The sequence below is a fragment of the Mesorhizobium sp. M0048 genome (genome assembly GCF_040323405.1).
Classification (GTDB): Bacteria; Pseudomonadota; Alphaproteobacteria; order Rhizobiales; family Rhizobiaceae; genus Mesorhizobium.
The window spans coordinates 1-55,783 of sequence record NZ_JAMYUV010000011.1; the positions used below are offsets into that span (position 1 = coordinate 1).

The following is a 55,783-nucleotide window of genomic DNA, read 5'->3' on the forward strand; positions in this document are numbered from 1 at the left end:
GCGCCGCTGAAGGCCTTGAGACTGGCGCTCATGTCGCGCTGCGTTCCCTCCGCCTTGTTGAACAATGCTTGCTTTGCTTCCGATGCGTAATCTCCGGCTTTCCTGGTGATCTCGTCACGCGCATCGTGGAGCGCTTCCGTCGCGGTCTGCTTTTCCCGTTGTAGTCTTTCCGAAAGCTCGCTTCTGGCTGTCTCGAAATCGGCCGTCTGACGGCCTTGATCGTCTTTGTCCTGCATGGTGTCTCCTAGTGGAATCCGAGGAAGGAGAGGATCGCAAGCACGACGACGACAAGGCCGATGAGATAAATAACACTGTTCATGGCGCAATCTCCTCCACTGCGCACCGAACTTGCATGTGCTTCCCGTGTTCCCCTCAGGCGTCATCTTTTTGTAAGCGAAGCCTAACCAGCCTCAAGACGGGATCTTGTCCTGTGCCGATGGGGGTGAGCGCGCGGTTGGAAATGATACGAGACCGGACTCCGGTGCGACTTACAGGTCGAGACGCACGTCCGCTCCGGCAGATATTCGCGGTGCAGGGGCCGGAATTTTCCGCAGCGCTTTGACTGGGCATTATCGCAGTGGGACCTGCCTGCGACCTACCACTCGATCGCAGGCCGCGCGATCATCAGCCAGAAAATCCCGAGCACGGCAGCGAAGGCAGGGAAGCCGAAGGCGAACCACAACCAGAACAGCCGATGGTAGCATGGCGGCAACGGCGCGCCTGCAGCGGCGGCTTGCGATGCCAGCTTGCGCATCTCCATTTGCATCCAGACGACCGGGAGCCAGAACATTCCGGTGAAGATATAGAGCGCGATCGAAAGTACGATCCAGCCCTCCGACAGCGAGTAGCCTGCCTGCCAGGCGAGCGCGGCTCCGGTCAAAGGTTGCGCGACCACGGCCGTCGCTGTGAAAAGGAAGTCGGCGACGACGACGATACGCGCCACCGCCGCAACCGTCGCGGCATTGCCGGTCCTGTGGGCGAACAGCATGAAGAAAGCGATGCCGGCGCCGGTGCCGAGCAGCACAGATGCGCTGATAACATGCAGAAATTTCAGCAGGAAATAGAGCATCAACGCTCCTCCAGCACTGCCAAGGCCACAAAGTGCAGCACCAGGATCGGCAGCACTTTAAGGAACGGCCCAAGCGGGTCGTTCCACAGATCGGGGCTCAGGAAGCTTCCGACGACCAGATAGAAAAGCGAGAGCGCGATGCCGCCATAGAGGCCTTTTCGCGCCGCCGGCCGCCAGGCTATGAGCACGCCGATGGCGATGTCGGCAAGAGCGCCGGCGATCACGATCGGTGCCGACAAGATGCCGGCGCCCGTGCCTTGCATCAGATCGACGCCGCTGCCGTAGCCGGTTGTCAGCGACACGATTCCGGTCATGATCCAGAAGACGGGCAGGACGACGAAGATCGCCGGCTTGATGAAATACAGCCGGGCAAACCATTTCTCCTGCACCGTTGCCGGATTGAGCGCGAGGAAGCCCGCCAGGGTTTGCGGGCGTATGCCAGTCGCGGCGGTCCAGTCCGAGGGATCTCCAACCGCTCCTCGGGCGATCTCCCTGGCCGCGTTGGTGCGCATCGGTGGACGCCAGCCGAACATCGCGGCAAGGTCGCCTAGGCGGTAGAGAAGCCTTGCAACAGCCGTCGGCAAGACAAACCTGGCTGCCAGACCCCAACCGAGCCACCGGCGATAACTGCCGACGACCTCGTCCATGCTCAGTTGTTCGGGACCGACAAGTTCCAGCACGACGCGAGACGGACTGGCGGGATCGAGAAGGAAAATGACCGTTGAGACCACATCGTCGAGTAGTACCACCTGGAGCCGGCCGGTGCCGGGCATGGACGGCAGCACTGGCAGCGAAGCGAGACCCCGAAACAATGCGCTGGCCCCAAACACCGGCCGGCCGAGCACCACGGACGGGCGCAGGACAACCCAATCCAGATCAAGCGTCATAAGCGCCTGGTCCCCGGCCAGTTTCGTCGCCGAGAACGCCGAAGGCTGCGCCCGATCGACGCCGATCGCCGAGAAGTGGATCACCCGGGCAACCCCTGCCCGCGCACAGGCGAGAAAGAGTGCGACCGCCGCATCGCGATGGACTTCGCGCGTCTTTTCACGGGGGCTGTCCTGGAGAACGCCGGCACAATTCACGACGGCGTCGACACCCCTGAGATGCGGTAGCCAGTCTTCGGGCTGCAGCGCCACCGCCATGTCCAGCACCAGCAATTGGTAATTGCCGGCCCGGTTTGCACCGGGGCTGCGGACCAATCCGATTACCTCATGCCCTTCGGAAAGAAGGCGTGCCACGACGGAGGCACCGATCAGGCCGGTGGCGCCGGTAACCAGGACTTTCACTGAACCCCATTCTCCGACGGCGGGAAAGTGTCGTTCATTCCGGTTTATCGCCCTCGATACTGCCCTTCATAGCGGAAAGTTCTTCCATCGCGCACAACAGTCGCGGCTGCGTCGGGTCGGAGATGTCGAGCTTGTCCCAGGGAATGCGGTACATGCTGTCGTGACTGCGCAGTCGAAAGACTTCGAGGACCGCCGTGCCGATGGCCGAAGCGGAAAGACGCTCGAACGCCGCGTGGATGCCGACGTGGTACTCGGTAACCACGAGGTCGTCGCCATCCGGTTCGGCGCGTATCTCCTCGATATGGCCGATGCTTTTGCCGCGCTGCGAAAGCACATTTCTGCCTGCCAATTGCTCAAGGTTGACGGTGGCCATCATCCGGCTCCCGGGATACGCCTTATGACATGGTCGCGCAGCCAATCCTGCCAGTCGAAAATCGCCGTTTCACGCACGTCGATGTCGAATTCGATGTCGACGCCGATGTCGCGCACCTTGTTCCAGGCGATGCGGTGCGGTTCGGCATGGCGCTTGCCGCCGAGCCTTGCCGCAAGGCGCGCCATCCAGCGCCCGGATCGCTCGCCAAGCCGACGCGCTAGCGTGATCGAGCCGAGCTCGACCGCAACGATTTTGGGTGGCTTGCCCGGCCTGACCTCGGCTACCAGCCCGTCCACCTTGCCGATCTTGACCTGCTCACGGTCAACCACTTGCTTGTCCAGGATGTCGCGCAGCAAATCCATCACGTGCCTCCGAATATCTGCAAAGGAATGGTCACGATCGCGAGCACGAAACCGAGCGCAATGATGAAGATGACCGCGGCATTCGCGATCATGCCATTGCGGTGCTCGCCGACATAACGCTCGTCATTCAGCAGGAAAAGGAACGGCACCACGGTCAGCGGCAGGCTGGCGGCCGTCAGCGCCATGGAAAAGATGGTTAGCTTCAGCGGATCGAGACCCAGGGCGATCGGAATGGCGGCGAGAAACAGCGAGACCGTGTAGACGGTGCTGAAGCCGGGATCGTCGCGCGGTTTCAGGTCCTCGCCCCAGGTCCAGCCGAAACCCTGCGCCACTAAGTACGCTTGCTGCAGCCCGATTTCGAGCGCAGCGCCGAAGCAGGCTATGCCTAGTGAAGCAACGAACAGGACGAATCCCCAGAAACCGAAGATCTGGATCAGCATCAGCGGCAATTGATGGTAGTCGTCGACCTGCTCTATGCCGTGCGCTGCCAGCACGAGCGCCGCCACGATCAGCACGCCGATCGAGATTGTGCCGCCAAAACTCATTCCCAATCCGGCAATGGCCCGATTGGTCCCGAGATAGCTCTTGTCCCACTGGTCCTCGATGGCTCCCGACGAATAGAACATGAACAGGTAGGGCGAGACCGACGCACCAAGAATACTGACCGCCATGAACCAGTAATTGGCCGCGTCGTGCTCGGGCAGAGTGGGGACGGCACCGGCCGCGACCTGCCCCCAATCGGGCTTCAGCATGACGGCGCCGACCACGAAGCACAACGTGACCAGGCCGAGGATCGAGACGCCCTTTTCAATGAAGCCGAACGTGCCTTTCCAGAGGAACAGCCATGCCAGAAAAGCGACCGGCAGGGCCCACCACTGAAAGCCGATGCCGGTGGCGAGCTCAAGCGCAATGGCGACACCGCCGATCTCGGCTGCCATGACCATGAAGTTGACCAGCAAAGTCGCAAGCAACGGCCACAGAAAGGCGGTGAAGCCAAACCGTTCCCGAATCCCGTCGGCGATGGTGTGATGGCTGACGGCGGCGAAGCGGCCGGCCATCTCGACCAGGAAGATGATGCAGATCGTGCCCAGGAGGACGGCCCAGATCAGCTGGAACCTGAACGCTGCACCCGCCTGTGCGGCGGTTGCCATCGATCCGACCTCTAGAAAGCCACCGACGCTGGTGACGATGCCCAGCGATATTTCGAGCAGCTTCTTCATGGTTTCGGCGCGAAATGTTTGGCGTAGGATGCATTCAGGGCGGCGGTGGCAGCCTGGATATCCTGCTGCGCCTGTTCCGCCTCCGATCGGTTGCCGTCCTGCACCGCCGTCGCGGCGCGTGTCACCGCCGCCGACAGCTGTCCGATTACCGCCGTCAGACCGGCTTGCTCGCTGGGCTCAGTCGACTTGGCGGACTGGATTTGCGCACCGGCATCGACGAGCGCCTTGCCGACCGATTGCAACGTGCGCGACGTATATGTCGAAGGGGCTGCCCCGGCGGCCCAGGCACCCAGGACCAGCGATGCGGTCTGTGCGGCCGAAGCCGCGGTTTTCGACTGCTGCTCGATCTGGTCGGAAGGCGAGCATGCCGTCAGCACAAACGTTGTCAGCAACAGGCACAGCCGGTCCGGTCGAAGACCAATAGCTGCAATGGCATCTACAATACGTGTTTGTAGCGTTGCTGCCACACGATTGTTCTCCCCGGCACCAGGCGACCTCGGCGTACAATTTCATCTAGGGCGCCTGGTGGTCACGTCAACTGAACCGTCGGGAACTGCCTGGCAACGCGGAACAAACCTTCGATCGCCGGATTAGGGATATCAGGAGGCAAAGGTCATGGACAAGGAAGAGCGTATCAGGCAGCGGGCCCATGAGATATGGGAGCGCGAAGGCCGTCCGCAAGGACGCGAGCGCGAGCATTGGGACCAGGCCGTGCAGGAGATCGAAGCTGAGGGCTCCGAAGCCGAACGCGGTCCGGTCGTGCCCGATCCAACGGTTGAGACCGGCTCCGATCCCGAGGTGCGCGGCAGCAAGCGGCGGGGGAAGTGAGCCCCAATGCCTCGTCTCGTCGCCTGGATCGTGGTCGTACTGGTCGTGCTCTTCGCCGCATGGCTGATGCTTGGGCGCGACAGGACCAGCACTGGTGGCGAAACTCAGCCCTCGCCACATGCAATAGACCAGAATGGATAGGAGCTGACATGACGGCTTGGGAAAGCCATCCCGAACAGGACCCTGCGGAAGGATCGCGATCGACGATAGAAAAGCAGCTCCGCAAGGAGCAAGGCGGCGAGGCGAAGAATCGCGAAGCCAAGCCAACTTCCGACAAATCCGGCAGCAAGGCCAAGTTGCCTCCGGAAGCGCCGAAGAAAGGCTCAGGCCTGGACTGAGCGGCTGGTTTCACGTTTCCACGTCGTCATTCCTCCTCGCTCCGTCGCGCGAATGGTTGTCATTCGGGCAGATCGCCGGCAGCCGCTTCTGTCCTCTTTCCAGCCGAGCCGGTGCCTTGAAATAATGAGGATAGCGTTCCCGGACGATTGCGAGCACCTCGAAGATGCGGCGAAGATGCGTTCGCATCGCCTCTTCCGCCGCAAATGCGTCGGCCTGCTCGAGCGCATCGACGATCCGCCGATGTTGGCCGAGAACCACCGACATGCTGTCGAGGCGCGGGAAAGACAGGAAGCGGAAACGGTCCATGTGCAGCTTCGCCGCGCTGATGTCGGCCCAGATTCCGGGGAAGCCGGCATGGCTGGCAATGTGCTGGTGGAACAGCTCGTCCGACTTGAAGAAGCGCCTGTCGTCCGAGATGGAGGCGAACGTCTCCTGGACCGCCAGTTCGCCTTTGAGCATGGCGAGCAGTTCGGCGCGGCGCGGGCTCTCGACCGCACGCTTGACCAGGCCGACTTCAAGCGCTTCGCGCAGGAACTGCGATTTCTCGAGATCGGCGATCCGCAGCGGCGCCACCATGCTGCCGCGCTGCGGATAGATGTCGATCAGGCCAAGTCCGGCCAGCCGGGCGAGCGCCTCTCTGACCGGCGTGCGGCTCACGCCGAGGGCTTCCGACATCGCCTTTTCGGAAATCAGCTCGTGCGGCTTCAGGCGGAAGGTCAGGATCTGGTCGAGCAGGACCTCGAACGTCCTCGCCGCGACTGAAGCGCCGGGGCCGGTTTCGCCAAGCCGCCCCTCGGTGATGGTCCGCATTCCCAAAAGCCTTGCCATCGGCAATTCCCTTAAAGGCTCGGCAGCTTCAAGCCGTTCATGAAATGGCTGCGCAAGCAGCAGCGCCGATGTTATTCCTTGCGCGGAGAACCGCCGATGCGCGCCAGCAGGCCGCCATCGACGCGCACGACTTCGCCGGTGACGAAGGAGGCATCGTCGGACAGCAGGAAGGCAACGACGGCCGCAATCTCTTGCGGCTGGGCGGTGCGGCCGAGCGGATGCATGTTGTCAAGGATGCGCATGATCTCGTCGGGCTTATCGTTCAGCTTGACCGCATCCCGCAGCATCGGCGTGTCGACCGCGCCCGGAGCCACGGCATTGACGCGCACACCGAGCGGCGCATAGTCGACGGCCATGGATTTGACCAGCCCGATCAAGCCGTGCTTGGCCGTGCTGTAGGCCAGAACCCCTTCCTGGCTGGCCAGGCCTTGCACCGAGCTCATATGGACGATGGCGCCGCGGCTTTGCCGCAGCAGCGGCATCGCCGCGCGGGAGAGCAGATAGGCAGCCTTGAGGTTGACATTCATCACCTCGTCCCAAAGCGCCTCGTCCGTGGTCTCCACCGTTCCGTAACGCTGGATGCCGGCATTGTGGGAAAGCATGTCGAGCCCGCCGAACGCGGACCGGGCAAGCTCGACGGCGCGGCCGCAGGCTTCGGTGTCGGCGGTCGAGCCGAGCACGGTGTGCACGGTCACGCCGCGCGCCGCAAGCTGCGCCGCGACCTCGTCCAGCTGATCGCCCACACGGTCGAAGAGGATCAGGTCGACACCTTGCTGGGCCAGCCTTTCGGCGACAGCACGGCCGATGCCCATGGCCGCCCCGGTGACCAGTGCGCGTTTCTTGAACTCAGCCATTTCTCCTCCCACGAACAGTTGCAGCGGCTGCCATGGTAGTCGATCAGCGACGTATGACGTACCCTTTTCGCTGAGCCGGCCCGAGCGTATTCGGCGTCATGTCGATCCTTGCATGAAGGCCAGTGTTTCCGCGCGCGTCGGCGCGCCGAGCCGTCCGCCAAAACGCAGGCACTTCAGCGCAGCGGCGGCGCTTGCCACTGCTATGGCCTGCTCCTCATCCCAACCTTCAGCCAGCCCCAGAGCGAAGGTGCCGTGAAACACGTCGCCCGCCGCCAGCGTGTCGACGGCTTCGACTCGCGGCGACGGCAGATGACGGACATCATTGCTGCTCGGGTGCTGGAACGCGGTGCCGTTCGCCCCATCGGTGATCGCGACGAAGGCGCCGGTCCGTTCGCCCAGAATAGCGACGGCGGAACCGGCGGAAACCTCTGGACCGCAAAGGATACGCGCCGCGGGCAGCGAAGCAATGACATGCGAGGCGAGCGGCAGCAATCGGTCGAGCACCGGTCGCGACGCAATATCGGCGTCGAGGATCGCCGGAATGCAGCATTCGCGGGCCTTCGCCAGCGCCATCGCGGCGGCTCCGGGCCAACGAACGTCGACCAGGACGGCGTCGAAGCGGGAAAAATCCACGGGCGGAAGACGGTCCGGATCGGCTTGCGTGACGGAATCGTAGAAGGGCACAATCATGCGCTCGCCGGCGGCATCGACCAGGATCGTGGCAATGGCCGAGCGGCCATCTTCAACCCTGCGCACCAACGAACAGTCGACCCGCTCCGCCGCCATCTGGGCGATGACATGGCGGCCGACGGCATCGTTGCCGACGCTTGCCCATAGCCAGACCTGCCCGCCCTGGCGGCTTGCCGACGCGGCGGCACTTGCCGCCATGCCGGCGGCGATCTGCACGGCCTCGCTCGGCAGGAACTTGCCGGCGCCGGACGGCAGGACATCGAGGCGCAAGATCGTGTCGTAGGTGAGCGCGCCGACGCAGAGCAGGCGGGGCGCCCTCATTGCAGCCTATAACCGCGCTGATGGGCAATCGCCGTCATTACGCCTCTCAGTTCGGCAAGGCCGCGAAGACGGCCGATCACGGGGTAGCCGGGATGGGTGTGCCGCGTGGCGTCATCGATCAGCTCGTGGCCGTGATCCGGGCGAAACGGCAGCAGCGCCGGTTGCCCGGCGTCGCGGCGGCGTTGCTGCTCGTCGAGCAAGATCGAGACCACCGAAACCATGTCGACATCCCCGTTCAGATGCTCGGACTCCATGAACGACCCGTCCGGATCCTTGCTGACGTTGCGCAGGTGCACGAAGTTGATCTTGTGCGCAAAGCGCCTGGCGATGGCGGGCACGTCATTGGCCGGATTGGCGCCCAGCGACCCCGTGCACAAGGTAAGGCCGCTATGGGCCGATGGCACCGCATCCAGGATAAAGGCGATGTCGTCGGCGTTCTTGACGATCCGGCACAGGCCGACGAGATCGCGCGGCGGATCGTCCGGGTGGATCGCCAACGTGACGCCCGCCTCTTCGGCCGCCGGCAGCACGTGTTCGAGAAAACGGACGAGATTCTCGCGCAGCCGGTCGTGAGACAGGCTAGACTGCTCGGCCACCACTTCGCGCAATTCCGCTATGTCATAGCGCTTGAAGGCGCCCGGCAGGCCGGCCATGATGTTGGCAAGCAGACGCTCTTTTGACGCATCCGGCGTCGCCTCGAACCATTCGCTTGCCCGCTGGAGAACATCGGACGCATAGTCGCGCTCAGATCCCTTGCGCTGCAGCATGTAACAATCGAACGCGGCAAGCTCGTGCATGTTCATGCGGAGCGCCCGTCCGCCGCCCGGCAGCGGCGCAGCCAGGTCGGTCCGGGTCCAGTCGAGGATCAGCATGAAGTTGTAGCAGACGGTGCGCACACCGCAGGCGCCGAGATTGCGTAAGGTCTGCCTGAAATTGTCGTAGAGCCGGTCGAGATCGCCGCGGCCGAGCTTGATGTCCTCGTGCACGGGCACGCTCTCGACGACGCTCCATTTGAGGCCCATCGCCTGATCCGCCTCGATAAGCGCCTGGCGCTGCCTGATGGCGTGGATCGGCCAGACTTCGCCGTAAGGAATGTCGTGCAATGCCGTCACGATGCCGGTCGCGCCGGCCTGCCTGGCATGGGCAAGCGTTGCCGCGTCGCTCGGGCCAAACCATCGCCACGTCTGCTCCATTCGACCTCCAGCTACGGCTCCCCGACGAGACTGCTGTCTATTGGATGCCACCATGGCAGTCAATTGCTTGCCGCAGCCCAGTGCTGTGTCCGCGTTCGGGCGGCCGCCCTTAGAGATTACAACGATACGTGGCGTTCAGATTGAACGGCTACGCAAGATCCGGGTTTCGGCTGGCCCAAAGCATGCCGCGCTCGAACATCGTACGCATTTGCGGCACTGCGAACTCGTCGGCGGTGTGGCCGAGTGCGCTGTAGAAGACGCGGCCCTTGCCGTAGCGGCGCTTCCAGACAACCGGCATGACGACGCCGGCGATGAAATCGAGATGCTCGCCGGTGAAAGTAGTCGTCGCCAGCACCTCGTTGGTCGGATCGACATGCATGTAATACTGCTCTGAACGGTAGGCGAAGCCGTCGATGCCCTGCATGACCGGATCGTCTGGCATGGTGATATCGACGTGATAGTCGATGATGCTGCCTGGATGGGCGACCCACTGGCCGCCGGTCATGAACTGGTATTCCGGCTCGTTGCGGAAGCTGTCGCACATCGTGCCGTGAAAGCCCGCAAGGCCGGTGCCGGCCCCGACGGCGTTGGTCAGGTTTTGCAGTTCCGGCCTTTCGATCGTCGACATGGTGATCACCGGGACAATGAGATCGAGCTTGCCCAGTTGCGGATCGGCAAGCGCCGAAGTCCCCTGCTCCAGCTGCACGTCGAAGCCGTTGCCGGCCAGCATCTCCTTGACGATGTGGGCGCTACGGGCCGGCGTGTGGCCTTCCCAGCCGCCCCAGAAAATCAGTGCCGTCTTGCTCATCGTGTCATCCCCTATTCCAGAATTCCGAAAGGTAGATCGGCGTGCATTGGCGCCGGCCGCGCGCAGCCATATCTCAGGTCGATACGCCGCCCTGTCTCTGCTGAAGAGATGATCGATTCCATGATTTCCAGGACATGGAGGGAAAGATCGAGGCTGGCGCGGTGTTGCCTGCCCGAGACGATCGCCTGCGCCATGTCGGCGAGGCCGAGGCCCCGGTAATTGCCGTCGCCATAGGAATGGATCTGATCGGCCACCGTCCAGTCGCCCTTGCGCTGGCTGGTCCTGATGTCGCCCTGGAACTGATTGGGATCGGAGACGATCATCGAGCCGGTGGTCCCGTAAAGTTCGATGTGATTGTGTTCATGCTTCCAGACGTCGAAGCTGGTGGTGATCGAAACCGCCGCGCCGTTCTCGAATGCGAGCAGGCCGGAAATATGGGTCGGCACCTCGACCCGGATGGTTTCGCCCTGGCGCGGTCCGGAACCGATGATGCGGGTGGGATAGGATGACTTCGCCTGTCCGGTCACGGATTTTACCGGACCCAGGAGATTGACTAGGCAGGTCAGATAGTACGGTCCCATGTCGAGCATCGGCCCACCGCCGGGCTGATAGTAGAAATTCGGATTGGGATGCCAGAGCTCGTGGCCGGGCACCTGCATGAAGGCAGAGCCGGCGACGATGGTTCCAACCGCATCCTCATCGACCAGGCGCCGCGCCGTCTGGTGGGAGCCGCCAAGAAAAGTGTCGGGTGCGCAGCCGACGCGCACGCCCTGTTCGCGCGCGGCCGCGACCAGCCGCTCGGCGTCGCTGAGCGTCGTTGCCAGCGGCTTCTCGGAATAGACGTGCTTGCCTTGCCCGACAGCCTGCAGGCCGACCGGCACATGATGCTGCGGCGTCGTCAGATTGAGCACGATCTCGACGCGCGGATCGGCCAACAGCGCGTCGACCGGCATCGCAGCCAGGCCGTAGGCCGCTGCCTTGGCCTCGGCTGCCGCCCGGTTGATGTCGGCGACGCCGATAATGTCGAGCACCGGGAATTGCGGCGATGCCTTCAGATAGGCATCCGAAATGTTGCCGCAGCCGATAATGCCGACACCGATCCTCCGCATGGGCTTCTCCTCAAAAGGCGGCATTGATGAAACAGCAGAACTCGTTTGTCACCCCCCTTTCGGCCGGACGCGGTTGTCCCGTGACAAGTGCTTACCTCGAGAGCCTCAGAACCGCCGCCCGATCACAATCGCGCGCTTATGCGCGAGCCGCTTGCTTTCGAGGTCGAACGGCCGGTACTCAGCAACACTGCTTCCTGTAGCTTGCTCGACATTTTGATGCCGGCTTTGAGCACAGCACAGATTTTCACCCGTAGAAGGACGCACATGATCCGCCCACAAGGAACCATCGCACCGATCCTGACGCCGTTCGAAAACGACGGCTGCATTGCCCGCGACCTCTGGATATCACACGCCAAGTGGGTGCTGGATCAGGGAGCGCATTTCCTGTCGCCGTTCGGCACCACGGGCGAGGCGTTGTCCGTCTCGTTGCGCGAGCGCATGCAGGCGCTGGAGTGGCTGGTCGAGGCCGGCATTTCGCCAAGCCGGCTTATGCCCGGCACCGGTGTCACAGCACTTGCCGAGACTGTCGAGCTGACCGCGCATGCCGTCGGGCTCGGCTGTGCCGGGGTGATGGTGCTGCCGTCGTTCTTCTATACGGCCGCCGGCGACACCGGTCAGGCCCGTTATTATGGCGAGCTGATCGAACGGGTGGCGAACCCGGCGATGAGGATGATCCTCTACCACATCCCGCAAAATTCCGGCGTAGCGGTGAGCCCGGCGCTGACCGCCCGATTGAGCGAAGCGTTTCCCGATGTCGTGGTGGCTTACAAGGACAGCGCCGGCGACTGGAACAACACCGCGGCGGTCATTGCGGCAGCCCCAAGGGTCGCGGTGTTCCCGAGTTCGGAAGCACAGCTGACGAAAGGCCTCGCCAACGGTGCTGCCGGCTGCATCTCGGCGACAGTCAATCTGAATGCCGCAGCGATCCGGGCCCTCTACGACGCAGTGCTGGCGGGAGAGGACACTACGGACGCGGATGCCGCCATCAGGGCGTTCCGCCAAATCATCCAGGACGCCGGCCTCATCACTGCGATGAAGGCAGTGCTGGCGGTACGGTCCGGCGACAGACGCTGGCTGAATCTGCGCGCGCCGCATGAGAACGCGACGCAAGCCACCGGCGAAGCCGTGCTCGCCGCTCTCGGCCCGCTAGCCGACCATATCGGCCGGAGCTGACTATCGGGCCGTGTTCAGGGCGGCAGCAGCGCGTATCAGCGCCTTGAACGCATTCTCATCTATGTCTTCGCCCTCACGGATATCGATGGCGCGCCTGGTGTTGCCTTCGAGGCTGGAGTTGAACAGGCCGGAAGGGTCCTGCAGCGAGGCGCCCTTTGCGAAGGTCACTTTCACGACGTTCTTGTAGGTCTCGCCAGTGCAGATTATTCCGGCGTGCGACCACACCGGAACGCCTCGCCACTTCCACTCCTCGACCACTTCCGGGTCGGCCTGCTTGATGAGGGCGCGGACATGGGAAAGCGTCTTGCCTCGCCAATCGCCCAGCTCGCTGATCCTCGCATCGATCAGCTGAGAGGGAGAGTTGTCTGCACTTCTTTCCATTGAGTCACTCTTCATCATCATTGTCGCTTTCCCTTGGTTGTTGCCGCTCGCCCGTCACATGAATACCGCTAGTCGGCACCGGATTTGCCGGGATGACTGGCATTCCACTCACATTCGCTCGCCTGGCAATTGGCTGGCTTGCTTTATCCAGTCGGCGAGTTGAGCTTCGTCGAGCAGGTCGTCCTCGTAGATATCGAGGTAGCGCACGTCCTTGTGCTTGGACTCACCGGGTGGGACGGGACGCAGCGACGCGCCGCGGAAGAAAGCCAGCTTGATGTACTTTGTGAAGCAATGGAAGTTGAGGAACCACCCCTGACCCTCTACGCCGTAGAAGGGCGAGTTCCATTTGACAGCCTTGCGCACGTCAGGGACGTTGCGCACGATGAGCGCGTCGAGGCGACGCCCGACGTCGCGTTTCCAGCCCGGCATGGCCGCGATGTAGGCCTGCACAGGAGCGTCACCATCACCCTTCGGGATCTGCGGGTTGCCGCCTGCGAGGAGGACCGGCTTGGCGGCTGCAGGCTTGGCGGCGGACTTCTTCGCGACCGCCGATGACTTGATGGACGTCTTGTTGGCCATGCATTCACTCCAATGCGCCGGTGCCCCCCGCGCTGCGCCGCTTGGGCGCGTAAGGCAGCACGAACATGTACAGTCCGGTAAGCAGGAGCAAGCCGAGTGGAAACAGCGGCATGAGGTATACCCAGTAGGAGGGTTCCTTGCCTACTCCCAGGCTGATGAAGATGGCGGCGACGACCGCCGCAAAGATGATCGACAGCCAGCGGTGGATCTGCCGAACCCATTTGTTCCAATCCATTGAGACCTCCTCTGAAGACGAACCGAGCGGATCGGGCGGCCCGTTTGGCGGCTCCCGCCGGGCAGCCACGCCACTGAATGCGTGCCTTACCAGCGCGCCAGCTGTGTGATTTGAATGAGATTGCCGCAGTTGTCGTTCAGCTGGGCTATGATCGAGCCGGTTACTTCGGTCGGCGGCATGGTGAACTTGGCGCCGCGCGCTTTGATGCGCTCGTAGTCCTCCTTGACGTTATCGGTGAAGAACATGACCGCGGGCTGGCCCTGCTGGAAAATAGCTTGCTGGTAGGTCTTTGCAGCGGGGTTGTCATTGAGCGCGAGTTGCAGCTCGGCACCGTCCGGCTCGTCGGGTGATGCGACGGTCAGCCAGCGAAACGGCCCATTGCTGAAATCGGCCTTCTTGGTAAAGCCGAGCGTTTCGGTGTAGAAACCCAGAGCCTTTTCCTGGTCATCCACGTATACTTTGGTCAACTTGATCTTCATTGGCTTGCCTCCATTATCGCTCCGCCATCTGCCGCCCTGTAACAGAGCCCTTGCTTGAATAGCGCAGGCGGATCTCAGTCCGTTCGCGCAAGAACCTGCTCCAGATCGTCAAAGAACCTCGGCCAGCCGACTTTGGCACCCCGGAAGTAAGGCTGCTGATCCGGCCGGAAGCCCGACTGTTCCATACGCAAGCGGGCGCCGATGCTCGTGGGGGTGATCGTCCAGGAGACGACACTCTTGAGATCCTTGGTATCCCACGTGTAAGTCAGCGTTCTGTTAGGCTCGACCGTCTGGACCTGACATTCGACAGAGCCCCAGGCCGCGTGAAGGTTGAAACGGTGGTCCGCGACAGGTTTGAAGTCGTTTTTCATGAGCCACTCCTCGATCAAGTGTGGTTGCGTGAGCGCGCGCCAGATCTTCTCGGGCGGATAAGCGATTTCCCGTTCGACAATGACGGAGAGCGTTTCGGTCGCTATTTCGTTCACTGGTCCATCCTTTTGAGCAGGTCCTCGAGGTCGTCGAACCGGCTCTGCTAGAACCCGGTCATCTGACTTGTCCAGTCGATCAAGGGGGCAAGCGCCGCAAGCTGCGCGCTATAATGGGTCTGCCGTCCCGCATGGCGGTCGCGCACCAGCCCCGCCCGCCGCAAAACCCCGAGATGTTTCGACACGGCCGGTTGCGAGATCCCGGCCTGAGCCGTCAGCGCGCCGACTGTCTGCTCTCCCTCGCGACACAGTCGCTCAAAAATAGCGCGCCGAGTCGGATCGGCAAGCGTTCTGAAGAGCACATCGTGAGCGTTTGGCATTGGGATAGATAACCCTTCGGCTATTGATCGATGCATAACCACCGGGATATGTGTGAGTCAAGCGGGAAGCGGCATAATTCTCGTTGCAGGAGCGGTCACTTGCTTCGCTCACGCAGCCAGTTGCTCATTCGCCGTGCACTGGAATTGTCACACGTAATGCGCTATATGACCATCTACATGGTCAGGAGCTGACATGGGCGCGGTCAATCTGGCGGACGCCAAGGCACATCTGAGTGAGCTCATCGACCGGGTCGAGGCTGGAGACTCGATCGACATAACCCGGCGTGGCAAGCCGGTCGCCAGGCTCACGGCCGTGGCCCGCCCTCGCAAACGGATCGACGCCGTCCTGCTCCAATCCCTGACCGCAACCATGCCTCTGCAGGCTCAGGCTGCCGCCGATCTGGTGCGATCGATGCGAGATGGCGATCGCTATTGATGTCCTATCTCGATACTTCGCTGATCGTCGCGGCGCTATCCAACGAAGCCATGACCGCGCGCGTTCAGGGCTGGCTGGCGGAGCAGGACCCAGCGCAACTTGTGATCAGCGACTGGACCATCACCGAGATGTCCTCCGCCATGGCGATCAAGCTTCGGACCGGACAGATCGACTTGGAGCAGCGCGCGGCTGCGCTCGCGATGTTCAATAAGCTGGTCGCTGAGAGCTTCACCGTGCTGCCGGTGACGGGCGGGCATTTTCAGGTCGCCGCGAAATTCGCCGATCAGCATATGCTCGGGCTTCGTGCTGGCGACGCCCTGCACCTCGCGACGGCATCGGAGCATGGCGCCACAGTGTGGACCCTCGACCAGCGGCTCGCCGAGGCAGGACCGATTCTCGGCGTACCGACGCAGTTGCTGGCATGATCAGGGCCTCTCCTCCAAAATGAATATACCCAAGCTGCGTTGCGAGTTGATCACGCTCATTGAAGGGAGCTGGCCGGGAGCGAACTGGCGGCTTTCGATGTTGCCCTAGCGGCGCGTCGGGCACGCAGAGCGATGCTGTCAACCACAAGCGTCTGCACGGGCGAGGAGAAAGGCCGCTTCGCGCGCGTTGCGGGTGAGCTTGGCCGCAGCCTCGAACTCGGCGCGGGCCTCGGCCAGCCGGCCGGCCCGAAACAGAAAATCGCCCCTCGCCGCCGGCAATGGCGCATAATTGCGCAAGGCGGCGGCGTCGGCAATCTCGTCCACCAGCCGCAGGCCCGCTTCAGGCCCGAAGGCCATGCTGTGGGCGACCGCTCGATTGAGATCGACCACCGGCGAGGGCATCACTGCTCGTAGCCGGTCGTAGAGCGCTGCGATGCGGGGCCAGTCGGTATCGGCCAGACTGCGCGCCCGCGCGTGACAGGCTGCAAGCGCGGCCTGCAACACATAGGGGCCATCGCCCCCGAGAGCTTCGGCACGGGCCAGCGCGTCAAGGCCCCGGCGGATCAACAGTTGGTCCCAGCGTGCGCGGTTTTGCTCAGTCAGGGTCGAGAGGGCGCCGTCCGGCCCGATGCGTGCGGGCAGGCGCGATGCCTGGATTTCCATCAGAGCCAGCAGACCGAACACCTCGGCATCCTCGGCCATCAGACCCGCCAGCATGCGGCCCAGCCGTTGTGCCTCCAGGCACAGGCCCGGCCGGACAAGGTCGTCGCCGGCCGTGGCAGCATAGCCTTCATTGAAGATGAGGTAGATGACCTCCAGCACCGAGGAAAGACGCACTGCACGCTCGGCACCGCGCGGCACCTCGAAGCTAAGCCCCGCCTTTCCGATCGTCCTCTTCGCGCGGACGATGCGCTGGGCGATCGTCACCTCGCTCGACAGGAAAGCACGGGCGATCTCGTCCGTCGTCAGGCCGCCGATGACACGCAGCGTGAGCGCTGCGCGAGCGTCGGCCGAAAGTATCGGGTGGCAGGCTGTGAAGATGAGGCCCAGCAGCTCGTCGCCAAGATCGTCGTTCATGGCCATTTCGTTTCCCTCGGCCGTACGGTCGCACTCGCCGTCCAGCTCCCGGGCGATCTCCTCATGCTTGCGCTCGCGCATCTTGTCGCGACGGATCGCGTCGATGGCGCGGCGTTTGGCGACCGTCATCAGCCAAGCGCCGGGATTGGCCGGAACGCCGGTCCTGGACCATTCGGAGAGGGCTATGACCAGGGCGTCCTGCACCAGTTCCTCTGCAAGGTCGACATTGCGCACGAGGCGGGCCAGGCCCGCAATGAGCCGGGCCCGTTCAATGCGAAAAATCGCCTCGATCGCCTGGTGCGTCTCGCCTGCGGTCATGCCGCCTTGTCGGCCAAAGCCACAATGGAGGCAAGCAGGTTGCGGCCGACAGGTTCAGTTGCCGCTGCGCTTCTCGCGCGTCCGGTCACGGATTTCCGTGACCTCCGGCGTCAGATTCCCATTGCCAATCAGCCATCTCGTACAGCGGCCGGATTTCGATCTCGCTCGGTCCCGGCATGGGATTGGGGCAGCGCTTCACCCAGGCGACCGCCTCGTCCATGTCCTTGACTTCCCAGAGCCAAAAACCGGCGACCAGTTCGCGGGTCTCGGCGAAAGGCCCGTCGATGACCGTCCGGCGGGGACCATCGAACGCAACGCGCTTGCCCTGCGAGGAGGGCTTGAGGCCGTCGGCGTCGAGCAAGATGCCGGCATTGCGCAGCTCGTCGTTAAATCTGCCCATCGCCTCCATCGCCTCTTTCGCCTCGGGCGTCGGGAGAAAGCCCTTTTCGCTGTCCTCGGTAGCCTTCACGAGCACCATCACACGCATCGTCTGTCTCCTTGTTTGAGCCGGCCTCACCGACCGGCAGCGAAACGACGAACGGAGTTTAGGAAATCGACATTGTCCTGCAGATTTTTTTTCGAGCTTGAAGAGAAAGATGCCGATGGCTGCTCCCCTGGTCAGGGGTCGCGATGGCGCGATATCGAGATTGGGCGCTACGCTGGTCGCGGATTGTAAGTAATTCTACGCTAAAGTCCTCCGCGTCCAGCCGCGTTGGTTCCGCTCTTGGACCCGACACGCATGAGTGGCCTGCCTAAACCATTTCGGGACGTTTAGAAGCCTCGCGGATCGCCTTGTGCACGCGGCGCTGCAAATCCATGAAGGCCGGAGTTTCCATGACCTCTTCCCGGCGCGGGCGCTCGATATCGACATTGAAGGTCTGCATGATGCGTCCCGGCCCGATCCCCATCACGACGATGCGGTCCGACAGGTAGACGGCTTCTTCCACATCATGGGTGACGAAGAGCACGGTGAGCCTGTGCTCCTCCCAGATCTGCGTCAGGAGTTCCTGCATCTGATGCCTGGTCAAGGCATCGAGCGCGCCAAAGGGCTCGTCCATCAGAAGCATTTTGGGTCGATAGGAAAGGGCACGCGCTATGGCCACGCGCTGCTTCATGCCGCCAGAAAGCTCAGATGGATAGCGATTGGCGCTATGAGGGAGCTTGACCAGATCGAGATGCTCGCGCGCTATCCTGCGGCAGGTCGCGCGGTCATGACCCGCGGCCTTGAGCGCGAACTCGATGTTCTGCTGCGCCGTCAGCCAGGGAAGCAGGGTGTAGGACTGAAAGACGACGCCGCGGTCGAGGCCCGGCCGCAGGATGGGCGCACCATCGATAGCAAGATCTCCCGCGTCGAAATCCTGCAGTCCGGCAACGATCGACAGCAGCGTGCTCTTGCCGCAACCCGACGTGCCCACCAGCGAGACGAACTCGTTGTCGGCAAGATCGAGATTGATATCGCGCAGCACTTCCGTGCGCCGTGCGCCCGTGCCGAAGCTTTTGTGGAGGCCTTCGATCCGCAGTTTGGGCAAACTCATCGGCCCGGCCTCATTGCACGTGGCCCTCCTGCCGGAACAGCACTTTTCCCAGTGCCTTCATGACCTGGTCGGTAATGAGGCCAAGCACGCCCAGCAGCAGGATGTAGCCGATGATGGTGTTTGTCTGGAAATAGCGCTGGGACACGGTGATGCGGTAGCCGAGGCCTGATGTCGCCGCGACAAGTTCCGCCAACACCAGCCAGGTCCATGCCCAGCCGAGACTTATGCGCAACGTATCCCAGATGCCTGGCAAGGCGCTGGGAACGACGATGCGCGTCAGGATCTTGCGATCCGGCAGGCCGAGCGTCCTGCCAAGGCCGATGAAATCAGCGGGAACCCGCTTCACATTGTCCATGATCATCAGCACCTGCTGGAAGAAGGTGCCTATGAAGATGATCAGGAATTTCTGGGCATCGCCCGTCCCCGACCACAGGATGGAGAGAGGCACGAAAGCGACCACCGGCATGTAGCGGATGAAATCCACAAGTGGCTCGATCGCCGCTTCCCAGGTTCTGAAGCTGCCGATCAGCACGCCGATCGGAATCGCCAATGCGGAGGCGATGAGAAAGCCAACAGAAATACGGTATATCGAGGTCCTGAGATCCAGCCATAGCGTGCCGTCACCCGAGAGCTTGCCGAGCTGGGTCACCACGCTTCCCGGCGACGGCAGGAAAATTGGCTTTACCAGTCCCAGCCCCGTTGCCGCCCACCAGGCGAGGCCGAGGCCGGCAAAGACGGCCACTGCTATCATCAGGAAGCGCGAGCGTGCGATGGGCGCGCCGAGCCCGGCGGAGGGGCGACGGCGCATCGGCTGTTTGATCGCCGGCCCCGGCGCTGCGTGAGACGGGCTTGGCTCGGTCGCACGCTGCTCGGACATTTGCGTCACCACCGCGAGCCGGCCCTCGTCATTTCGCGGCCTTGACGAATGACGGGTCGATCATCTGTTCCGGCGTCACGTCCGCCTGCAGCAGCCCGGCGTTCTTGGCGGCCGCCTCTACATCCGCAAATGTCTTGGTGGAGAACTCCCCGGTCAGCGCATCCTTGTTTTCGGCGAGAGTATAGTAACGCACGCCATCAAAGGCGGTGTTGAGGTCTTCGACGCTCGACCCGACCGCCTTGGAGATGATCGCCCGGCCGTCGGGCGTGTCGGCGTTGTAGGCCTTCAGGGCCGCATCCCAGGTCTTGATCATGGCAAGCACCTGGCCGGGACGCGACTTGATCACCTCGTCGCGCACCACGAATACGTCACTGATCAGGCCGGGATCTTCGCCCGCGGTGAAGAGCAGCTTGAGGTCTTTGTTCTGCGCTCTTGCCGCGGTCAGATAAGGCTCATAGGTGACTGCGACTGGAACCTGGCCGGCGATCAAGGCGCTGCCGGCATCCGCCGCCGGCATTGGAACCGGCTGGACATCGGCGATCGACATGCCGTTCTTGGCGAGCGCGTATTTGAGCAGGATGTCGCTCGTCGTGCCTTCCTCAAAAGCAACCTGTTTGCCCTTGAGGTCGGCGACGGTGGCGATGTCCTTGCCGGCGATCATGGCGTCTGCCGTCATGCTGACGTCGAGCAGAAGCACGATCTTCACCGGCAGGCCGGCCGCAACCATTCCCATAGCCGTGTGCGTCGCGATGTTGGCGGCATCGAGCTGGCCGCTCGCCAGGGCGGCGTTGATATCCTTGTCCTCCGCGAAGTTCACGATCTGCACGTCGGACAGCCCGCTTGCCTTGAACAGGCCCTTGGCCTCGGCGACGTGCCACTGGCCGTAGCCCAGCCATGGCTCGATGCCGATCTTGAACGTTCCTGCCTCAGGCGTCGCCGGAATTGTCGTGTCGGCCGCGTAGGCCGCCGGGGCAAACCCGACAGCAGCAGCCATAACGAGCGCCCGAAATTGTCCTGCTAGATTACGCATCATCTTGTTCCCCTTGATGATCACGCCGCTTTTTTGAACCAAACTCCGGCCTGGTGAGAATGCCGGCGTCTGCTCTTGCGGCACCGTGCCTCGGCATCTTAGCTGCCCGTTCAACGAAAGTGCGACGACACTTCAACGTTAGCAATAGCGGATGTCAAGGCTAAATACATACATGCATATACAAGTTAGACCCCTCCTTCCGAGTCTGATTCGCTTCACTGCGATCAAGTTTTTTTAGACGGAGAATACCGGCTGCCAAGCGAGTAGCGGCTGCCAACGTAAGTCAGCTTGCTGATCGTGGCAACGATGGCGCCCGTCCATGTCCGGCGATGCAGAAACAGGCAGCAGCTGCCGACATCGATGCCCAGATGCCGCGCCGTCTCGGCATCGGCAGGGGTCGCCGAGATGATGTGCTCGACCTCCGTCACCGGGGTTTTCTGCATGAGGTAGTCGTAGGTTGCTGTCTTGGAAAAGTCCTGCTTGTCATAGTCGGGTATCAGGCCCGGGTTCACGAAACGCTCTTCCAGTTGCACAGGCAGGTCGTTCTCGAAGTTGACGACGATGGAATGATAGACCGGCGCGCGTTTTGCGAACTCGAAGGAAAGCGCGAGCTCCTTTGTCGGCGTGATCTTTTCGAGCACGATAACCTCGGAGCGATGCCTGTTTCCCCGCGCGACAATTTCCGCCGCGATGTTGTTGATCTCGATCAGTGCTGATTGCGGTCGAGGTGGCGCGATGAATGTGCCGACGCCCTGGAGCCGGATCAGAAAACCCGCAGAGGTCAACTCCCGCAAGGCACGATGGACCGTCATACGAGACACGCCGAGTGTCGCCACGAATTCATTTTCGGACGGCAGCTTCCGGTCCTTGCTCCATTGGCCCATTCCGATGTTCGTCAGGATGTAGTCCTTGACCTTCTCGTAAAGAGGGCTGGCGGTATCGGGCAAAGTGATCATTTCAAAATCCTTTCCGGCAACGTTCGGAAATCACACGCGCCCGGAAGACCGCATCCGGATGATTGTTTTCAAACCATCGCCCTGCCCCGCCAACAGCCGCTCATAGGCTGCGGGAACATCATCCAGGCCGATCTCGCGGTCGATCAGTTCGACCATGGGCTCGGTCAATTCGCCGAGCATCCGAATGGCGTCGGGAAGCTCATCGGCAAAGGCGTGGCATCCCAGCAATGCGATTTCGCGTTCAACCAGGATGTTGGGATCGATGTCGAGGCGCCCATGGAATATGCCGACCATCGCAACGGTGCCACCGGCATCGAGAACGCCGAGCAACTGGCTGAGTGCTGCGATGCTGCCGGTCGCTTCGACGGCAGCAAGCAGGGGGGCATCCGCGGTGGCGGCGGCAATGGCGTCCCGGTTCAAGTCGACGATGCTGGCGCCGGTCACCCGCGCCACCCGGGCGCATCGGCCAGGGTTGCGATCGGCGACGAGCACGGTACCTGCGAATGTCCGGGAAAGCAGCAGTGCGGCAAGCCCGCCAATAGTCCCGCAGCCGACCACAAGAACGGAGCCGGCCGTTTTCGGCAGACGCCGCACTGCGTGCAACGCTACAGCCAGCGGCTCGGCCATCGCAGCGACCCGTTCGTCAAGCGCGGCATCGACGACGTGCAGCAGGCGTGCGGGCAGGACCGCCTGTTCGGCAAATCCGCCGTCGCATATCTCGCCGACAAAGCCCAGCGACGTGCAAAGGTGCCGCCTGCCTGCATGGCATTGCGCGCATTCTCCACACCAGAAACGGGAATCGGCGACCACGCGGTCGCCAACAGCGACGATGTCCACGCCCTCGCCGATAGCGATCACCGTGCCTGTCAGCTCATGGCCAGCCGTCGAGGGCGCCCGGCTTATCCATTGGCCCGTGCGAAAGTTGTGAAGATCGGAACCGCAAATGCCTGCGGCATCGACCCTCAGCTTCACCCAGCCTGGCTCGGGAGCGGCTGGCGCGGCGATATCCTCGACGCGCAGGTCGCCGGGTCCATGGAGTCGCGCCGCCCTCATCGTCATCGTTTCCGCTCAGCCGGCGAGATAGCGATCGCGGATCTCCGAAACCGCGTTCTCATGCGAGCTGAACCCTTCGTAGCGGGCGAGCCTGCGGGCATGCAACGCGAGTTCCGGATAGGCCGCCGAGGTCACATAGCCGACCGACGATCTCTTGACGAAATCCGTCACCGAAAGCGGTCCAAAGGTTCGCGCCCACCGGCTGGTCGGCAGCACCGCATTGGGTCCCAGGACGAAGTTAGCCAGGGTCACCGGCGTGTGCGGTCCCATTAGGATCTCGGCGGCTTCTGTGATACGTCCAAGGTGCGCAAATGGCTCCGTTGACAGAATCTCGAGGTGCTCCGGGGCATAATCGTTGATGAAACGGTAGCTGTCCTCCAGCGACTCGGTCAGCACGATGCCGCCGCGCTTTCCAGTCAGCACCGCGCGCGAGAACTCCACACGCTGTTCACTCATTCGGGACCAGTGTTCCGGTATCGCAATCAACGCGGCTTCGGCGACCTTGCGGCTATGCGTCACCAGATAGGCCGACGAATCCGGGCCGTGCTCGGCCTCTATCAACAGGTCAAGAGCGGCCAGGCCGCCGTCGACGCTGTCATCGGCAAAGATGATCGCTTCGGACGGGCCGGCAGGCAGGCCTGTGTTGATGATCGGGGACAACACGCTCTTTGCCGCCACCACCCACGGGCTCCCCGGCCCGACGATCTTCACGGCAGGCTTCACGGTCTCGGTTCCATAGGCGACGGCGGCGACCGCATGGGCGCCGCCGCACTTGTACACGGTCTCCACGCCGGCAATGCGGGCAGCAACCAGCGTCGCGGCGTCGACGGAACCATCCGAAGTCGCAGGCGTCACGATCGCGATCTGGGGAACCCCGGCAATCACCGCCGGAACCGAGGTCATCATCGTCACCGAGGGGAAGGCGCCTTTGCCGCGCGGAACATAAAGCGCAACGGAAGCAATCGGTGTGTATCGGTCACCCGCATAGGCGCCCGGCCGAACTTCCTTGAGCCACATCGTTTCCGGGCGCTGCTCCTCGTGGAAATGCCTTATGTTCTCAATGCCGAACCGGATACTCTCCACGACATCCTTGTCGACCTTGTCGAATGCCGCGTCGAACTCCGCTTCCGAAACTTTCAGCCCACCCTCGGCAACATCGGCTTTGTCGAGTTCGCGCGCAAACCGGAGCAAGGCCGTGTCACCTTCATCCTTGACGGCCTTGATGATTGGACGGACCTTTTCGATGAAGGAAGACAGATCTCCTTCTGCGCGTTTCAGTAAACTGGACCGCTGATCGACACTGAGGGATGACAGGCGGTGGAAGCTGACGTCAGACATGGCGGCTCCTTTTCTTAGGACGCAATTACGGTTAGCGCTTGTCGATCACTTCTGGGACACATCTCCAGCCCCTGAAGCCTTCAAATCGATGCGAGAAAGCCTCCATCCACGGGAATGGACTGGCCGGTTATGTAGGCTGCCGCATCCGAAGCGAGGAACACCGCGATTCCGTGCAGGTCCGGGAGATCACCAAAACGGCGCTGCGGAATCTTGGCGAGCATCGATTGCTGCCATGCCTGGTTGCTGTACAACACGTCTGTCATCGCTGTCCTGAAATAGCCAGGCGCAATGGCGTTGACCCGGATCCCAAGATCGGCCCACTCCGCCGCAAGCGCCCGCGTCATGCCGAGGAGGCCTGATTTCGACGAGCCGTACGGCACCGCCGTGGGAACCCCAACCTCGGAAGTTAACGAACAGAGATTGATAATGACGCCGGGCCGTCCGGCGTCTCTCATCTGCCGCGCAGCGGCCTGGGCGCAGAAGAAGGCGCCTTTGAGATTCGTATCGACAATCCTGTCCCACAAGGCCTCGTCGACATCGAGTGAAGGCCGGACCTCTTCCGTACCTGCATTGTTGACGAGAATATCGAGACCTCCGAGCAGGCTGCCGGCCTCGGCTGTCGCCGCCCGGCACCGGTCGACGTCAGTGACGTCCAGGGCGACGGCGTGCGCGACCCCGCCGGCGGTGCGGATAGCGGCCATCGTCTTCTCGAGCGAGGTCACGCTGCGCGCCGTGACGGCGACGTCGGCGCCGGCCGCGCTGAGCGCCTCGGCGATGCTGCGCCCGATGCCACGGCTTGCGCCGGTTACAAGCGCCTTCCTGCCTGACAGATCGAAGAGAGATGCGTTGCGCATGTCATCCTCCTTGGTAATGTCGCGCTTGGACCGATCACGTCGAGACTATCCGAATGCAGCTTATCTATACAAGCATGTACATCATGGCTGTAGTGCGCCATGCGAAACTCTGCTTGTCAGAGCGGCAGCGCATTGGCCGACATCGGACCGGTCTACGCGGTTCGCCCCAGCCCATCTGGAGTTCATCGGGAGGGATATATGAAGCGCGCAGTAGACCACGACGCGATGAGCGTGGTTGGCTATACCACCCCCTGGAGTGCCAAAGCAGGCCAGCGGATCAAGCTCAGCCTGTCATGCGATCGGCCGATAAAGGCCACACGAATTTGCCGGCTCGACAAGCCGGCTCCGGAATTTCTCACCTGGGCCATCGAAACAATAGGTGAAGCACGGCGTCGGCATTTCGACCAGGGGTCGTTCCTGTTCGTGCGGCCCGGCGAACTGGCCAAAGTACAAGCCCTCCACGGTATACGTTTTGAGCTGTTCCTCACGCGCAACGAAGGTGCGCGCACGATCCTGGAGGCAGGCGCCGTCGGGCTGCGCCTCCGCGACGGCGCATTAGTCGTGGAAATCGGTGACGAAACCCTTGTCGAGAAGAAGGCGCCAACCGGTGTGTGGCTCACTGTCGAGTTGGATCTGCGGCAGGAACAATCGCGTCTGCGCATCAAATCCCATGATCTTCTCGCGCCTTACGAACTCCGTGAAGGTTTTGGCAGCCCGGCGTGGAACCTCCAAGGGCACGGCATCCATTTCGGCGCAAGTGCCACCAACCACGAACCTACCCTCAACGCGAAATTTGCTGCGATCCGGCTCGACACCCCACAGGGGACTGTTGCCTGGGATTTCCCGACGCTGTTACCAACGCAACCGATCCTGTCGTCGGGCGGAGCAGATCCGCTGCTCCTAGATGTGATCAATCAGCCAGCCTTCTGCGTGACTTCGGCACGCTGGGACGGATCGAGCTTCGAGCCTCGCTTGGTGCCGTCGCACTACGACGCTATCCATTGCCACGACGACGACATCGGCCCGCTTGAGTGGCCGGCATCACACCGCGTGACGATCCCTGAAAACGCACACCCAGGCGTCTACGCGTTCCAGGTCGAATGGGAGGGTGGCGACGAACGCGTGGTGTTCTTCGTCACCTCGTCACAGGTCTCGTCGCCGCTGTTGTATCTCGTGCCGACGGCCACCTATCTCGCTTATGCCGACGAATATCTCCCGGATCATCTTTATGAATGGAAAGGCGACGACCGGGGACATCGCTTCGCGATCGCCAACAATCTGAAATCTCTTTACGACTACCATTCCGACCTTAGCGGTGTTTCCATCTGTTCCTACAAAAAGCCGAAAGTGACGCTCAGGGACGATTACGACTATCCGCTCTGCGGCTGCCCACACAATTTGCCGGTCGATCTGCACTTCCTCCGATTCTGCCACGGAAATGGAATCATGTTTGACGTCCTGACCGATCACGACTTGCACGAATGCGGCATAGACGGTCTGCGTCGACATCAAGCCGTCGTCACCGGCAGTCACCCCGAATATATGTCGATCGAGATGGAGCAGGCGCTGCGGCAGTTTGTGGCCGAAGGCGGCAGCATCGCCTATCTCGGCGGAAACGGCTTCGCTGCCACTGTGGCTTTCAAGGACGACCTGATGGAGCTGCGGCGCTCGCCGCTGGAGGCAGGCCGCACCTGGGAGGGCCCGGTCGCCGAACAGGCGCTGTCGATCACCAACGAACCAGGCGGCTATCTCCGCTCGCGCGGCCGAGGCGAATTCTCGCTGATCGGTGGCGCGATCTCACTGATGGGATTCGAAGGCGCGCGCCCCTTCACGCGCACTGAGGAAAGCCGTGAAGCAGGATTCGCATGGCTGTTCGAAGGCGTTGAAAATGCGACCTTCGGCACGGACGGCATCGTGCTGGGTGGTGCCGCGGGCTACGAAGTGGATGCGACAGATCCAGCCCTCGGCACTTCCGCTGACACCGTCGTGATCGCGCGGGCGACGGGATTTCCGGACAGCTTCTTCCAGGATCCGACGCGCTGGTATGAGGGCGGCGATACGCAACGCATCGCCCGCCGCTGCGCCGAAATGACCCTGCGAAAGCTCGCAGCAGGCGGCTTGATCTTTTCGGCAAGCTCGGTTGCCTGGTGCGGCGCGCTGCCAGCCGCAGGCGCCATGAACGATGTCGGCAGGATCACGCTCAATCTGCTTAACCGCCTCGGCACCACGAAAGGAGAACCCGGCCGAGAAAATCAATAACCTTCGGCGAAGGTACTGACCAGCGGACTGCGGGACCTTGAGGAGCGCGGCGTCCCCGATAGCGGGCGGGCATTTAGAGAGTGGTACTGCGCAGTGACTTGGGCCCTCCAAGAGTCTAAGCAGCCAGCATGCTTCTGACAGCACGAAGGAAAAACCGCCGCATACCCCGCTTTCTTGCCGTCTACACCATGGAGCCCGAAGACCTCGCTCGCTTTCGCAGCCTGCCTAAGCCGAGCAGGATGCGATTGATGCCGTCGGCTTGCAGCAATGGGCGGACTGGGAGGAGAGAAATGCCGCATTTTTTCCCCGATCGCGGCGACTTCAACGCCGTCAAAAAATTACGCTCTTGATTCTAAAGGTTAAAGTCGTCGCAAAAATATTTTGAGGTTTCGCCAACTGTCGGGACCAATCGAGCGGTTTTTGCACCTCGCGACGTTCGATGGCCCGCTCAGGTCGTCTCAAAAAGTACCGTCACCGCCCCAGCTAAGGCATTAGCCAGAGGCCATAGCGATCGACAAGCAACCGGTGCTGCACACACCCGCTGCGGGCGGTGTGTTGTGAGCGCTGGCATCCACTCGATTCCTGGCGAAATTCAGGCTAGCTTGGGCGATAGATGGCTCAGTTCTGGTCGGTGAATCATAATCAGACCGCCCGTCAAGAGATTGACGGGCAGCACCTTTGGTCTCCCAAGACCGAGAGCGATGGCGCGCGAAACGAGTTCTGCAACAACATGTGCCGTGCGACGCCCGGCGACCCTGTCCTTTCGTATACCGATCAAGCAATTGACTATATGGGCAGGATCGCGGAATTCGCTTTCACCGCTCCGAAACCGTCGAGTTCGGAGAGACCGCAGCTTTGGAATCAAGAGGGATGACTTCTGCCGATCTTTTGGACACCGCTTTCCCCTTCGATTCATCCCAAAACAACAACGGGGAGTCTCGGCCCGCTCCCGCCGAGGCGATATTCGCCCCTCCATCCAGTTTCGGACTCAGGCAATCAGAAAGCCCTATCTGACAGGCATTCCACAGAAGTAATGCAAATTCAAAATCGCGGCCTCATGTTTCAAAACCAGGATGGTTTCGAAGCCGGCGGGTCGCTCACGGTCCTCAAAGCGAGAATTCTAAGAGACGTTCAACAATGACCCAGCACGCAGAAAACGCTCGAATTCTCATGTACAGCCACGACACGTTCGGGCTCGGCCACTTGCAGCGCTGCCGAACTATCGCGCATTCGCTGGTCGAGGATTTCCGCGGACTTCAGGTGCTTATCATTTCGGGTGCGACTATCGCTGGCGCCTTCGACTACCGTGCCCGTGTCGACTTCGTGAAGATCCCCAGCGTCATCAAGCTGCGCAACGGCGAATACACCTCGCTGGAAAAGGACATCGATCTGCATGAGACGCTAAGGATGCGCCAGTCGATCATCCGCCACACGGCCGAGACCTTCCGGCCGGATATCTTCATCGTCGACAAGGAACCGCTCGGCCTGCGCGGTGAGATTGAGGACACGCTGTCCTACCTCAAGACGCGGGGCACCACGCTGGTGCTTGGCCTGCGCGAGGTGATGGATGCGCCGCATCTGCTCGAAGCAGAGTGGGCACGCCGGGACGTGATGCGCAAGATAGGCCTGTTCTACGACAAGGTCTGGGCCTATGGCCCGCCGGATTTCTACGATCCGTTGACCGGCTTGGATGTGCCGCCGGCTGTCAGGGCAAAGATGAGGTTCGTCGGTTTCCTGCAACGGAGCCTGCAGCGGAACGAGTTGCCCGGCCATCGGCCCGAGGGCGACTATATCCTCGTTACCACCGGTGGCGGCGGTGACGGCGCCGATCTGATTCACGACGTCATCGATGCCTATCAGCAGGATCCGCAATTGCAGCATAGGGCCCTGATCGTGCTTGGGCCTTACATGCCGGCGCGCAAGCGCAACAAGCTGCTCAAGAAGGGGTCCAAGATCCCCTATATCAGGATCATCGAGTTCGACAACCGCATGGAAGACCTGATTGCCGGCGCCAAGGCGGTAGTGGCGATGGGCGGCTACAACACCTATTGCGAGATACTGTCTTTCGACAAGCCGGCGCTGATCGTGCCGCGCGTCGAGCCCCGCAAGGAACAACTGATCCGCGCACGGCGCGCGGCCGAACTCGGCCTCATCGAGATGTTTTTGCCGGAAGAAGCCGAGGATTCCCGGCGGTTTGCCGATGCACTGAAGGTGCTGCCGGACCGGCCCCGCCCATCGCAGAGCAATCCGCATCTGACGCTGGAAGGGCTGCCTCATATTTCCGAAATCGTCGCGGAACTGCTCGACCGGCGGGCCGGCCATCACCTTTCAGTCATTGAAGGAATGACCTGAGTTGCAACATCGCAAGATCGTCGTGGTTCTGAAGGGTTATCCGCGGCTGTCCGAAACCTTCATCGCGCAGGAATTGCTCGGTCTTGAGCGTGCGGGGTTCGACCTGATACTTGTCGCGCTCAGGCGGCCGACCGACGAAAAACGCCACCCCGTGCATGACGAGATCAAAGCGCCCGTCCATTATCTGCCGGAATATCTGCATGAAGAGCCGCTGCGCGTGCTTCGCTCGCTGTTTGCCTATCTGCTGCGTCCGGGCTTCTGGCGCGCGCTCGGATCGCTGGCTGCCGATATGCCCCGCGACTTTACGCGCAATCGCGCGCGCCGCTTCGGGCAAGCGCTCGTGCTGGCGGCCGAATGGCCGGAAAACGCGGGCTGGCTGCATGCCCATTTCGCGCACACGCCTGCATCGGTGACGCGCTATGCCAGCCAGCTTCGTGGCCTGCCCTGGACCTGCTCGGCCCATGCCAAGGACATCTGGACTTCGGCGGACTGGGATCTGGCCGGCAAGCTTTCCTCGGCGCGCTGGACGGTCACTTGCACGAAAACCGGCTTCGACCGTCTGAAAAAACTCGCTAACGGCAACTCGTCTGTGCATCTGAGCTATCATGGGCTCGACCTTGATCGCTTCGGCAGTTTCGGCGAGGCGCGAAAGCAGCATGACGGCTCGGCGCCGGACGAACCGGTTGTCGTTCTGAGTGTCGGGCGCGCCGTTGAAAAGAAAGGTTACGACACGTTGCTGGAGGCCCTTGCCCTGTTGCCCGGCGATTTGGCGTGGCGTTTCGAGCATATCGGCGGCGGCGAAGAACTGGAACGGTTCAAGGCGCTGGCGCAAAAGCTCGGCGTGGATGGTCGCGTCTCTTGGAAAGGCGCGCTTGCGCAGGAGGAGGTGCTTGAGCACTACCGCCGTGCCGACATCTTCGCCCTGGCCTGCAGGATCACCGCAAATGGCGACCGCGACGGTCTGCCGAATGTTCTGGTGGAGGCGGCTAGCCAGCGCCTTGCCTGCGTGTCGACCGATACTTCCGGCGTGCCGGAGCTTTTATCGCCGGATGAAACCGGCTTGCTGGTTCCGACGGAAAACCCGATTGCCCTGGCACAGGCGCTGGAGCGCCTGATCCGCGATCCCGTGCTGCGCGTCCGCCTCGGCGACGCCGCAGAGCGGCGCGTGCGCGGCAATTTCGATCATATGGCAAGCATTGGACAGCTCAAGGAACTGTTCGAGCGGGAGTGGCGGGCCGCCGAATGAAGCGGCTGCGCGCTTTCTTCTATGTCCAGCACCTGCTCGGCATCGGCCATCTCGCGCGCGCCAGCCGCATTGCGGCGGCTCTGGTCGATGACGGGTTTGACGTAACCGTCGTGACCGGTGGAGCGCCGATCGCCGGGTTTCCAGGACTGGGGGTAAAATCTGTAACCCTGCCACCTGTCACCTCCGGTGATGAAGGATTTTCGGGACTTGTCGACCTGCAAGGCAACCCGATCGACGATGATTTCAAGAAATGGCGTTCAGAGATGCTGCTGCAGGCATTCCGGGATTGCAGGCCTGATATCGTCATTGTCGAGGCGTTTCCATTTGGACGCCGGCAGATGCGTTTCGAACTCTTGCCGCTGATCGAGGTCATCGACGCGACGTCGCCCAGACCGCCGCTGGTGACGTCCGTCCGCGATATCCTCCAGGAGCGCGTCAAGCCGGGCCGAAACGAGGAAACGGTCGATCTCATCAACAGGCATTTCGACCTTGTTATGGTCCACGGCGATCCGGCTTTCGCAACCATCGACAAGACATTTCCATTGGCTGGGGCGATCAGGGCCGAGGTCACCTACACAGGGCTCGTTGCCGCGCCGCCATCGCCCGCAGCCTCCGAGCGCTTCGACGTTCTGGTGTCGGTTGGCGGCGGGGCTGCCGGAAAGAGCCTTGTCAGCTCCACCATCGCAGCGGCGCGGAATGCCAACAACGCTTGGAAATGGTGTTTGATCACCGGCCCGAACCTGCCGAAAGACGAGTTTGACGCAATCGCACGCGATGCCACGCCGGGCCTGTCCATCTTCCGGTTCCGCGAGGATTTCGCCAGCCTGCTGACCGGCGCCCGCCTGTCAGTCTCGCAGGCGGGTTACAACACGGTCTGCGATGTACTGCGCGCGGGTTGTCGCTCCCTGCTCGTCCCATTTGCAGCCGGCGGGGAAACCGAACAGACGGTTCGCGCCCTGATGCTCGAAGAACTCGGTCTTGCAACGGTGCTGACGGAAAAGGACCTGACGCCTGAAGGTTTGGCGCAAGCTATCGAACAGGCGCTTGTGGGACGGACGCCATCCGCGCATCGTCTCGATCTGGAAGGCGCGCGTCGCTCGGCGCAAATCCTGCGCGAGCGGTATCGAACATGGTCCCTAAATGTGGGGCCCGGTTTCGGAAAAGTTCATGATCAAACAGACGATAGATCCTAACGCGCGTAGCGTCCGTGAGATTCGTGCGACGCGCTTCAAGTCCTGTTTTTATGCGTATCGTTGTCCCAAAACCGCTACGCACTTTTGGGCGAAATGCATTAAACAGTTCCAATCAGCATGAAGCGCGTATAATTTTTTGTCGGCAGTTCGCCGGAGAACCGCACCTCCCGTAGCGCCGCCATCTCCTCGAAGGCTGCAAGCGAAGCCACGCAGTTGATGTGCGTCGGCTCGCTGAAATAATCGTTCGATTGCAGCAGTACATTCGTGCCCGGCGGAAGCAGAGCAAGCCAGGCGCGCAGATCGGCTATGTGTTCGCAGCTCGTATTGACCATCAGGTCGGGCCGCCCGGCCGCATAGTCGAGTGCGTACATATCTGCCGTCAGCGCCCGGAACCGGTCGCCGGCTTCCCGGTTGAGGGTCCGGGCGACCGGCGCGACTTCAGGATCGATGTCGATGCTATCGATCGCCGCGATGTCGAAGCGGGCATCGTTGAAAAGCATTGCCGGCAATACGCCGTACCATCCACCCAGAACCCATATGCGCCCGAAGCGGCCGCCGCCGCTTTCGAACAGCCTGTCGAGCGCCCACATCTTGCAGGCGACCTGCTTGTGGTTGAAGGCGTTGGCAATATCGGCCTTCGGATGCTTGGCGACGACGCGCGCCAGCCCTGCCACGAGAGGGCAGTTGACATAAGCAGCAATTCCCCGTGTGAGGTCCAAGGCTTGCTCGTGCCAGTCCATGGCATTGCGTGGTTGCGTGACATCCATCATAATTCGTCTTGTATGTTGGGATTCTGGGCGACACAACGCAATCTTGCCTCCCGCAAGACTGTTTGATTCCGCGGACGTGATCATGCTGCAAGCCGCTTGGCTATTGCCCGGTGCCGGAGAGAGCCTATTGCATCTGTCCGGATCATCGGCGTCCATCCGCCAGCACCAGCCGCGCAGCTGCGGCCTCGTGCTGCTCAGCTGTTCGCCAAAGCCCTACGAAAGCCGCGGATCGTTTGGCCAGCTGCTTTCTTCGCCGATCGACAATGCCCATGTCGTTGCCATCGACCATGCGCCGGAACTGGATCGCGCCGCCTCGCAGGTTCCTTGCATAGTTGAGCGCGGGGCAATGTCCGTGCACGGCAGCTTCGAGCTTGTCGCTGGCGATGAAGAAATTGCCGATACGCCATTCGCCAGCAGGTGCTTTTACATCCTGCATGCTTCCAACTGAAGGGTCCACAGTCGCATATGGAAGCCAGCCTAGCCCGCTATATCTGGACGCACACCAAGAAGCAGCAGCTCTGGATATTGATGATCGTCGTGCTTTCGATGATCCCGTATTTCATGTCCTTCGACCTGCCGAAGCTGATCGTCAACGGACCGATCCAAGGTCGCGGCTTCGAGCAACCGGGCGCGACCCAGCCATTCATGAGGCTACACTATAACCTGCCGTTCATTGGAGAGGTCCAGTTCTTCTCCGGTTTTCAGCTCGACCGCGAGGAGACCCTGTTTGCCCTGAGCCTTGTGTTCCTCTTGCTAGTCGTCATCAACGGCCTGTTCAAATTCTACATCAACACCTACAAGGGCCGCCTCGGCGAACGCATGCTGCGGCGTATCCGCTTCGATCTGGTCGACCGCGTGCTGCGGTTTCCGCCGGTTTACTTCAAGCGGGTGAAGTCCGCCGAAGTGGCGACCATGGTGAAGGACGAGGTGGAGCCGCTGGGCGGCTTCATCGGCGACGCCTTCCTGCAGCCGGTACTGCTCGGCGGCCAAGCGCTGACGGCCATGCTGTTCATCATGATCCAGAACGTCTGGCTCGGAATGATAGCGGTCGTGATCGTGGCGATCCAGATCGTGCTCATCCCGCGAATGCGGCGGCGGCTGATCGTGCTCGGGCGCCAACGGCAGTTGACGGCGCGCGCGCTTTCGGGCCGGGTTGGCGAAATCGTCGACGGCATCGGCGCGGTTCACGTCCACGATACATCAAACTACGAGCGCGCCGACATAGCTGCCCGGCTCGGGCTCATCTTCAAGATCCGCTTCGATCTTTACCAATGGAAATTCATGGTAAAGTTCCTCAACAATTTTCTCGCGCAGCTCACGCCCTTTCTGTTCTACATGATCGGCGGGTATCTGGTCCTCCAGGGGCGGCTGGACGTCGGCCAGCTCGTGGCCGTGATCGGCGCCTACAAGGACCTGCCCGGACCGATGAAGGAACTGATCGACTGGGATCAGGATCGGCAGGATGTCCAGGTCAAATATCAACAGGTCGTTGAACAGTTCACCGTCGAAGGTCTCATCGCGCCGAAAATCATGGCATTGACGATCGACGATCCCGATCCGATGACCAAACCGCTGTCGGCGATCAATCTGTCCATAGCAGACGATGGCGGTGCGATGCTCCTCAACCGTATCTCCCTCCAGGTCAAGCCGGGTGAGACGGTGGCACTGGTCAGTACCGCAACAGGTGGAGCGGAGGCGCTTGCAGAAGCCTTCGCGCGGCTGATCTGGCCAGACAGCGGAAAGGTCGCTTCGGGCACCGACGACCTGCTTGAACTCCCCGAAGCAGTAACCGGCCGGCGCATATCGTATGCCTCGTCGGATGTTTTCCTGTTCCAGGCAAGCCTCCGCGACAACCTGCTCTACGGGTTGAAGCATGCGCCGCTGACATCGGTGCCTTATGACGGTGCTGCGGCAGATCAGCACCGCTGGAACATTCACGAGGCGCGCCGGTCGGGCAATCCGGATCTTGATATCCACGGCGACTGGATCAACTATGCTTCCGCTGGCGCTACCGGCCCGCACGACCTCTTTGAAGCCGTGCGCCGGGTGCTCGACGCGGTTGTTCTGTCGCGTGACATTCTGGATCTCGGATTGCGCTCTTCAGCTGACCTCACGCGTCACACGGAGCTTGCCAGGCGGATCGTCGAACTGCGTGCGGCGCTGCGGACCCGGCTGGAACAAGAGGGGCTGAGCGGACTGGTGGTTCCTTTCGAACCGGGCGCCTACAACAAGGAAGCAACGATCGGCCAAAACCTGCTCTTCGGCGCTGCCGCCGGTCCCGAACTGGCCGACAGGGCGCTGGCGGCCAATCCCTATTTTGCTTCCGTGCTGAGGCAAGCCGGCCTCGACCGCACGCTCTACGAAATGGGCTTGGAGATCGCCAAACAGGCGATCGAGTTGTTTGCCGACCTGCCGCCCGATCACCAGTTCTTCCAGCAGCTCGCCTTCATGAGCGCGGAGGAGATACCCGCCTACGAAACCTTGCTGCAACGGCTCAAGAACCGTCCCTACGAGGCGGTTTCGGAGAACGATCGCGCCATGATCGTCACCTTGAGCTTTGCCTACATCGAGCCCCGGCACCGCTTCGGCCTGCTGAGCGACGAGCTGATGAGCAAGATCGTCGCTGCACGCAACCGGTTCTATGAAGACCTGCCGCCCGAGTTGCACAATGCGATCGAACGGTATGATCCTGCCAAATACATTGCCGCGGCCACGGTCATGGATAATGTCCTGTTCGGGCGTGTGGGCAACAATCATCCCGACGCGCCCGACCGCATACGCTCCATCGTCTATGACATTCTTGACGAACTCGGGCTTTATGGCGAACTTCTGGATGTCGGCCTGGACTTCAACGTCGGCTCCGGCGGGAGGCGGCTGACCGGTGGACAGCGACAGAAGCTCGATGTTGCCCGGGCCTTGCTCAAGCGTCCCGATTTTCTCATTCTCAACCGGCCGCTGTCGGCGCTCGACCAGCGCATGCAGGATAAGGTGCTGCGAAATGTGCTCGAGGAAGCCAGGCGCGACGGCCATTCGCCGGCAATTGTGTGGGTCGTGACGAATCCGGCAATGGCGATGATGTTCGATCGCGTTGTCGTCTTCGACTCGGGTCAATTGGCGGAAGACGGAACACACGAGACACTCTTGGCGGGGAACGGTATCTTCAAGGAACTGTTGTCATAGAGCAACGGACATTCAGATGGATCATTCTGCCGGTGCACGACATCGGGCTCGCCACCTTTCGCGTGGTTTGCCTCGCCATCTCGGAAAGAGAATTGATTCCATCTTGGCGTCCCTTGCTCTAGTCTGGCAAACGCGAATTTTGGAAGGTTTGCGACAATGCTGCTCAAGGATGAAGTTGGAATGCTGCAACGCGTTCCCTTGTTCTCTGCCATCGAGCCGACAAAGCTCAAGCTGCTTGCGTTCACATCCGATCGTGTGAGCTACAGCGCCGGCCAGATCCTTTTCAGGCAGGGCGACGAGGGAGACGCCGCCTATGTCATCCTTTCAGGCAGGGCGGATATTCTTGTCGATTCCGATAGCGGACCGATAAAAGTTGCCGAACTGGAGCCAAATTCGATCGTTGGCGAGATCGCCATATTGTGCAACAGCTCCCGCACTGCCACCGTCAGAGCGGCAAGTCCGCTGGAAGCCTTGAGAATCCGCAAGGATCATTTCCTGAGGCTTATGAGGGAGTTCCCGGAAATGACCATCGAGATATTGCGGGTTCTTGCCGATCGCCTAAGCCATACGACCGCGGATCTGATCGACGCACGAAGCGCCAAATAACGAAGGACGTGCGCCCGATCCTCGCCGTCGTGACGGCACTGTCCTCTCGCTGAGAAGATCACCCGGAGAAAGCCTGTCTCGCCTAGCAGCGGTTGTTTGGATATGATGGGCGAAGGGGTAGCATGGACGACAACGTTTTCCTGGTCAGGTTTTGGGGTGTCCGCGGCAGCATTTCGGTATCAGGGCCAGAATTCTCTCGCTATGGCGGCAACTCAATCTGCGTCGAAATGCGATGCGGTAAGCATACGCTTCTGTTCGACGCAGGCTCTGGCCTACGGCCTGCCGGCGCGGCACTTCAGGCGTTGGGCGTGACCGATTTCGACCTGCTTTTCACCCATTGCCATTACGATCACATCATCGGGTTGCCGTCTTTTGCGCCGATCTATGATCGGGGCGCCAAGGTTACGCTTTGGTCCGGGCATCTTGCAGGACACATGACGACCCGGCAGATGGTCGATGAGTTCATGCAGCCGCCGTGGTTTCCGGTGAAACTGGAAGCCTGCAAGGCAAGCCTCGACTATCGCGATTTCGTATCCGGAGACGTGCTTCGCCCGCGCGAAGGGGTGGTGGTCCGAACCGGCAGTCTTATCCATCCGGGCGGCTGCATAGGCTACCGGGTCGAATGGGGCGGCCGCGTCGTGGCGATGATCACAGACACTGAGCACGAGCCGGACAAACTCGATCAGGCGGTGCTCGGCCTGATCGAAGATGCCGACCTCGTCATTTACGATTGCACCTACACCGAGGAGGAAATGGAACGCCGCCGCGGTTACGGGCACTCGACATGGCAAGAGGGTGTCAAGCTCTGTGAGGCGGCCGGTGCGCGCAGGCTTGCCCTGTTTCACCACGATCCGACACGGACCGACGAGGAACTGGACGAGATCGAGAAACTGGCCAAAGACAGGTTTACCGGCGCTTTTGCCGCGCGGGATGGCCAGACGCTCAAATTTCCAGTCTCATTGCGCAAAAAGCGCTGAGCTGTTTTCCTCTATCTCTTTGTTTTGACGCAATTCCGGACGGAAAACCATTCACACTTTTCGTGGAATTGCTTTACCGGCGCTGCGCCCGATCAATGTCCTGATCGGAAGCCATACGCAGGCTTCAGTCTGTGCGGTGACTGTGAACAGCCGTTCGAGGAAGAGCCAGGCCGATTCATCATGCACGAGATGGTGGGTGAGCAGGCCGGCCGGTTCGCCTCCATCGAATGCATGCTGCAACTGCGCGATGATGGCTTGAACCAACAGGCCATGATCGCGGCAGCCGCGCGTGCCATGCCAATCCATGATGTCGACATTGCTGTTGATGACCGCAAGTGAAGCCGGTCTTGGCGGCCCATAGACCGACAATGCCGAAAATCCTATCGATCCAAGGTCGGATACCAAGCCGGCGTCGATCCTGTTCCAGGGTGGCACCAGCATCGGAACGGCACGTGCGCCGTGCAGGCCGGTTATGTGCGACAGCCCGCGGGCCAGATCATCGAGCACCGCCTCGCGTGGCCGATGCGCGCCGAGCTCCTGCTTCTTCTGGCCCTCCGGAGCATGATTTCGGTGCGCCCAGCCATGGATGGCGACCGTGGCATGCGGCGCCTCGTCAAGCCGAACGACAAGCTTCTCGTCAGTCAGGGCGGGAATGACGGCCAGAGTCACCGGAACCGCGAATTCACCAGTGAGGTCGAGCAACCGATCAAGCGCAGGCGTCGGATCAACGCCGTCATCGTCGCGCAGCCAGAACTCTGCCTTACGGTCCGCCCGTTGCCAGTTCGCCAGCTCCTCCACCAAGGGTTGCCAGATTTGATCGGATGTCATGAGACCGGGATCTTCGCAAGAAGTTCGGCCAGACGCGCCGCCGCAGCACCGAGACAACGTTCTTCGAGGATGAAACGTCTGGCTTCTGCGGCCATGATGGATCTTTCGTCGTTACGGGTCAGAAGCCTTTCAATGGCAGAAGCGAACGCCGCCACATCGTCCGGCGGGGTGAGAAACCCGGCCTGGCCATCCCGCACGACCTCCGGCACGCCGGCGACATCCTGAGCCACAACCGGAAGGCCGGCGGCCTGTGCTTCAAGATAGGCAACGCCATAGGCCTCGCCGAAACCCGGCCAGACGTAAATTCCCCCACTGTAGAGGACATCCGGCACGGCGGCTGGCTCAAGCGCGCCAAGCCATTCGATACGCTCGGCGGGCAAGCCGGCGAATTGCGCTTTGATCTCCTCGCGGGCAGGTCCGTCCCCGACGATCGACATGGTCCAGGTCAGATGACCGATCGAACCGAGCGCCTGCGCCAGCATGCGATAGCTTTCGACTTTGTCGCCCGGGCGCATCATGGCGACGGTAACGAGGCGCGTCGGACAACCCCGTGCCGGTGTTTCCCGGAATAGCGATGTGTCGATGAAGGGCGAAAGCATGCCGAAAGCGGCGTCGGGTATCGCATCTGCCAGTCCCTGAAGATCCCTTTGCGTGAAGCAGATGTTCAGCGCCGCCTGTTCGACGGCTCGCGCCACCAACGCTTGCGTATCGGCCCACAAACCGGTGTTGCGCCGCCTCGAATAGGAGGCTTCCGCTGTCACATAGGGAACACCAAAGGCCAACGCCAGTTCGGGCCCGATCAGGTCGGGCGCCTTGTAATAGGGATGATAGGTGAACCACAGATCGGGCTTGCCGTCACGATCCCAAAGCCCTGCCAGCCGCGCGGCTTCCTCCCGGGCCTCGACCTTGAGCGCATCGAAACTTTTCGAATCCGGTTCGCGTAGATAGAAGCGCAATTCAGATGCCAGTTCGACGCTGTGCCCTCCATGCTCCAGCGCCTTGACCAGCATCCGTGCCATCTGACGGTCGCCTGAGGCAACGGGATGATTGGGCGACTTCAGCGGCGCGTAGAAGGCAATTCGCATCGCCGGACCCTATCATCGGAAAGCCTGCGCAAGTCAATTTCGAAGCATGATCGACTTCACCCTCAAGCACTGGAATGTGCTATCTGATGCTCATGGAAACAGCTGCCGCGTCCGACCCGTTTGTCGCTTCCCTACCGGTCTTCGCCAGGTTCGAAAGCGTTGCCGATATCGATAACTATCGGCCTCTCCCCGATGGCTGGGCGCTGGCCACCGCAGATATCGTCGGCTCTACCAAGGCGATCGAGGCGGGGCGCTATAAAACCGTCAATATGGCCGGTGCCAGCGTCATTTCGGCGCTGCTCAATGCGCTGGGTAGGCAAGATCTTCCCTTTGTCTTCGGCGGCGACGGCGCGCTCGTGGCGTTTCCCGGCTCGGCGCTGGAGATCACCCGCAACGCGCTGGCGGCTGTCCAGAGATGGGTGGCGGCCGAACTGGATCTGACCTTGCGTGCCGCAATCGTGCCGATAAAGGATATAAGAGCGCAAGGCCTCGACGTTCGCGTGGCGAGGTTCCAGGCCTCCGATGCAGTCTTCTATGCCATGTTCGCCGGAGGTGGCGGCAGTTGGGCGGAAGCCGAGATGAAAGCGGGGCGCTACCGCATCGATCCTGCGCCGGCCGGCGCGCGGCCGGATCTGACCGGCCTCTCCTGCCGCTGGAACCCAATCGAAGCCCGGCATGGCGAAATTGTCTCGATCATAGCCATACCGGGGGCGTCGCGCGACTTGCGCGGTTTTCAGTTTCTGGTTTCCGACATTATCGCCCTAGCCGGCAGGCAGGAACGCGATGGCCACCCGGTGCCAGTGAACGGGCCGGACTACAGTTTGCTGCCCGCCGGCCTCGATATCGAGGCGCGGGCCATGGCGCCGGCAGGACGGCGGTGGCTGTCGAAGCTGTGGATAGTGTTCCTGATGACGCTTACGGCTGTTACGGATAGATATGGCTGGACGATCGGCAGATTCGATCCGAAGATCTACAAACGCGAAGTGGCCAGCAATTCGGATTTCCGGAAGTTCGACGATGGCTTGAAGATGACCATCGACGTTGACGCGGATGTATTGCAACGGATCGAGAACCGGCTGAAACAGGCGGAAGAGGCGGGCATCTGCAACTATGGCCTGCACCGCCAGAAATCGGCCTTGATGACATGCCTCGTCGCATCGCCGCTGCAGCGCGATCACGTTCATTTCATCGATGGCGCCGCCGGCGGCTATGCGATGGCTGCCGCAAGCCTTAAGGCGAAGGTGCCGGTCTGACGGCTTGCGGACATCGATTTTCCGCAATATGCCTCGGGGCTCTTGGGAGCGGTGAGCCTCACCATGGAAGCGGACGGCCTGTCCGAATTGACGGGAAGCACATTTTTGGACGCCTCACGATCGACATATGACCGTCTTCTGAACCGGATTTCGACGCGTGCCGCGCAAGTCGGCGTGATCGGACTGGGCTATGTGGGGCTGCCGCTGGCGGTTGCGATCGCACGCGCCGGCTTCCCGGTTTCCGGCTTCGACATCGAACCCCAAAAGGTCGAGAGCCTGAACAACGGCCAATCCTACATCGAGGCGGTGACGTCGCCAGCCCTTGCCGGCCAGGTGGCGAGCGGACGGTTCCGCGCCACTGCGGATTTTGCCGAACTGGCCGTCTGCGATGTCATCATCATCTGCGTTCCGACACCACTGACGAAACACCGCGAGCCGGATCTCTCCTTTGTCAGGAACACGGCAGGCACCATCGCGAAGCATCTGCGTCTCGGCCAGCTGATCGTGCTGGAATCGACCACCTATCCCGGCACCACCGACGACGTGATCAAGCCCATCCTGGAAAAAACCGGCTTGCGGTCGAGGATAGATTTCTTCCTCGGCTTCTCGCCCGAACGCGAGGATCCCGGCAACCGCAGCTTTGAAGTCGCGACGATCCCCAAGGTCGTGGCAGGTGACGGCACTGAAGCGGCGATGCTCGTGCAGGCTTTCTACCATGGCGTGGTCAAGACCGTCGTTCCGGTTTCCACCACGGCAACCGCCGAGGCGGTCAAGCTGACGGAAAACATCTTCCGCTCGGTCAACATAGCCCTCGTCAACGAGTTGAAGGTCGTGCTCGGTGCGATGGGAATCGACATCTGGGAGGTGATCGAGGCGGCAAAGACCAAGCCGTTCGGCTATATGCCTTTCTATCCTGGCCCTGGACTTGGCGGGCACTGCGTTCCGATCGATCCTTTCTACCTGACGTGGAAGGCGCGCGAATACGAACTGCCGACCCGCTTCATCGAGCTGGCGGCAGAGATCAACACGGCCATGCCGCGTCATGTGGTCGATGAACTGGCGAAGGCGCTGGACCGGCGCTGCGGCAAGGCGCTCAGCCGCTCGCGCATTCTCATCATCGGGCTCGCCTATAAGAAGAATGTGCCCGACATCCGCGAAAGCCCCTCATTGCGGCTCATTGAACTCATCGAGGAATGGGGCGGCAAGGCGGAATTCCACGATCCGCATGTTACCGAAATCCCGACCACACGGGAGCATATGGCGATCAAGGGGCGTCGCTCGGTCGAATTGACCGAGGTGGCCCTGAAGGATTTCGACGCTGTCGTCGTTGCAACCGACCACGACGCGATCGACTATCAGGCGATCGCGGATCACGCTCTACTGATCGTCGACACACGCAATATTTTTGGCCGCCTCGGGCTAGCCCGAGAGACGGTGGTGAAGGCCTGACGGCGTCCGAGCCGGCGAATTTGTGGCGGATCAAGGAGATTTCGAGATAGCATGAGCACAGCGCAAGCAGAAATTTCTGCCATTCTCATGGATAAGGTTGCCGATTGGCTGACGCAATCGGCGTTGGCGGGCGACGATCTGGAAACATTGGTAAGGGGCTTTTGTGAACGGCTGGCTGCTGCCGGCCTGCCGCTGAAGCGGGTGCATTTGAGCTTTTCGATGCTTCATCCGCTTTATGACGCGCTCGGCTTCACCTGGCTCCGCGGCCAGGGCCTGGAAGTGGAAGGCTTCCGCAAGGAGAACGGCGTTCACTCCGACAGATTCCTGACCAGCCCATACTACCATCTGCTCAGCCACAAGCTCGACCATCTGCGGCGCCGGCTCGACCCGTCGGTGCCGTCGGAATTTCCTGTTTTCGATGACCTCAAGCTGATGGGCGTCACCGATTACATGGCTTTCGTCCATCCCTTCAGCGGCAACACCAGTCAGGGCATGATCGGGTCTTGGTCCACCGACAGTGCCGCAGGCTTCAGCGACAGCATGATTGCGGCGCTGCTGCGCATCCAGAACCATCTCGCTATCGCAACCAAGATGGCGGTGCTCACCAAGCTTGCCGACAACATGATGACCACTTATCTCGGCGGCGACGCCGGCAGGCGCGTGCTCGACGGCCAGATCAAGCGCGGCGAGGGTGATACAATCCGGGCGGCACTGGTCATGGGCGACATGCGCGGGTCGTCAAGACTTGCCGAAACCTCCGGCCGCGAAGTCTATATCGATACGCTGAACCAGTTTTTCGACGCCGCTGCTGCGCCTTTCAATCGTAAGGGCGGGCAGATCATGAGTTTCATAGGGGATGGCTTCATTGCAGTTTACCCTTGCGCAAGGCACCGTTCACAGTCCGAGATCGCCTGCCAGGCCGCTCTTGCAGCAGCGCACAAGGCCACCGCGCGCATGATGGATCTCAATCTGCGCAGAAAGCAGCAGGGATTGAGCGACATAAACTATGGTATCGGCCTGCATGTCGGCAATGTGATGTTCGGCAATGTCGGGCTTACCGACCGGCTCACATTCTCCGTCTTCGGCTCGGCTGTAAACGAGGTCCAGCGCCTCCAGACCCTAACCAAGAAATATCCGCACAGCGTTCTCGCCAGCAAAGACTTCGCCAGCTATTGCGGCGCCAACAACTGGCTGGCGCTCGGCATGGAGGAACTGGCGGGCATCAGGCAGAAGCTAACGGTGCTTTCACCCGATTTGTCGGGTGCTCTCTCGCTCGACGAAGACGGTGCGCTGGAGCCGATTTACGACCGAATATCGGACGCCGAGCAGGTCATGCTGCTTCATCGCAATGCCGCGCGGCCGTCCGCGGGCGACCCGAGGAAGCTCCAGTAACCGCCACGATCCGATCCGAACGCGTTTTGGTATGCAGTCCGATCGCCGGTTCCGGCAGGGAACTTGCGACTGTTCGAATCCAAGTTGCTCTAGGCTGGCAATGCGCTAGTCTCGCCTTCTGGAGCGGCCAGAGTGGGGGCTGGTGTGAGAATGAATTTGGGCGTTGATCTGCTGCGGATCGAGGATGTTGGCATCTCTTTTGCCATTATAGGGGGACCGTTGCATGCCGTCAGGCGTGCGAATCTTCGCGTCTTGCCCGGCAAGGTTACCGCGCTTGTGGGCGAGTCCGGTTCCGGAAAATCGGTTCTCAGCCAGGCAGTGATGGGCATTTTGCCGAACACAGCCCATGTTCGCGGCCGTATCCTGTTTTCCGATCCTGAAAAGCCCGGCACGACGCAGGATATCCTGCAGATGCCGCGTGACGGACCCGAAATCCGGGCGTTGAGAGGCAGCCGCATCGGCAAAATATTTCAGGAGCCGATGACATCACTGTCGCCGCTGCATACGATCGGCAATCAGGTCAGCGAATCCCTGCAGATTCATACGCCCACGGCTCGGGTGGAGCGCAAGGCGCGGACCGAGGAAATGCTCGGACTTGTCGGCTTTCCCAACCCCAAGCGCGCCTATGACATGTATCCCTTTGAACTTTCGGGAGGATTGCGTCAACGCGCCATGATCGCCATGGCGCTTATCTGCCGGCCCGCCCTGTTGATCGCCGACGAGCCGACAACGGCGTTGGACGTCACCATCCAGGCGCAAATCCTGCAATTGCTGCGCGAGCTTCAGACGAAGCTGAACATGGCGATGCTGCTGATCACGCACGACCTTGGCGTAGTCGCCAATGTCGCCGACGAGGTGGTGGTCATGTACCATGGCGAGATCATGGAAGCGGGACCTGTGGAGGCGATATTCCGCCGGCCGGGCCACCCTTACCTGAAGGGCCTGATGGCAGCCGTTCCGCATTTCGACCTGAAGCCCGGCGAAAGGCTAAAAGCGCTCCGCGAGGTGCCGGTGAATGTCGGGAACCTGCTCGGCAAGCAGACGGCGCCAGCATCGAAGGGGCCGGACGACCTCCTGCTGTCGGTCAGGGATATGACAAAGACCTTCACGATCCGCAAGTCCGGATGGTTCGGCGGAGGTCATCAAACCTCTGTTCGCGCCGTGGACGGCGTGAGCTTTGATATCAGGCGGGGCGAGTGCCTGGGTCTTGTCGGCGAAAGCGGCTCCGGCAAAACCACCGTCAGCAAGGTCCTCATGCGGGCTGTCACCCCTAGCGGCGGCTCTGTGATCTTCAACGGCCGCGATGGTCCGATCGACGTCTTGAAAGCCGAGGGAGACGCTCTGCGCATGCTGCGCGCGAAAATCCAGATGGTCTTCCAGGATCCGGTTTCGTCGCTTTCACCTCGCATGACGGTGGAGAACATTTTGAGCGAGCCGCTGGAAATCCATCAACGTGGCAATGCCGCGTCCCGACTCGCCACGGTCAAGAACCTGATGCAGGCAATCGGACTCGACCCGCGTTTCATAAAGCGTTATCCGCACAGTTTCTCCGGCGGACAGCGTCAGCGTATCGGCATCGCGCGCGCGTTGGCACTGGGGCCTGAACTCCTGATCTGCGACGAGCCAGTTTCGGCACTCGATGTCTCTGTCCAGGCGCAGATCCTGAATCTTCTGAAGGACCTGCAGAAGGAACTGGGCCTGACCTACCTGTTCATATCCCACAACCTGGCGGTGGTGGACTACATGGCCGACCGCATCGCGGTGATGTGCGGCGGGCGTATCGTCGAGCTAGCGCCGCGCGAAATTCTGCTTAGGAAACCGGTCCACCCCTACACGCGCTCACTGGTCGCCGCAGTCCCTTTCCCCGATCTCGACAGGCCGATGGATTTCAAGACTCTGAAGCTCAGCGGCGCTTCCGACACCAGCGCATGGGGACCGCAATTCCGTGACGAGGGCGACGAGGACATGCTGTCGCCGCTCGACCTTGGCGGCGGCCACCTCGTGCTGGCGCGACGTTCGGCCGATGTCAGCGAGCTACGCCATTGATCAGCCGGCGCACCGTCCTTGGACTCATGGCTTCGGCATTTCTGCCGGGCACGTTGCGCGCCGGCGACCTGGAGCCGGAATTTCTTCAGCCGCAGATGAAGGCCAGGGCGCTGCCGGCCCTGGCCGAACGCCTGCCCAAGCGTCCGCGCGCGTTGAATCTCGCTGCGATGGGCCGGCAGCCCGGCCAATATGGCGGCACGCTGCGCACGATCATCGGCAGCCAGAAAGATATCCGGATGATGACGATCTACGGGTATGCTCGCCTGGTCGGCTATGACGAAAAGCTTAACCTGCAAGCCGACATTCTCGAAAGTTTCGATGTAGCGGATGATCGTGTCTTCACTTTCAAGATACGAGAAGGACATAAATGGTCTGACGGTAGCCTGCTGACGTCGGAGGATTTTCGCTATTGCTGGGAAGATGTCTGGCTGAACGATGAGCTTTCGCAAGGCGGGCTCGCCCCGGCCCTGCTGGCGGATGGCAAGCCGCCACGCTTCGAGATCGTCGATCCGTTGACGGTCCGCTACAGTTGGGATGCGCCCAATCCCGACTTCCTGCCCAAGCTCGCCGCTGCTTCGCCCCTATCGCTTGTTCTGCCGGCCGCCTATCTCAAGCAGTTCCACAAGAAATACCAGGATCCATTCCGGCTCGCCGGCCTAATGAAGGAGAACCGGGCCAAGAAATGGACGCTCTTGCATATCCGCATGTCGCGGCAATATCGCCCGGAGAACCCGGAACTGCCGACGCTCGATCCCTGGCAGAACCGGACCAAGCCGCCGGCTGAGCAGTTCGTCTTCGAGCGGAACCCGTTCTTTCATCGAATAGACGAGAATGGCCGGCAACTGCCCTATGTCGACCGGATAGTCATGAACGTCAGCTCGTCGGCGATCATTTCCGCCAAGACCGGTGCGGGCGAGAGCGACCTGCAAGGCATGGGAATTGACTTCACCGATTACGCCTTCCTGAAGGATGCGGAGAAGCGCTACCCAGTGAAGATGCATCTCTGGAAACGCACACAAGGTTCGCGGCTGGCGCTGCTGCCCAATCTGAATTGTGCCGACCAGGTGTGGCGCGGCCTTTTTCGTGACGTGCGCGTGCGCCGCGCACTTTCGCTCGCTGTGGACAGGCGCGAGATCAATTTGGCCGTGTTCTACGGATTGGCGCAGGAAAGTGCCGATACGGTCCTGCCGGAGAGCCCGCTCTACCGGCCGGAATTCGCGAAAGCCTGGGTCGCCCATGATCCCGACCAGGCTAATGCCCTGCTCGACGAGGTCGGGCTTCAGGCGCGTGACGATGACGGCCTGCGGATACTTCCCGACGGACGCCCGGCGCAGCTCGTAGTGGAAACTGCCGGCGAAAGCACGCTGGAAACCGACGCGCTCGAGCTCATCACTGATCACTGGCGCAAGATCGGCATCGCTCTGTTCATCCGGACTTCGCAGCGCGACATCTTCCGCAGCCGCGCGCTTGGTGGCCAGATCATGATGTCGATGTGGTCGGGCATCGACAATGGCGTGCCGACCGCCGACATGAACCCCTACCAACTGGCCCCCACCGTCGACGACCAGCTGCAATGGCCGCTCTGGGGTGCTCACTACTTGTCCCGTGGCAAGGTCGGCGAAGCGCCCGATCTTCCGCCCGTGGTCGAGTTGATGGATTTACTCAAGCGCTGGAACGCATCGACTGAAGCCACGGAGCGCGCCGAGATCTGGAATTCAATGCTGTCGATCTATACCGATCAGGTGTTTTCGATCGGCACGGTGAACGGAACGCATCAGCCGGTTCTGGCATCCTCGCGGCTGCGCAATCTGCCCGACAAGGCGCTTTACGGCTACGACCCGACCGCCTATTTCGGTGTCTATATGCCGGATACATTCTGGCTTGGAGAGTCCTGAGCGTGCTTCGATATTTGGTCTGGCGCATCGCCGTGATGGTTCCAACGCTGCTGGTCATATCGGCACTGGTGTTCACGATCATCGAACTTCCCCCAGGCGACTATTTCGACAGCTATGTTGCCGAGCTTCGGGCTCAGGGCGAAGCGGTGGATTCCGATCGCATCGAGATGATGCGCAAGGAATATGGTTTCGATAAGCCACCGGTCATTCGCTACTTCTACTGGGTCGGCGGGATGCTGCACGGCGATTTCGGCTATTCCTTCGAATATGAGCTGCCGGTTCGCGACGTCGTGGGGGACCGAATGTGGCTGACGGTGCTGGTTTCCTTCGTCACGATCATCTTCACCTGGCTCATTGCCTTTCCGATCGGCATGTACTCCGCCACGCATCAATACAGCTGGGGCGACTACGGCCTGACTTTCTTCGGCCTTCTCGGCCTTGCGATTCCGAACTTCATGCTGGCGCTGATCCTGATGTATTTCGCCAACATCTGGTTCGGCACGTCCATCGGCCATCTCATGGACCAGCAATATCTCGGCGAGCCGATGAGCTGGGCCAAGGCGAAGTCGATCCTCGCCCATCTCTGGATTCCGGTCTTGATCATCGGCACCGGGGGCACGGCAAGCATGATCCGGCGGCTGCGCGCCAATCTGCTCGATGAATTGCATAAGCAATATGTCGTGACCGCGCGCGCCAAAGGCCTTCATCCCTTCAGGGCGCTGGTCAAATATCCGCTGCGCATGGCGCTCAATTTCTTCATTTCGGATATCGGCTCTATCCTGCCGGCCATCATCTCCGGTGCCGAAATCACGGCGATCGTGCTGTCTTTGGAAACGACCGGGCCGATGCTGATCAAGGCGCTGCAAAGCCAGGACATGTATCTCGCAGGGTCGTTCCTGATGTTCCTCGCCTTCCTGACGGTCATCGGCGTCCTGATTTCCGACCTAGCGCTGGCGCTACTTGATCCGCGAATTCGTTTGCAAGGCGGCAGCACCAAATGAACACGCAATCGCCGCTGCCCGCTCCGGGTGCCCCACTGCAACACTACGTTTCCATCGAGCCCTTTGACCTGCAGTCGGTCGAGGCGATGACGCCGGAGCAGGAGAAGGTCTTTCAGGCGTCGCAGCTGCGGCTGATGTGGTGGAAATTCCGCCGGCACCGGCTTGCCCTTGTATCCGGCATATTCCTGGCAACGCTTTATTTCGGGATACTGATCTGCGAGTTCCTGGCGCCCTACGATCTGCACACGCGCAACATGGACTACATCTATTCGCCGCCGCAGCGGGTGCACCTGTTCCACAACGGCCAGTTCGTCGGGCCGTTCGTCTATGGCCGCCAGATGACGCTGGATATGGACACGCTCAAGCGAAACTACATCGAGCAACAGGATGATGTTCAGCGGATCCGTTTCTTCTGCAAGGGCGACAAGTACCGGTTCTGGGGCCTGATCGAAGGTGACAGGCATTTTGTCTGCCCCGCCGAAAACGGCCAGCTCTTTCTGGCCGGCACTGACAGGCTGGGGCGCGATGTGCTCTCGCGCATCATCTATGGCGCACGCATTTCACTGACAATAGGCCTCGTCGGCATCAGTTTCAGCTTCCTGCTCGGCATTGTCATCGGCGGACTGGCCGGCTATCACGGCGGTATCTTCGATCTGATCGTTCAACGGATAATCGAAGTTCTGCAATCGATCCCCAGTATTCCGCTATGGCTGGCTCTGGCGGCGATCATGCCGATAACCTGGAGTCCGATCCTGATCTATTTCGGCATCACCGTCATCCTCGGGCTGCTCGACTGGACCGGACTGGCGCGGGCCGTGCGTTCGAAGCTTCTAGCCTTGCGCGAGGAGGATTACGTTCTGGCCGCGCAATTGATGGGCGCCAGAAGCAGCCGCATTATCCGCCGACACCTCATTCCCGGGTTTATGTCGCATCTGATCGCGACGGCAACGATCTCCATACCCGGCATGATCCTGGGCGAGACGGCGCTGAGCTTCCTCGGGCTCGGCCTGAGGGCGCCGATAACCAGCTGGGGCATCCTGCTCACCGAGGCGCGCAGCGTCAGCGTGATCGCGTTCTATCCATGGCTGCTTTTGCCGATGCTCCCCGTCGTTCTCGTCATCTTGGCGTTCAACTTCCTCGGCGACGGGTTGCGGGACGCCGCGGACCCCTACAAGTGACATCGCTATTCCGCCGCGCGCCGCGCCGCCGACTCCACCCGGTATGATCCTTGTCGGCAGCCTGTTCGCTTGTTGCAGTGTTCATCGTTCGCCTCTACACGCGGCAAGACTCGATCGGGGTTTAACACGTCGCCTCTGGTTTCAGCCGCGAAACGCTCTGGTCGGGGGCAGTTGATTTCGTGGACTTGTTCAGGAGATACAATCGCGCATGAGTCGCCTCGACAGTTTCATCCGGAGGATGACCGCACAGCGCGACATACTCGATCATGTCTGCGCCGAGGTGGCGAAGATAGAGGGCCCCGTGCTCGAGCTCGGCCTCGGTAATGGCCGGACGTTCCACCATCTGCGCGAGCGCCTGCCCGGACGCCGGATCATAGCGTTCGACCGCGCACTTGCCGCACACGCCAGCTCAATTCCCGAAGCTGAAAACCTCGTGCTCGGCGAAATACGCGAGACGGCGAGCAGGTTCATTGGCATCGACGCCGCCCTTGTTCATGCCGACATCGGCACCGGCTATGAAGATCGCGATGCAGTGATCTCTACCTGGCTTCCCGATCTGACCGCGCGCCTACTTCGCGTCGGCGGCATCGCGGTCAGCGGCACGCCGCTCGATCACCCGCAGTTGCAACGCCTCCCGCCGCCACCTTCGGTTCCCGCCGATCGTTATTTTATCTGTAGGCGAGTGTGAGGGGCCGGGACGAGCCAAATCTTCAGGGCCAAGCCTTCAGGGGATCGTGTATACTGCTATCTCCCGGTCAATGCCGCGCAGCGAGACCTCGTGGGGCACGGGCGTCAGCGCGTTCCTGTGTAAGAGATCGGCGGTGAGATTGTCGTCGACCACCGATCGAGTGGCGAAGATCGCCTGTGCGTTGGCAAGGTTCTGGACCCGCGAAGCAATGTTGACCGTCTGGCCGAAATAGTCCTGTCGCTCATTCATAGACACGGCGATGCAAGGGCCGGCATGGACTCCGATCTTGAGCAGCAGATCCTCGCGCCCGCTCTTGTCGTTGAGCGTACGCATGGCATCGCGCATCCTGAGGGCTGCAGCAATCGCACGATCGGGCGTCGCGAAGGTCGCCATCACCGCATCACCGATCGTCTTCACCACCGCGCCTGCCTCCGCCGTGACGATCTCGTGCAGAACCTGGAAATGCTCGCGCACGAGATCGAAGGCTGAAAGGTCGCCCACCCGCTCGTAAAGCTCGGTCGATCCGCGCAGGTCGGTGAACAGGAACGTCAGGCTGGTGATCTTCAGGCGCTGGTTGATGTCGAGTGTATCCGTGCGATAGAGATCGCGGAACGTCTGGTTGGTGAGCAGGCGCTTGGCGGTCAGGAAGGGCCGGCGTTTTCCCAGGAAATCATGCAATGCCTGGCCGGCGATGAAGACCGTCGGCAGCACGCGGGTGTCGGTCCGGTTTTCCAGCGAAATGCGCAACGGGCCGGGTTGCATCTCCAGCGTCTGGTTCTGAACATGGTCGCGGTCGAAGGCCAAAGAGAGGCTTCGGCGCTCCTTTGTTGGTTCGCCCTTCCCGTCGATGAACTGCGCCGAGTGGGTGACCGGCTCGAAGACGATGATGAATTCGGACGGAAGCTGTATGGGCAGAACCGCCTTTTCACCGGGCGCAAGCTCGATATCCTCCAGCGAGAACGCTTCCATCTTTTCCGCGAAATGCTCTTCCGGCAGATCGACGCCGGACGCCCAGTAGATCTGGCGGAAATATTCCGCCACCGGCAGTTCGTGTGGATTGTGGGCGGCAATCCTGCGCACGCGGGGACTGACGGTGAATGTCACCTCGACCATCTCGTCGAGGGTCGGTGAATAGCCCTCGGAGCACAGCGCGCAGGTGTATTCGTCCTTTTGCAGGGTTTTCAGCGTGGCGTTGGTGTCGAGCACGCCGCCACAGCCGGGGCACAGAACATTCCAGGAAATGTCGAAGATGCCCACCCGCGCGGCATGGAGAAAGGCGCCTATTGCGCGCTCCTCGTCGAGGCCATGCTTGCTGGCGAAGGCTGGCGCATTGATGCGGCAAAGTTCGCGGTCCTCGCCCTCCGCGATGGTTCGCTTGATCGCGTCGATCGCCTGTGGATCGACATCGGCCGATTGTCGCAGAAGTGAGAACAGATCCTGAGCTTCGTTCATCGTGCAGGCTCCGGAAAATGCACCCCGTGGCGTTTTGACCGGACCGGTCTTTGGTCCGAATGCTCCATCTTACTTCGAAACGAACCGTGCGGCCATTCGAATGGATAAGCCTGGTGACCGTTCACTTAGGCCGATTTTAACCGGCCGCAAGCAGCATTATGATGGTCCATGGAGCCTTCATCTTTGGGATTTTCTCCCATGCCGACATCCGACAATCCGCCATTTCCCGCGACCCTGCGCCTTTTCTCTGCGGTCGTCATCATCGTCCTGATCGTAGGCGCCGGCCTGTTTTTCGTGCCTGTTCTGGTCAAACCGGGCTGGCCTTGGGCCGTCACGCCGTTCAATGCGCGCTTTCTCGGCGGCTTCTACACCGCCGAAATGGTCGTGATGGCGGCGCTGCTGGTCTGGAATCGCTGGTCGCCCGGCAGGCTCGTGCTCGTCATGGCCTTCATCTTCACCTTCATCGTGTCGGTGGCTTCGTTCATCAATCTCGGCTATTTCAACTTCGAGCGCAAAGCGCCCTGGCTGTGGTTTTTGGTCTATCTTGCTTCGGTCGCGGTATCCGGGCTGTTCCTGTGGCGGGCCAGAGCCCGTCCTTCTGCGAAAGGCGTGACCTTAAATCCCGCATGGCGCGGCTACATGCCGGTGGAATCCGCGATCCTTGGGCTCTATGGCGTCGGCCTGTTGCTGTTTCCCCTGACATTCAGTGGCATCTGGCCATGGCCGATCGATGCCTTCCACGCTCAGGTCTACAGCGCAATCTTCCTCGCCGGTGCGGGCGGTATATATCTCGTCTGGAGAAGCGCGCCGCGCGAGGAACTGCTGGTGCTCGGGTTGGCACAGTTTCTGGTTGGCCTGCTTGCCATCCTCGGCGTCGTCATCACCGACGCTGCGGTGCACCGGATCGACTGGACGGCGATCGGGACATTGTGCTGGCTCACGCTTTTCGGCTGGATCGGCATCAGCGGCGTCTTCAAACTCTACGCCGCCTCCCGGTATTTCAGCTCGCAATCGGCATCATAGGTTGAGAGACGGCTGGATTTTCAGGTGGCGTCCGGTGCATCGTACCGGTCCGATTGCCTTCGCCGGGAACGCCATGACCAGCACGACGTCGCCACCCTCCGAGAAAAGCCAGCCGCTGCTCCGGTCCGTCCGGCCAAGCGATGCGGAGGCGCTTTGCGCTATTTTCAACATGCCGGGCTTCCGCCAGGGCACGCTCAGGATGCCTTTCGAGATGGTGGAGCAGGTGGCGCGGCGCATCGCCAAGTCCGGCCCGGAAACCACCTGGATCGTTGCCGAGCTGGACGGCAAGGTCGTCGGCCATGGCAGCCTGGTCGTGCAGGGTTCACCGCGCCGTTCGCACATCGGCGAGATCAATATCGGCCTTGACGATGCCTTTGTTGGCAAAGGTATCGGCTCTGCCATACTTGGCGCGCTGCTTGACGTGGCCGACAACTGGCGCGCCCTGAAGCGAGTCGAATTGACCGTCTATGCCGACAACGAACCGGCCCTCCGTCTCTACAAGAGCCACGGCTTTGAGATCGAAGGCCGGCATGTGAAGGCCGGCTTTACCGACGGGCAGTACCACGACCTCCTGAGCATGGCCCGGCTGCGGTTCTAAGATCCGCTGTTTGCCTTGGCTGTTTAGCCAATCTGACAATTTGTGCCGAGTCAGCGAACAGGGCTGCATCCAGCAAGTCTGGTCTCGCTTGGCGTTTACACCGCAAGCGGCTAGACGGGACCAATGACCGCCGTCTTTGATCCAACCCCTACCCCTCCGCTGGAAATTCTGGCTGTGCTGTCGCTGCTCTGCCCGGAGGTCGTGCGCGACATCGAGCAGAACTGGAATGCACCGGTTTCCGATTACGCCCGCCATCTGTGGCGGCCGGTGGCAAGGCCTGCATCGGGCCCGGCGATCGCTGCCCGCTCGATCCTGCGCGAAGTCCTGCATCAGCGCCTCGATAGGATCATGCGGCCTGAGGAGATCGGCAAAGCTCTCGACGAGTTCGAGCACAGACCGGTGATTCAGTCCGGCCTGCACTGCCTGCTTCTGATGGACCGGATCACCTTCGATGCCCTCCTGCTTGCCTGGCTCGGCGCGGTCGAAAACGGGCTGTCGGCCTTCGTCGGCTTCATGGGAACGACGATGACCATGGAGACAGTTGGCCGGGAGGGGCCGGGATGGCTCGATGTCGGCGACGACAAGGTCAACCTGTTCGGCATGGGGCGCCACAAACTGTGCCGCAAAAGCGCCTGCGTGGCCGGTCCCGTCTCCCTCAACAAGCGCGCGCTCGAAGCGGTGGGCGATGAAACGGATGCCAGCCGCTGGCTGGGCACACTGCTTGCCAGCCAGGACAAGGTGTTTGAAACCGCCGCCGATGCGCTGACTGCCCTGAACCACGATCTGGTCGCCAATTGGGATCGTGCCGGCATGGCCCTGCCGGTTTTCATCGATGATCGGGCCGCCGCGGCTGCCATGGCGCGGCATCTGGAATATGACGGCGGCCTTCTTTCCAGACTGCTCATTGAACCCGCAAGACGCCAGCGTCTCGAACGTGCCTGGCAAGAGGCCGCATCGAGCCCATTTGGCAGATTCCTGCCCAATGCCACGGACTATTTCTGGGGCATTCGCGAGGAGCGCGTGCGCAAACTCGTTCTCGAGAACGGGCACCTGATCGAGCCCGACAGGCCGCAAGGTCTTTCCATCCCGTTCGAGCGGCCGTATCTCAGGCAGGCGCTGCTGGACGGCGTGCTGCTGCCGAACTTGTTCCTGACGTTCCTCGTCCTTGCCATATTGCCGCGCGCGCGGGTCGTGGGGGGCCTGAGACAGATTGGCTATGTAGCGCTTTTCCACTCGATCCTTCTGGCCGCGCTAGACGAAAACGCGCCGGAAGAGCGCGATCTGGCTGCGGAGCTGCAGGTTCGGGAAAATGCCTGGGGCATGCGGGTCATCGATGAAAAGATCTCAGTCCGCGAGCAGCTTGCCGGCCTGCCGGAAGGAGCGCTCTTCCCGGACCTGCTCCGGCAATACCGATTGCGGACATTTGCCGAGACGACCGACGACCTAAAACTGGTTCGCGAAAACGCCAGATGGCGCAAGATCGGCCAGGCAGAGATCAAGCCGACCTGAGCCTAAGTCACAACCGCAAGCTGACAGCGAGCCAGCCGTTGCATCAAGAGGTCATGCGTAGCGCTCTGCCACCGGACCCACACGGATGGCTCGATGCCCATTTGCGCTGCCGCTTGCTCGTCGACGGCTATCGGTGCATCCTTGTGAATAGCCTGGCCGTGCAGTGCGGGCGAGATCACGCCGTCACGGCCACTAGTGAGGTCTTGTTCGATGGACTGCTCGGGCTGCGGTTTCGAGATTGAGGGCGGTTACGCCTTCTGTCCGAGGTGTGGCAGGCGCCAGCCCGTGCCATGCGCCAGTTGCGGCTACGCCTGCGCACCTGATTTCGAGTTCTGTCCGAAATGTGGGGCAAGCGTCGGTGCGCCCGCAAAAGCCGTCGAACGGCCTGCTCCGGCACCAAGCCGGACCATTGTGCCGCCTTCTCGAACTCCGTCGCTGCTTCCGAACATCGAAAGCGAAGAAGGGCTGCATCCCGTCTCCGACGCCGATCGCCGGACGGTAACGGTCCTGTTCGCCGACCTTTGCGGCTTCACGACACTCAGCGAGCAGCTCGACCCCGAGGTCATGCAAGCGCTGCAGAATAAACTGTTCAAGGAATTGACGGCGGCCGTGCGAAACTTTGGTGGTTTCGTCGACAAATTCATCGGCGATGCACTGCTCGCTTTGTTCGGTGCGCCGGTCGCGCATGAGGACGATCCGGAACGTGCGCTTCGCGCCGCTCTCGACATGATCGCCCGGACGGCGCGGCTCGGCGAAAGCACCCCCCACTCCGGCTCGCCTCTGTTACTCCACATCGGCATAAACACTGGTCCGGTCGTTACTGGCGGATTGGGCATCGGCACCGCCAGATCCTATTCGGTGACCGGCGACACAGTGAATACGGCGCAACGCCTGCAATCGCTGGCCGCACCGGGTGAGGTGCTGGTAGGCGAGCTCACTCACAGGCTGACCCGGCATGCCTTCTCTTACGAG

General features: G+C 61.4%; 56 protein-coding genes and 1 pseudogene (1 of these 57 cut by a window edge). 24 read left to right on the plus strand and 33 right to left on the minus strand.

Going from position 1 to position 55,783, the window contains the following annotated elements:
• The 7 genes and pseudogenes from NKJ84_RS13315 to NKJ84_RS13345 form a co-directional block, all read right to left on the minus strand.
• Positions 1-236: pseudogene (locus NKJ84_RS13315) on the minus strand (hypothetical protein); the annotation flags it as partial.
• 359 nt (positions 237-595) lie between these two features.
• The gene (locus NKJ84_RS13320; RefSeq protein WP_352506812.1) at positions 596-1,069 is read right to left on the minus strand and encodes a DUF2269 family protein; all 474 of its coding nucleotides are present in this window, start codon (positions 1,067-1,069) and stop codon (positions 596-598) included.
• Positions 1,069-2,355: an SDR family oxidoreductase gene (locus tag NKJ84_RS13325; RefSeq protein ID WP_352506813.1), complete on the minus strand. Its 1,287-nt coding sequence runs from the start codon at positions 2,353-2,355 to the stop codon at positions 1,069-1,071. The genes NKJ84_RS13320 and NKJ84_RS13325 overlap by 1 nt, the downstream gene beginning before the upstream one ends.
• Positions 2,356-2,389: 34 nt before the next feature.
• On the minus strand, positions 2,390-2,728 hold the full coding sequence (locus tag NKJ84_RS13330; RefSeq protein ID WP_352506814.1) for a hypothetical protein: 339 nt from the start codon (positions 2,726-2,728) through the stop codon (positions 2,390-2,392).
• A complete protein-coding gene (locus NKJ84_RS13335; RefSeq protein WP_352475750.1) occupies positions 2,728-3,090 on the minus strand; it encodes a hypothetical protein in 363 nt (120 codons plus the stop codon). The genes NKJ84_RS13330 and NKJ84_RS13335 overlap by 1 nt, the downstream gene beginning before the upstream one ends.
• Positions 3,090-4,310 carry an NRAMP family divalent metal transporter gene (locus NKJ84_RS13340; protein ID WP_352506815.1) on the minus strand — a complete coding sequence of 407 codons (1,221 nt, stop codon included), beginning with the start codon at positions 4,308-4,310 and terminating at the stop codon, positions 3,090-3,092. Before NKJ84_RS13340 ends, NKJ84_RS13335 begins: the two co-directional genes overlap by 1 nt.
• A complete protein-coding gene (locus NKJ84_RS13345; RefSeq protein WP_352506816.1) occupies positions 4,307-4,702 on the minus strand; it encodes a hypothetical protein in 396 nt (131 codons plus the stop codon). The genes NKJ84_RS13340 and NKJ84_RS13345 overlap by 4 nt, the downstream gene beginning before the upstream one ends.
• Before the next feature lie 223 nt (positions 4,703-4,925).
• Between NKJ84_RS13345 and NKJ84_RS13350 the strand changes: the two genes are divergently transcribed.
• Positions 4,926-5,138, plus strand: a complete 213-nt coding sequence (locus NKJ84_RS13350) for a DUF2934 domain-containing protein (protein WP_254818839.1) — start codon at positions 4,926-4,928, stop codon at positions 5,136-5,138.
• A gap of 149 nt (positions 5,139-5,287) precedes the next feature.
• Positions 5,288-5,476 (plus strand): hypothetical protein, encoded by a 189-nt coding sequence (locus NKJ84_RS13355; RefSeq protein WP_352506817.1) that lies wholly within the window; start codon positions 5,288-5,290, stop codon positions 5,474-5,476.
• A 10-nt stretch (positions 5,477-5,486) separates the two neighbouring features.
• Here NKJ84_RS13355 and NKJ84_RS13360 read toward each other — a convergent pair whose 3' ends face one another.
• The 6 genes from NKJ84_RS13360 to NKJ84_RS13385 form a co-directional block, all read right to left on the minus strand.
• Complete coding sequence (locus tag NKJ84_RS13360; protein WP_352506818.1) at positions 5,487-6,305, minus strand: GntR family transcriptional regulator; 819 nt, start codon at positions 6,303-6,305, stop codon at positions 5,487-5,489.
• A 71-nt stretch (positions 6,306-6,376) separates the two neighbouring features.
• Entirely contained in the window at positions 6,377-7,159 is a 783-nt protein-coding gene (locus NKJ84_RS13365; RefSeq protein ID WP_352506819.1) for an SDR family NAD(P)-dependent oxidoreductase, read from the minus strand.
• Positions 7,160-7,255: 96 nt separating this feature from the next.
• Positions 7,256-8,170: a PfkB family carbohydrate kinase gene (locus NKJ84_RS13370; protein WP_352506820.1), complete on the minus strand. Its 915-nt coding sequence runs from the start codon at positions 8,168-8,170 to the stop codon at positions 7,256-7,258.
• Complete coding sequence (gene uxuA, locus NKJ84_RS13375) at positions 8,167-9,363, minus strand: mannonate dehydratase (RefSeq protein WP_352506821.1); 1,197 nt, start codon at positions 9,361-9,363, stop codon at positions 8,167-8,169. Before uxuA ends, NKJ84_RS13370 begins: the two co-directional genes overlap by 4 nt.
• A 148-nt stretch (positions 9,364-9,511) precedes the next feature.
• The gene (locus NKJ84_RS13380) at positions 9,512-10,171 is read right to left on the minus strand and encodes a ThuA domain-containing protein (RefSeq protein ID WP_352506822.1); all 660 of its coding nucleotides are present in this window, start codon (positions 10,169-10,171) and stop codon (positions 9,512-9,514) included.
• A gap of 11 nt (positions 10,172-10,182) precedes the next feature.
• Positions 10,183-11,280, minus strand: coding sequence for a Gfo/Idh/MocA family protein (locus NKJ84_RS13385; RefSeq protein ID WP_352506823.1), 1,098 nt, complete (start codon positions 11,278-11,280; stop codon positions 10,183-10,185).
• A 264-nt stretch (positions 11,281-11,544) separates the two neighbouring features.
• Here NKJ84_RS13385 and NKJ84_RS13390 point away from each other — a divergent pair, with 264 nt between their 5' ends.
• Entirely contained in the window at positions 11,545-12,453 is a 909-nt protein-coding gene (locus tag NKJ84_RS13390; RefSeq protein WP_352506824.1) for a dihydrodipicolinate synthase family protein, read from the plus strand.
• On the opposite strand, the gene NKJ84_RS13395 is transcribed toward NKJ84_RS13390, so the two are convergent.
• The 6 genes from NKJ84_RS13395 to NKJ84_RS13420 all read right to left on the minus strand — a co-directional run bounded on the left by NKJ84_RS13395 (position 12,454) and on the right by NKJ84_RS13420 (position 14,932).
• The gene (locus NKJ84_RS13395) at positions 12,454-12,852 is read right to left on the minus strand and encodes a DUF1801 domain-containing protein (RefSeq protein WP_352506910.1); all 399 of its coding nucleotides are present in this window, start codon (positions 12,850-12,852) and stop codon (positions 12,454-12,456) included.
• 90 nt (positions 12,853-12,942) lie between these two features.
• Positions 12,943-13,413 carry a DUF1801 domain-containing protein gene (locus tag NKJ84_RS13400; RefSeq protein ID WP_352506825.1) on the minus strand — a complete coding sequence of 157 codons (471 nt, stop codon included), beginning with the start codon at positions 13,411-13,413 and terminating at the stop codon, positions 12,943-12,945.
• Between the two features lie 4 nt (positions 13,414-13,417).
• The gene (locus tag NKJ84_RS13405; protein WP_352506826.1) at positions 13,418-13,648 is read right to left on the minus strand and encodes a hypothetical protein; all 231 of its coding nucleotides are present in this window, start codon (positions 13,646-13,648) and stop codon (positions 13,418-13,420) included.
• Positions 13,649-13,734: 86 nt separating this feature from the next.
• Positions 13,735-14,127 (minus strand): VOC family protein, encoded by a 393-nt coding sequence (locus NKJ84_RS13410; protein WP_352506827.1) that lies wholly within the window; start codon positions 14,125-14,127, stop codon positions 13,735-13,737.
• A gap of 74 nt (positions 14,128-14,201) precedes the next feature.
• A complete protein-coding gene (locus NKJ84_RS13415) occupies positions 14,202-14,612 on the minus strand; it encodes an SRPBCC family protein (RefSeq protein WP_352506828.1) in 411 nt (136 codons plus the stop codon).
• 47 nt (positions 14,613-14,659) lie between these two features.
• Positions 14,660-14,932, minus strand: a complete 273-nt coding sequence (locus tag NKJ84_RS13420) for an ArsR/SmtB family transcription factor (protein WP_352506829.1) — start codon at positions 14,930-14,932, stop codon at positions 14,660-14,662.
• A 193-nt stretch (positions 14,933-15,125) separates the two neighbouring features.
• Between NKJ84_RS13420 and NKJ84_RS13425 the strand changes: the two genes are divergently transcribed.
• Together NKJ84_RS13425 and NKJ84_RS13430 are read left to right on the plus strand one after the other, a co-directional pair.
• Positions 15,126-15,368, plus strand: coding sequence for a type II toxin-antitoxin system Phd/YefM family antitoxin (locus tag NKJ84_RS13425; protein WP_352475764.1), 243 nt, complete (start codon positions 15,126-15,128; stop codon positions 15,366-15,368).
• Positions 15,368-15,793: a type II toxin-antitoxin system VapC family toxin gene (locus tag NKJ84_RS13430; protein WP_352506830.1), complete on the plus strand. Its 426-nt coding sequence runs from the start codon at positions 15,368-15,370 to the stop codon at positions 15,791-15,793. Before NKJ84_RS13425 ends, NKJ84_RS13430 begins: the two co-directional genes overlap by 1 nt.
• Before the next feature lie 138 nt (positions 15,794-15,931).
• On the opposite strand, the gene NKJ84_RS13435 is transcribed toward NKJ84_RS13430, so the two are convergent.
• From NKJ84_RS13435 to NKJ84_RS13475, 9 genes are all read right to left on the minus strand, one after another.
• Entirely contained in the window at positions 15,932-17,188 is a 1,257-nt protein-coding gene (locus NKJ84_RS13435) for an RNA polymerase sigma factor (protein WP_352506831.1), read from the minus strand.
• Between the two features lie 85 nt (positions 17,189-17,273).
• Complete coding sequence (locus NKJ84_RS13440; RefSeq protein WP_352475767.1) at positions 17,274-17,675, minus strand: YciI family protein; 402 nt, start codon at positions 17,673-17,675, stop codon at positions 17,274-17,276.
• Positions 17,676-17,940: 265 nt separating this feature from the next.
• Positions 17,941-18,723: an ABC transporter ATP-binding protein gene (locus NKJ84_RS13445; RefSeq protein WP_352506832.1), complete on the minus strand. Its 783-nt coding sequence runs from the start codon at positions 18,721-18,723 to the stop codon at positions 17,941-17,943.
• Between the two features lie 10 nt (positions 18,724-18,733).
• Positions 18,734-19,531: an ABC transporter permease gene (locus NKJ84_RS13450; protein WP_352506911.1), complete on the minus strand. Its 798-nt coding sequence runs from the start codon at positions 19,529-19,531 to the stop codon at positions 18,734-18,736.
• Between the two features lie 97 nt (positions 19,532-19,628).
• Positions 19,629-20,630, minus strand: a complete 1,002-nt coding sequence (locus NKJ84_RS13455; RefSeq protein WP_502895563.1) for an ABC transporter substrate-binding protein — start codon at positions 20,628-20,630, stop codon at positions 19,629-19,631.
• A 224-nt stretch (positions 20,631-20,854) separates the two neighbouring features.
• Complete coding sequence (gene hutC, locus NKJ84_RS13460; RefSeq protein WP_352506833.1) at positions 20,855-21,586, minus strand: histidine utilization transcriptional repressor HutC; 732 nt, start codon at positions 21,584-21,586, stop codon at positions 20,855-20,857.
• A 30-nt stretch (positions 21,587-21,616) separates the two neighbouring features.
• Complete coding sequence (locus NKJ84_RS13465) at positions 21,617-22,639, minus strand: zinc-dependent alcohol dehydrogenase (RefSeq protein WP_352506834.1); 1,023 nt, start codon at positions 22,637-22,639, stop codon at positions 21,617-21,619.
• Between the two features lie 15 nt (positions 22,640-22,654).
• Complete coding sequence (gene hisD, locus NKJ84_RS13470; protein ID WP_352506835.1) at positions 22,655-23,977, minus strand: histidinol dehydrogenase; 1,323 nt, start codon at positions 23,975-23,977, stop codon at positions 22,655-22,657.
• An 80-nt stretch (positions 23,978-24,057) separates the two neighbouring features.
• Positions 24,058-24,831, minus strand: a complete 774-nt coding sequence (locus NKJ84_RS13475; RefSeq protein WP_352506836.1) for an SDR family NAD(P)-dependent oxidoreductase — start codon at positions 24,829-24,831, stop codon at positions 24,058-24,060.
• A gap of 198 nt (positions 24,832-25,029) precedes the next feature.
• Here NKJ84_RS13475 and NKJ84_RS13480 point away from each other — a divergent pair, with 198 nt between their 5' ends.
• The 4 genes from NKJ84_RS13480 (at position 25,030) to NKJ84_RS13495 (ending at position 31,881) form a co-directional block, all read left to right on the plus strand.
• The gene (locus NKJ84_RS13480) at positions 25,030-27,090 is read left to right on the plus strand and encodes a N,N-dimethylformamidase beta subunit family domain-containing protein (protein ID WP_352506837.1); all 2,061 of its coding nucleotides are present in this window, start codon (positions 25,030-25,032) and stop codon (positions 27,088-27,090) included.
• A gap of 1,137 nt (positions 27,091-28,227) precedes the next feature.
• A complete protein-coding gene (locus NKJ84_RS13485) occupies positions 28,228-29,442 on the plus strand; it encodes a glycosyltransferase family protein (RefSeq protein ID WP_352475773.1) in 1,215 nt (404 codons plus the stop codon).
• Position 29,443: 1 nt separating this feature from the next.
• On the plus strand, positions 29,444-30,688 hold the full coding sequence (locus NKJ84_RS13490; RefSeq protein ID WP_352506838.1) for a glycosyltransferase: 1,245 nt from the start codon (positions 29,444-29,446) through the stop codon (positions 30,686-30,688).
• Positions 30,685-31,881: a glycosyltransferase family protein gene (locus NKJ84_RS13495; RefSeq protein ID WP_352506839.1), complete on the plus strand. Its 1,197-nt coding sequence runs from the start codon at positions 30,685-30,687 to the stop codon at positions 31,879-31,881. Before NKJ84_RS13490 ends, NKJ84_RS13495 begins: the two co-directional genes overlap by 4 nt.
• Positions 31,882-31,979: 98 nt before the next feature.
• On the opposite strand, the gene NKJ84_RS13500 is transcribed toward NKJ84_RS13495, so the two are convergent.
• Entirely contained in the window at positions 31,980-32,648 is a 669-nt protein-coding gene (locus NKJ84_RS13500; RefSeq protein WP_352506912.1) for a class I SAM-dependent methyltransferase, read from the minus strand.
• Between the two features lie 145 nt (positions 32,649-32,793).
• Positions 32,794-33,087 (minus strand): hypothetical protein, encoded by a 294-nt coding sequence (locus tag NKJ84_RS13505; protein ID WP_352506840.1) that lies wholly within the window; start codon positions 33,085-33,087, stop codon positions 32,794-32,796.
• A 29-nt stretch (positions 33,088-33,116) separates the two neighbouring features.
• On the opposite strand from NKJ84_RS13505, the gene NKJ84_RS13510 reads away from it, so the two are divergent.
• From NKJ84_RS13510 to NKJ84_RS13520, 3 genes are all read left to right on the plus strand, one after another.
• On the plus strand, positions 33,117-35,831 hold the full coding sequence (locus NKJ84_RS13510; protein WP_352506841.1) for an ABC transporter transmembrane domain-containing protein: 2,715 nt from the start codon (positions 33,117-33,119) through the stop codon (positions 35,829-35,831).
• Between the two features lie 156 nt (positions 35,832-35,987).
• Positions 35,988-36,437 (plus strand): cyclic nucleotide-binding domain-containing protein, encoded by a 450-nt coding sequence (locus NKJ84_RS13515; protein WP_023675957.1) that lies wholly within the window; start codon positions 35,988-35,990, stop codon positions 36,435-36,437.
• A 122-nt stretch (positions 36,438-36,559) separates the two neighbouring features.
• Positions 36,560-37,414: an MBL fold metallo-hydrolase gene (locus NKJ84_RS13520; RefSeq protein WP_352506842.1), complete on the plus strand. Its 855-nt coding sequence runs from the start codon at positions 36,560-36,562 to the stop codon at positions 37,412-37,414.
• Positions 37,415-37,465: 51 nt separating this feature from the next.
• Here NKJ84_RS13520 and NKJ84_RS13525 read toward each other — a convergent pair whose 3' ends face one another.
• Positions 37,466-38,242 carry a polysaccharide deacetylase family protein gene (locus NKJ84_RS13525; RefSeq protein ID WP_352506843.1) on the minus strand — a complete coding sequence of 259 codons (777 nt, stop codon included), beginning with the start codon at positions 38,240-38,242 and terminating at the stop codon, positions 37,466-37,468.
• Complete coding sequence (locus NKJ84_RS13530; protein ID WP_352506844.1) at positions 38,239-39,327, minus strand: glycosyltransferase family 4 protein; 1,089 nt, start codon at positions 39,325-39,327, stop codon at positions 38,239-38,241. Before NKJ84_RS13530 ends, NKJ84_RS13525 begins: the two co-directional genes overlap by 4 nt.
• 74 nt (positions 39,328-39,401) lie before the next feature.
• Here NKJ84_RS13530 and NKJ84_RS13535 point away from each other — a divergent pair, with 74 nt between their 5' ends.
• The 8 genes from NKJ84_RS13535 to NKJ84_RS13570 all read left to right on the plus strand — a co-directional run bounded on the left by NKJ84_RS13535 (position 39,402) and on the right by NKJ84_RS13570 (position 50,229).
• Positions 39,402-40,580 carry a DUF3095 domain-containing protein gene (locus NKJ84_RS13535; protein ID WP_352506845.1) on the plus strand — a complete coding sequence of 393 codons (1,179 nt, stop codon included), beginning with the start codon at positions 39,402-39,404 and terminating at the stop codon, positions 40,578-40,580.
• A gap of 105 nt (positions 40,581-40,685) precedes the next feature.
• On the plus strand, positions 40,686-42,029 hold the full coding sequence (locus NKJ84_RS13540) for a nucleotide sugar dehydrogenase (protein WP_352506846.1): 1,344 nt from the start codon (positions 40,686-40,688) through the stop codon (positions 42,027-42,029).
• Positions 42,030-42,080: 51 nt separating this feature from the next.
• Positions 42,081-43,421 carry an adenylate/guanylate cyclase domain-containing protein gene (locus tag NKJ84_RS13545; protein WP_352506847.1) on the plus strand — a complete coding sequence of 447 codons (1,341 nt, stop codon included), beginning with the start codon at positions 42,081-42,083 and terminating at the stop codon, positions 43,419-43,421.
• 150 nt (positions 43,422-43,571) lie between these two features.
• A complete protein-coding gene (locus NKJ84_RS13550) occupies positions 43,572-45,467 on the plus strand; it encodes an ABC transporter ATP-binding protein (protein ID WP_352475783.1) in 1,896 nt (631 codons plus the stop codon).
• Positions 45,464-47,362: an ABC transporter substrate-binding protein gene (locus NKJ84_RS13555; RefSeq protein ID WP_352506848.1), complete on the plus strand. Its 1,899-nt coding sequence runs from the start codon at positions 45,464-45,466 to the stop codon at positions 47,360-47,362. The genes NKJ84_RS13550 and NKJ84_RS13555 overlap by 4 nt, the downstream gene beginning before the upstream one ends.
• A gap of 2 nt (positions 47,363-47,364) precedes the next feature.
• Positions 47,365-48,363 carry an ABC transporter permease gene (locus NKJ84_RS13560; protein ID WP_254818875.1) on the plus strand — a complete coding sequence of 333 codons (999 nt, stop codon included), beginning with the start codon at positions 47,365-47,367 and terminating at the stop codon, positions 48,361-48,363.
• Positions 48,360-49,541 carry an ABC transporter permease gene (locus tag NKJ84_RS13565; protein ID WP_254818876.1) on the plus strand — a complete coding sequence of 394 codons (1,182 nt, stop codon included), beginning with the start codon at positions 48,360-48,362 and terminating at the stop codon, positions 49,539-49,541. Before NKJ84_RS13560 ends, NKJ84_RS13565 begins: the two co-directional genes overlap by 4 nt.
• Before the next feature lie 208 nt (positions 49,542-49,749).
• The gene (locus NKJ84_RS13570; RefSeq protein ID WP_352506849.1) at positions 49,750-50,229 is read left to right on the plus strand and encodes a class I SAM-dependent methyltransferase; all 480 of its coding nucleotides are present in this window, start codon (positions 49,750-49,752) and stop codon (positions 50,227-50,229) included.
• A 36-nt stretch (positions 50,230-50,265) separates the two neighbouring features.
• Here the strand turns inward: NKJ84_RS13570 and NKJ84_RS13575 are convergent, their stop codons facing one another.
• Positions 50,266-51,681: an adenylate/guanylate cyclase domain-containing protein gene (locus NKJ84_RS13575; RefSeq protein ID WP_352506850.1), complete on the minus strand. Its 1,416-nt coding sequence runs from the start codon at positions 51,679-51,681 to the stop codon at positions 50,266-50,268.
• Between the two features lie 198 nt (positions 51,682-51,879).
• On the opposite strand from NKJ84_RS13575, the gene NKJ84_RS13580 reads away from it, so the two are divergent.
• The 4 genes from NKJ84_RS13580 to NKJ84_RS13595 form a co-directional block, all read left to right on the plus strand.
• A complete protein-coding gene (locus NKJ84_RS13580; RefSeq protein ID WP_352506851.1) occupies positions 51,880-52,704 on the plus strand; it encodes a hypothetical protein in 825 nt (274 codons plus the stop codon).
• Between the two features lie 73 nt (positions 52,705-52,777).
• Positions 52,778-53,302, plus strand: coding sequence for a GNAT family N-acetyltransferase (locus NKJ84_RS13585; protein ID WP_302895874.1), 525 nt, complete (start codon positions 52,778-52,780; stop codon positions 53,300-53,302).
• A gap of 123 nt (positions 53,303-53,425) precedes the next feature.
• Complete coding sequence (locus NKJ84_RS13590; RefSeq protein ID WP_352506852.1) at positions 53,426-54,811, plus strand: hypothetical protein; 1,386 nt, start codon at positions 53,426-53,428, stop codon at positions 54,809-54,811.
• Between the two features lie 210 nt (positions 54,812-55,021).
• Positions 55,022-55,783 carry the 5' portion of an ATP-binding protein gene (locus NKJ84_RS13595; protein ID WP_352506853.1) on the plus strand. It continues 2,538 nt past the right edge of the window, so only the first 762 of its 3,300 coding nucleotides appear in the window; it begins with the start codon at positions 55,022-55,024; the stop codon falls past the right edge of the window.

What these genes read in the sequence shown, in the direction of transcription:
- NKJ84_RS13420 (WP_352506829.1), bottom strand. Translation starts at nt 14,932, where the DNA reads ATGCCAAACGCTCACGATGTGCTCTTCAGAACGCTTGCCGATCCGACT.
- NKJ84_RS13320 (WP_352506812.1), bottom strand. Translation starts at nt 1,069, where the DNA reads ATGCTCTATTTCCTGCTGAAATTTCTGCATGTTATCAGCGCATCTGTG.
- NKJ84_RS13495 (WP_352506839.1), top strand. Translation starts at nt 30,685, where the DNA reads ATGAAGCGGCTGCGCGCTTTCTTCTATGTCCAGCACCTGCTCGGCATC.
- NKJ84_RS13395 (WP_352506910.1), bottom strand. Translation starts at nt 12,852, where the DNA reads ATGATGAAGAGTGACTCAATGGAAAGAAGTGCAGACAACTCTCCCTCT.
- NKJ84_RS13455 (WP_502895563.1), bottom strand. Translation starts at nt 20,630, where the DNA reads ATGCGTAATCTAGCAGGACAATTTCGGGCGCTCGTTATGGCTGCTGCT.
- NKJ84_RS13500 (WP_352506912.1), bottom strand. Translation starts at nt 32,648, where the DNA reads ATGGATGTCACGCAACCACGCAATGCCATGGACTGGCACGAGCAAGCC.
- NKJ84_RS13480 (WP_352506837.1), top strand. Translation starts at nt 25,030, where the DNA reads ATGAAGCGCGCAGTAGACCACGACGCGATGAGCGTGGTTGGCTATACC.
- NKJ84_RS13530 (WP_352506844.1), bottom strand. Translation starts at nt 39,327, where the DNA reads ATGCGAATTGCCTTCTACGCGCCGCTGAAGTCGCCCAATCATCCCGTT.
- NKJ84_RS13465 (WP_352506834.1), bottom strand. Translation starts at nt 22,639, where the DNA reads ATGAGGGCGGCGCGACTCCATGGACCCGGCGACCTGCGCGTCGAGGAT.
- NKJ84_RS13430 (WP_352506830.1), top strand. Translation starts at nt 15,368, where the DNA reads ATGTCCTATCTCGATACTTCGCTGATCGTCGCGGCGCTATCCAACGAA.
- NKJ84_RS13590 (WP_352506852.1), top strand. Translation starts at nt 53,426, where the DNA reads ATGACCGCCGTCTTTGATCCAACCCCTACCCCTCCGCTGGAAATTCTG.
- NKJ84_RS13390 (WP_352506824.1), top strand. Translation starts at nt 11,545, where the DNA reads ATGATCCGCCCACAAGGAACCATCGCACCGATCCTGACGCCGTTCGAA.
- NKJ84_RS13515 (WP_023675957.1), top strand. Translation starts at nt 35,988, where the DNA reads ATGCTGCTCAAGGATGAAGTTGGAATGCTGCAACGCGTTCCCTTGTTC.
- NKJ84_RS13485 (WP_352475773.1), top strand. Translation starts at nt 28,228, where the DNA reads ATGACCCAGCACGCAGAAAACGCTCGAATTCTCATGTACAGCCACGAC.
- NKJ84_RS13380 (WP_352506822.1), bottom strand. Translation starts at nt 10,171, where the DNA reads ATGAGCAAGACGGCACTGATTTTCTGGGGCGGCTGGGAAGGCCACACG.
- NKJ84_RS13355 (WP_352506817.1), top strand. Translation starts at nt 5,288, where the DNA reads ATGACGGCTTGGGAAAGCCATCCCGAACAGGACCCTGCGGAAGGATCG.
- NKJ84_RS13400 (WP_352506825.1), bottom strand. Translation starts at nt 13,413, where the DNA reads ATGGCCAACAAGACGTCCATCAAGTCATCGGCGGTCGCGAAGAAGTCC.
- NKJ84_RS13575 (WP_352506850.1), bottom strand. Translation starts at nt 51,681, where the DNA reads ATGAACGAAGCTCAGGATCTGTTCTCACTTCTGCGACAATCGGCCGAT.
- NKJ84_RS13565 (WP_254818876.1), top strand. Translation starts at nt 48,360, where the DNA reads ATGAACACGCAATCGCCGCTGCCCGCTCCGGGTGCCCCACTGCAACAC.
- NKJ84_RS13435 (WP_352506831.1), bottom strand. Translation starts at nt 17,188, where the DNA reads ATGACCGCAGGCGAGACGCACCAGGCGATCGAGGCGATTTTTCGCATT.
- NKJ84_RS13440 (WP_352475767.1), bottom strand. Translation starts at nt 17,675, where the DNA reads ATGCGTGTGATGGTGCTCGTGAAGGCTACCGAGGACAGCGAAAAGGGC.
- NKJ84_RS13360 (WP_352506818.1), bottom strand. Translation starts at nt 6,305, where the DNA reads ATGGCAAGGCTTTTGGGAATGCGGACCATCACCGAGGGGCGGCTTGGC.
- NKJ84_RS13525 (WP_352506843.1), bottom strand. Translation starts at nt 38,242, where the DNA reads ATGACATCCGATCAAATCTGGCAACCCTTGGTGGAGGAGCTGGCGAAC.
- NKJ84_RS13585 (WP_302895874.1), top strand. Translation starts at nt 52,778, where the DNA reads ATGACCAGCACGACGTCGCCACCCTCCGAGAAAAGCCAGCCGCTGCTC.
- NKJ84_RS13475 (WP_352506836.1), bottom strand. Translation starts at nt 24,831, where the DNA reads ATGCGCAACGCATCTCTCTTCGATCTGTCAGGCAGGAAGGCGCTTGTA.
- NKJ84_RS13535 (WP_352506845.1), top strand. Translation starts at nt 39,402, where the DNA reads ATGTGCTATCTGATGCTCATGGAAACAGCTGCCGCGTCCGACCCGTTT.
- uxuA (WP_352506821.1), bottom strand. Translation starts at nt 9,363, where the DNA reads ATGGAGCAGACGTGGCGATGGTTTGGCCCGAGCGACGCGGCAACGCTT.
- NKJ84_RS13405 (WP_352506826.1), bottom strand. Translation starts at nt 13,648, where the DNA reads ATGGATTGGAACAAATGGGTTCGGCAGATCCACCGCTGGCTGTCGATC.
- NKJ84_RS13335 (WP_352475750.1), bottom strand. Translation starts at nt 3,090, where the DNA reads ATGGATTTGCTGCGCGACATCCTGGACAAGCAAGTGGTTGACCGTGAG.
- NKJ84_RS13425 (WP_352475764.1), top strand. Translation starts at nt 15,126, where the DNA reads ATGGGCGCGGTCAATCTGGCGGACGCCAAGGCACATCTGAGTGAGCTC.
- NKJ84_RS13365 (WP_352506819.1), bottom strand. Translation starts at nt 7,159, where the DNA reads ATGGCTGAGTTCAAGAAACGCGCACTGGTCACCGGGGCGGCCATGGGC.
- NKJ84_RS13510 (WP_352506841.1), top strand. Translation starts at nt 33,117, where the DNA reads ATGGAAGCCAGCCTAGCCCGCTATATCTGGACGCACACCAAGAAGCAG.
- NKJ84_RS13450 (WP_352506911.1), bottom strand. Translation starts at nt 19,531, where the DNA reads ATGCGCCGTCGCCCCTCCGCCGGGCTCGGCGCGCCCATCGCACGCTCG.
- NKJ84_RS13580 (WP_352506851.1), top strand. Translation starts at nt 51,880, where the DNA reads ATGCCGACATCCGACAATCCGCCATTTCCCGCGACCCTGCGCCTTTTC.
- NKJ84_RS13370 (WP_352506820.1), bottom strand. Translation starts at nt 8,170, where the DNA reads ATGAGGGCGCCCCGCCTGCTCTGCGTCGGCGCGCTCACCTACGACACG.
- NKJ84_RS13520 (WP_352506842.1), top strand. Translation starts at nt 36,560, where the DNA reads ATGGACGACAACGTTTTCCTGGTCAGGTTTTGGGGTGTCCGCGGCAGC.
- NKJ84_RS13410 (WP_352506827.1), bottom strand. Translation starts at nt 14,127, where the DNA reads ATGAAGATCAAGTTGACCAAAGTATACGTGGATGACCAGGAAAAGGCT.
- NKJ84_RS13340 (WP_352506815.1), bottom strand. Translation starts at nt 4,310, where the DNA reads ATGAAGAAGCTGCTCGAAATATCGCTGGGCATCGTCACCAGCGTCGGT.
- NKJ84_RS13570 (WP_352506849.1), top strand. Translation starts at nt 49,750, where the DNA reads ATGAGTCGCCTCGACAGTTTCATCCGGAGGATGACCGCACAGCGCGAC.
- NKJ84_RS13385 (WP_352506823.1), bottom strand. Translation starts at nt 11,280, where the DNA reads ATGCGGAGGATCGGTGTCGGCATTATCGGCTGCGGCAACATTTCGGAT.
- NKJ84_RS13445 (WP_352506832.1), bottom strand. Translation starts at nt 18,723, where the DNA reads ATGAGTTTGCCCAAACTGCGGATCGAAGGCCTCCACAAAAGCTTCGGC.
- hisD (WP_352506835.1), bottom strand. Translation starts at nt 23,977, where the DNA reads ATGTCTGACGTCAGCTTCCACCGCCTGTCATCCCTCAGTGTCGATCAG.
- hutC (WP_352506833.1), bottom strand. Translation starts at nt 21,586, where the DNA reads ATGATCACTTTGCCCGATACCGCCAGCCCTCTTTACGAGAAGGTCAAG.
- NKJ84_RS13545 (WP_352506847.1), top strand. Translation starts at nt 42,081, where the DNA reads ATGAGCACAGCGCAAGCAGAAATTTCTGCCATTCTCATGGATAAGGTT.
- NKJ84_RS13350 (WP_254818839.1), top strand. Translation starts at nt 4,926, where the DNA reads ATGGACAAGGAAGAGCGTATCAGGCAGCGGGCCCATGAGATATGGGAG.
- NKJ84_RS13505 (WP_352506840.1), bottom strand. Translation starts at nt 33,087, where the DNA reads ATGCAGGATGTAAAAGCACCTGCTGGCGAATGGCGTATCGGCAATTTC.
- NKJ84_RS13550 (WP_352475783.1), top strand. Translation starts at nt 43,572, where the DNA reads ATGAATTTGGGCGTTGATCTGCTGCGGATCGAGGATGTTGGCATCTCT.
- NKJ84_RS13330 (WP_352506814.1), bottom strand. Translation starts at nt 2,728, where the DNA reads ATGGCCACCGTCAACCTTGAGCAATTGGCAGGCAGAAATGTGCTTTCG.